This is a genomic window from TM7 phylum sp. oral taxon 349 (assembly GCA_018127705.1).
In the GTDB taxonomy this organism is placed as follows: Bacteria; Patescibacteriota; Saccharimonadia; order Saccharimonadales; family Saccharimonadaceae; genus Saccharimonas.
This window is the reverse complement of record CP072328.1, coordinates 806,811-864,481: the sequence shown is the minus strand read 5'-3', so window position 1 is coordinate 864,481 and position 57,671 is coordinate 806,811. Positions and strand designations below refer to the sequence as shown.

Below are 57,671 nucleotides of genomic sequence, written 5' to 3'. Positions count from 1 at the left end.
GCGGCAGGAACAGGAATTGTCATTAGCCGCGATGGCTATATTTTAACGAATCGTCATGTTGTCGCTAACGCAAGTACTGTGCAGGTTGTGCTGGACGACGGTACGGCGTATGATGATGTGAAGATTGTCGGGGTGGATCCATTGAACGACGTAGCCTATTTGAAAATTAATGGTGTTACTAATCTACGCGCTGCCGAAATTGGCGATTCATCTACGGTGCGCACAGGCCAACAAGTTGTCGCGATCGGCAATGCGCTTGGCCAGTATCGCAATACAGTGTCAAGCGGTATTATCTCGGGCAAAGGGCGATCGCTTTCGGCAAGCGATGAAGCGGGCGGATCAAACGAATCGCTCAGTGACATGTTCCAGACCGACGCAGCGATCAATTCGGGTAACTCGGGTGGGCCGCTGTTGAATTATGCCGGGCAGGTTATCGGCATTAATACGGCGGTTGCTTCGGGTGCGACAGGGATTGGTTTTGCAATTCCGATTAATGCCGTGAAAGGAACGATGAAGAGCGTGTTAGCGGGCAATCGTGTCAAGCGTGCCTATATCGGTATTCGGTATGTTGACATTACGCCGGCATTGGCAAAACGCTATCACTTGCCAGTGACAAAAGGCGCGTACGTAGCAAGCGATAATAGCTCAAGCGTACAACCTGGTAGTCCGGCGAGCAAAGCAGGTATTCAAGACGAGGACATTATTACGAAGGTAAATGGCACGGCAGTAGGCGAGAGTAATGGGTTTTCTAGCCTGATTGGCCAGTACACGCCAAATGACGTCGTGGAATTAACAATTTTGCGTGGCGGTAAAGAGCAGACTGTTAAGGTTACGCTAGGTGCCTACGCTGAATAATTTTAATTATATTTTTGAAACACGAGGCAAAATCCATCAGTGGCACGATGAACGAGCTGTAGCCTTGATGCTCTAGCTATAATTGCTGTATGCTGTCGCGGATCGGCTTCAAGGTAAAGCCATCCGCTATTATTCAGCGCGGTACCCGTTTGAGCAAGCAGCTTATTAATCAGCGCTAGCCCATTGTTGCTCGCAAAGAGTGCCTCAGCGGGTTCGCAATTTGTTTCCGGCGAGCGCTCCCATGACGCGTCAACGTACGGAAGATTCGCAATGATACCGTCAAATGTACCGAATGTGGCGCTTAATAGATCGCTCTGTATAATGTCGACGTGCGCGTGTAGCCTTGTTGCATTTTCGCGCGCTACCGCAAGTGCGTGGCGGCTATTATCGGTAAGCGTGACGTCAAGTGCTGGTATTTCCAACTTTGCCGTAATTCCCAGGCAGCCGCTTCCCGTACCAACGTCGACGAGGCGCCCAATGTGTGGTTCGTATTGACGTAGGCAGGTGATAATTGCCTCTGATTCCGGGCGTGGAATCAGCACGCTTGGCGTCACTTTAAATAATCGGCCATAGAAATCCTTGTGCCCGATGATATAGGCGAGCGGTGTTCGGTCAAGCCGCAGTTGCAGCCTCGCATGAGCGATTTCGAGTTGGCGTTCAGTCAGCTGTTCATCGTTATGTGCGTGTAGCCATGTGCGATTTTTGCGCACGGTATGCGCCAATATCAGTTCAGCGTCAAGTAGCGCGCTTGTAATGCCGGCATCTGCAAGCATTTCTGCGCTATCGCGCAGCCAGGCTTGAATTGATGTCGGGATGTTCGCGACTGCCATCTTATGTGGGATTGTACATGATGTGCGTAGCTAGGGCAAATCTTTTATTTATTGTGTATGCTGTGCTTTTAGTTCGCGCTCATACGCTTGTAATCGCTCAATGATATCGTCAATATCACCGTTCATCGCTGCCGGAATATTGCTGCGGCTATAGTGAATGCGGTGGTCGGTGATGCGATCCTGCGGAAAATTATACGTGCGAATTTTTTCACTGCGATCCCCCGTACCGACGAGCGCGCGCCGTTCAGCGGACAGTTTTGCATTATCTTCGTCGATTTTCATTTGGAGTAGGCGGCTGCGCAATACGCTCATCGCTTTTTCGCGGTTCTTGATTTGCGATTTCTCGTCTTGATTTTGTACGACTAAGCCGGTTGGCAAGTGGGTAATACGTACGGCGGAATCGGTGGTATTGACCGATTGTCCACCATTGCCGCTTGAACGGTAGATATCAACGCGTAAATCTTTCGGGTTTATCTCAATGTCAGTTTCTTCTGCTTCTGGTAATACCGCGACAGTGGCCGTACTGGTGTGAACGCGTCCTTGGCTTTCGGTAACGGGTACGCGTTGTACGCGGTGGACGCCGCCCTCAAACTTAAGTCGTGCATACGGTGAGTCGCCGGAGATTTTGAAGATAACTTCTTTGTAGCCACCAGAATCATTGGCAGAATCGCTTAGCAGCTCGGTTTTGTAGCTATGGGCTTCACACCAGCGCAGGTACATGCGGTACAATTCAGCGGCAAACAAGCTCGCCTCATCGCCGCCTGCGCCCGCGCGGATCTCCATGATGATATTCTTTTCATCGTTCGGATCTTTTGGTGTAAGTAATATAAATAGATCCTCTTCAAGTTGTGCTAACTTTGCTTCGTCTTCAGGAATTTCTGCTTTGGCAATTTCGGCAAGCTCATCATTGCCAGTAGCAAGCTCTCTCGCTTCGGCAAGTTGCTGCTCAACCTGCTTGCGCTCTGTTGCTTTAGCAATGATTGCCTCAAGCTCGCTGAACCGCTTGTTCTTAGCGGTAAACTGCGGGTCGTTATATGCGTCGGGTTGCGCTAAAAACTTACTCAGTGCTGAGTATTCGACCTCTAGGGCGGTCAAATCAAGAGTAATATGAGTCATGTACTTCTATTGTACCATAAAGTAGGCGCGGCAACGACGAACGGCGGTTGCTAAAATTATAAAAAGTGATAAAACTACTTGACGAAATCAGAGGGAGAGAGTACCTTATACGTTGGACTAGTAATTATTCTATAAGAAAGCGTAGGTTTAGTTGGATGGATGTTAAAGGACAAATGTTTAAAGATTCTTGCCCTAGTGCGGCATACGATCGGCACTTGCGGCATGAAGCCGAAAGTCAGCGAGCATTAGATTTACAGGAGGCGCTTGAAACATTTGAGGTGCAGAAGACAGAAGTAATTCCGGCGCGTACAATCGGTCTTCTGCATAGCGTAGATGATAAATTGTCTTATCAGAGTGGGCGTTTTATCTCTACAGGAGCATACAAAGGAGTTAATGTTATTCGTCAATTTAAACCATACGACAGGCAGACCTCCGATGCTTATCCTGGTGTAGAATTTGAAACGACCGCAGTAGCGTTTGACATATATGATAAGCAAGATAGTTTGCTGGACAAAAATAGGGAATCTCACCGGTCGGGCTATATGGTATTGTTCCGACTGGGTTTTGCTGGTGAAAAATTTGATGGAGATACTATTGGTATTGGTGAGAATGCTCGTTATGGAGCGCTCGTTGAAGACGGTTGTCTGAGACCATTGCGACTAGATACTACTAAGATTAAGAGGCATACTGAATATTCGCCAAGCTGCCTAGTGTCAGTTGTCATGCTAGACGATAACGATCCTGGCTACAGTGAAGTCCTTGACGAAGTAGATCGTTTTCTTGATCAATGCGGTCCGAAAGAATCAGAATAGCAAGCGTTGTTGTCCCGCAAAAGGTCATGCTACACTGGAGGTATGACCTTTTCTTCTTGGCGCCAATTTGTTGAGCATGAAGCTGAGCAGCCGTATTTTCGCCGGCTGATGAATCGGGTAGACGCCGAACGCAAAGTTAAGGACGTATATCCGCTCAGACCGGATATGTTTTCATGCTTTGCTCAGTGTCCGCTTGAAACAACAAAAGTGGTAATCATCGGGCAGGATCCGTATCATGGACCAGGACAGGCGCATGGTATGTGTTTTTCGGTGCGACCAGGCGTGCCGGTGCCGCCGAGTTTGCAAAATATTTTTAAAGAACTGCATGATGATCTGGGGTGCGATATTCCTAAGAGCGGTTTTTTAGAAGAGTGGGCGAAGCGCGGCGTGTTGCTTATGAACACGTCATGGAGCGTTGAACGCGGCAAGCCGGCGAGCCACGCTGGTCTTGGCTGGATGGAGTTTTCCGAGCATTTGCTAGAGTTTTTGAATGATTTTGAACAGCCTCTTGCATTTATGCTGTGGGGCGCGCATGCCCAAAAAGTGGGGCAGAAAATCACTAATCCGCACCATCTAAAAATTGCGAGTTCGCACCCGTCGCCATTTTCCGCCGATCGCGGCTTCTTTGGTAGCCGACCATTTTCGCGGGCTAATGAGTTTCTAGAAAAAACTGGGCGCGGTTCGATTGATTGGCGGCTGTAGAAACCGCAATAGAGTATCGGCGGTTCCAGCCACCTGACCCCAAAACCTCTAGTAAAATTACTACCTTTCGTTAAGAACTTATCTAATGTAGCTATGCCAACCCTTGAACTATATAGAGTTACCCTCTATATTCTATACTCTGCGGCGTAGACAATATTCTCATCCTCAGAGTCCTATATCTTATGTTTTTCTACGCTTAGACCTTGAATTCCCATTCAAATCGCAACACCCATATAAGGCTGAAGGAGCTCTGCTGGACTTTTGTATCCATGCCGTTTTCTAGGTCTAGTATTAAGCAGGTTGGCTGCTAGGTCAACCTGCTTTTTGGTAATACTCTCGAAGTTCATTTGTTTCGGGAAGAATTGGCGCAGCAGCCCATTGAAGTTTTCGTTGCAACCCCGCTCCCAGGAATGGTACGGGTGAGCAAAGTAAACCGCGGCGCCTGAACGCTTTTCTAGAACTTCGTAATTGTTCATCTCAGTGCCGTTGTCTAGGGTAATGCTGCGCCTCAGGTGCTTTGGTAATGGCGCTAGCAGGCGCAGCGCCTCTTGGCAAAAGGCTTCTTTGGTGGCTTTTGGGATAAAGCCAACTAGGGCATAGCCGCTCTTGCCGTTCAACTAGGGTAACCAGGTAGCCGCTGCCGCCTTTGCCTCGTACCGTATCACCCTCCCAGTGTCCGTACATAAGGCGTTTGTTGGCGGTTTCAGGTCTAGAATCTATCCAGCGCTTTTTGGCTAATTCTCGCTGTCTCTCGGCGGCGCTTAGTGCCGTACTTGCGGCGTAATTTAGGATGGCGTAGATACTGCCAAAGCCCTCTCAAGGTTTGCTTTGGCAGGGACCAAAGCCAGCGATACACTGTAGAATGCGATAGACCTAAGGCTTGTCCAGCCTGATCTGGGCTATAGTATTGGCGGATGAGATTGAGCAATATCGTAGCCTCGGCTTCGCCGAGCTTGCGGTGTTGCTGGTTGGCTTTGTATCTTGCCTCTTTTTTGTGTTTTTCTGCCTTAGTTATACTGTATCCAGTGCCAGTTTTGCCCAGCTTAGGCACTTGACCTCGCTGCAGTTCGCGGTATACGCTGCTGGGATGAAAGCCTAGGATGCGAGCTATTGAACGCACGCTTAGACCTTCTCTAATTAACTTTGCTAGAAAAATCCGATCATCTCGGGTAAAGTGGGTATGAGCCATAGCGAACTCCTCTGTGTTTAGTTGATGTTTCAAACTACAGAATACGGAAAGTCCTATGGCTCTTCAAGTTGGCTATGGGGAGTTGCTTTTTGAGTGGGAATTCAAGATATAAGTATTGACATTACCAACATAATATGCTACTATTATTACTCATGACACAGACGCTTGTAAGGAACCCTGAAAAAAACAGATCAACCCTCGAAACCCTCATCTGCGACGAGACAAAAATTGGGTAGATTTAGTTTTAGTACCGTAGCAGCTCAAGTCGGGCATGATATCGGAAACTCAAAAGGCTATATCAAAGACGTTAATGATCTTAGAGCGCGTGCACCGCAGAAAACGCAGGAAACCATTACAAAAGATTCTATGTGCATATTAGGAAAAGCCGCGCTTGAAATTGCCCAGATCTATGAACAGCGTGCTGAAACCAGTGGATCCAGCTTGGACGATAGGCGCGCTCGCATTGCGGAATTCATCAGTACCTATGAGTATAAGATGGTAGAGGATATTAAAGAAAGAGATCGTAAAAAGAGGGGAGTAAAAGGCAGAAAGTCTCTCGCGACACGTGAGAGGTATGCCAGGTACAACCATGCACTTCGAGAGTTCATTAACGACTGGGGAAGCAAGCTTACTCAAGATGAACTAATACAGTACATGTTCAGTTACCATCCTCGGCGCGCCTTGCTGCAGAAAAATCCAACTGCAAGACGTGAATGGCTAGAAACTACGAAGGCGGATATTGAAGGCGTAAAAATTGAGATGGGTTTTGAGCTTGCCATCGACAGGACTGACATAAGTTGGTACTCCGCGACACCTATACAGGATGCCAAAGGTGTTGATTACATTGTTAATGGGGTGCCGATAGATCTGAAGCGATCCTACTCCAGCGCCCAAGAAGCCCAGTACTATAATAATCTCTATGGTCGCAGCAAAGTAGCCGTCTGTCCAGACATTAGGCCAGAGGACTTCGTTGATCCAAAAACAGGTAAGACAATGCTCATACTGCAGGATCCAGAAGCAGTTGCGCTTCGGGTTGAACAATCTCTAAGAAATAGCGGCGTAATCTAGACGAGCTAATCCTTGGTGTGGTAGGATAGCTGGATTATGCCAAACGAGAAATACCTTAACCCTAGTACCATATCAATACCCAACTCTGAAAGCTTTAGTATCCTCATGGGGGTTGTTGATAGTATTGGTACGGGAAAGTATACAAAGGTATTCGATTCTATAGAGTTATCAGGTAGAAAGGCTATACTATCAGATTCTATTGATTCTATAGGCTCTATAGAGTCTATAGAGCTAGTAGCTAAAGAAGATACACCGTCAGATCTTATAGAGCCTATAGAACTATTGGATAAAGAAGCTATGCTATCAAAGATTGCAGGTGCCTTAGGGAGCCTCGCAGTATCATGGACAGAGTACCGTAGGCTCCCTGATGATACAGGCAGCGAAGCAGTTGGCGTTAGTAGAAATGGCGATGTTGTTATTGCAGTATTTGAGGATAAAGGCAATACGGCAGTTTCAGTGGTTGATTCATCATTCCTTGGCGGGGATGATAACAGTAGTGATAACAGCAGCAATAACGATACCGATACCAGCGGCATTGACAGTGACGGCACTGACAGCAGCAACAGTGACTATAGCTATGACGACAGGGATACTGGCAATGATCGCAGCGGCTATGGCTGCGATAATGATGGCTATGGCAACCGCGATTACCGCTATGACGATGAGTTCTGATGGGGTTGGTTTGTGTTTGCTGAGAAGATATCTGAACCACAATGTAATCTGTGCTAAACTGCAGCTCTTGTACTTATTGTGGCATACTCTTACGCAGTATAGACACTGAAGCAGGTAGTTCAGGAGCGCAGTATAGCGTATGCAGTATATGGTCTAATGATTGGTAGTCGATATTTTTTATTACTACTAAAACTTTGGTATAGCAAATATACAGAGATATTTTTATAGTTAAGAAGTTAGTATGATTACATATCTAATTTACTGGGTGTTTGGATTAAAGTATCATTGTTACGATGGTATTGAACTTGAGTTTCCGCAAGCTGCAATAAAAGTGTGAATGCTATTCATTATAAGAATCAATTCAATGATTTTTATGTTGATATTGCAATTCAACATAAAAAAAAGAAAAGGATTCCTTATATATTTTGGCGTTTTTAAGGATTTATTTGTTTAGATATAGGCGATATTAGGGACGCATGAAAATTTGCGGAAACTCAAGTATTGAATCATTGATCTATAAGTGATATAGTAAAACGCTGTTAAATTTAAATGCCAAAGGAGCATGAGAGATGTATATAGAACGTGAAGTTAAGATGACAAGTCCTGAAGAAGATGCGGAGGTTGCATGTAAACACCGCAAACTGCATCGTGCAGAAGAAGAGAACTATCCCATTACTCTTTCGGAGAATCAAAATGTTGGGAGAAGAATAAAAGATGATGAAGTCAAGCAGCATCTAGCGGGGGTTGCTGTGAGGCTAATTGAGGCAACATCTGAAGAGTCAAGAAGAATTATCGCAGGCAAGCAAGTAGAGGACGATCGACGCAAGCCTGATGTTGTGCCGATGACGTATGATGAAGCTCGTTCGTTCGTGATGGTTCATCCGGAAGAGGCTGCTGAGTATGGTATTGACATGAGGTATATTGAGGAAACGGTGTTGAACGACGATATTAAAAGATACCTGGCTAGCTGGGAAGGCGCTGGCTTGAGCCGAGAAGCTAAGACAGCCTACATTCGTAAGCAGTGGGCTGCTTTGAACCGTCGGTTAGCTGCTATGGCACTTGCTCAGACAAACCCTGAAACCTTTGAAACGCAAGGACACGTTTCGGGTAGGCCTACTTCGCAAGGAGCGACGAATATGGATTGCTATGGATGTGCATGGAGCGATTCAGAAACGAGTGGATCATGGTATCGTAATTCGTATAATAGTAGCTCATGCTGAAGTAAGGTAGTTGCTGTGGTTTAGTGGAGCAGGCAGAAGAAAGCAGTGCTTGGCTCCACTATACTGGGGTTAGCCGTAAAAGCTGATCTTTTATGATATGAAGTATGTAAGAATGTCCGACAAAGTCTTGATTAACTAAATAAAATACCCCAGAGAAATGTCTGGGGTAAACTATTATTTAAGGTCTATTATTGTTCGTCGCTGGCAGCTTTGGCAGCTTTTCTTGCGTTAGCCTTTTTTGCTTTGTTTGCCAGCTGAGAGCGACGAGCTTCAGCAGCAGCCTGGCGAGCCTTGAATCGATCGACGCGACCCTCAGTGTCGATGATCTTCTCTTCACCCGTAAAGAATGGGTGTGAAGCTGATGAAATATGAACTTTAATAAGCGGATAGGTCTTGCCATCTTTCCACTTGATTGTCTCTGTTGTTTGCGCTGTTGAACGAGTCAAAAACGCGAAGCCTGCTTGTTCGTCGCTAAATACGACCAGGCGATAGTCTTGTGGGTGAATACTGCTTTTCATAACCCTAGTATTCTAACAAAAAATCAAGAAAATAGCAAATTACATGAGCGGCCTACTTATGCTAAAATATGGTTCAGAATAATGAAAACCAATAACGAAATAGAAAGCTCTAGTACCTCCTCAAACCTCTTAACGGGCGACGTTGAGTTAGCTCAAGAGCGGTTAGATGAACTGAAGCAAACAGTCCAGGCTGAGCGTGGAGCAAATCAGAAGTTATACAATAGCGTAGCTGGAGAGCTAGACGCTACGCCAGAAGAAACAAACGAAATAGTGGATAGTATCGTGGCGAGTGCGGCTGAGCAGCTAGATGCTATTGCGACTGGCGACCCAGAGGGTTTTAAAGCTATTGTTGATGCCGCAAACCAAGTTGGCGTAGATACTGATGAGGTGGCGCGCGAACTTCGCGAGAGGGAAGGCAGGCTTAATGCTGCAGGCATTACAAAAGAGTTACTAGAGATGGCTGAACGAGCAGAAGCGCAGGAACCTGGGTATGTTTTCTATAATATACAGGAGCTGACGGAGCGAAGGGATCGTATACTAGAGGCTGTTAAAAAACTTGATAGCGATGATTGGGCGGATGTGAAAAATGTAGCGAAGGTGCTTAATACTTGCTCTGATGCCGCCACGTCGCTTCGCGCAGGTAATATGACTATAGTTGCGGATATGTTTGACGATACTCTTCGCGACTTCTTACCAAATATCCCGGCAGGAGTGTTGCACGAGATGTATTCATCTGAAGATATGGAAGAATCAAGGGTAATGCAACAGTTCGTACACAATGTTTTAGAGGGAACTCAAGATCTTAAGGTTGAGAATGCCCAGGTAATCGCAAGGGTTGCTGGATACGAAAACGTTTTAGATTTCTTTAACAAATCAACAGGAGGCGTTGAAGACACGTCTGATATAGGTCGTTTCTTGATGGCGCATCCTGAACTCCGTGTATTGGCAGGATATCCGACGGGCAGTCCGGAAAATATAGCGGATAAGATGAATCTCATGCGTGAACAGGATGAATTTACAATAGACTTATTAGTGCGTCAGATGGGGCTGCCGGCAGAGCTTGTGCGAGATATTGACAGAGGTATGAAAGGCCGTTGTCTGAAGAAAACTGAGCATGAAACTGATGTAGAAGAATATTCTGAAAATCATATGAAAGAATTGACGACAATTACAAAAATGGTAGCGCACTTTGGCGTAGATAGGATACTGAAAATTCATAACGAAATAGGAATCGTCAATTTTGGTAAACGAAGCATAGATAGTCTTGAGAAGCTTGAAAAAATCATTGACAATGATGAAGACGCCTTGCGTGAAATAAGAGACAAAGAAATAATAGTATCACTAGAGGATGCACTGAATGATGATATAGGATCGTTTGCTCTTACGGAAAGTCTTTTCCGGGGTGGGGATAATGGTTACCATATGCCATTTGAAGTTTCTTCTCTTAAGGAAGACGGTGAGGAAATTGGGCGATATATTGATTTTCTTGAGAAGAGAGATCTTCATCCGTCCGTTGTTGTAATAGCTGGACATGGACAGCCGGGCGGAATTCATATTGGGGACGGCATGCTATTTATGAGAGATGTGACTGAGGATCTTAAGAAATACCACATTGATGATCCGTATGTTGACTTGAGTAACCCAAGCGACGAGGCCGTTGTCAACAGGCTATTTAGAACGATGAAGCCCGATACTGACGGATCGTGTCATCTTATACTCAAGTCGTGCTCTCAGGGGTCAAAGGAAACAAAGACGGGGCGTTCCACTGCGCAGGTTCTTGCGGATCGTATGTACGCCAATGCGCCAGAGGGATCTACGTCTCGCGTTTACAGTTCTGAGCTGCCGTCAAACATATGGAGGAATTATAAGGATGGACAGCTATTTTATGTTGGCGAAAAAGCAACGGTGATTACTGTCGCCAGTGATGGAAGAATAGTAGAAAGTAAGGAAGAAATCATAGACCCGCGAGCACTTCGCCGAGGAGATAGAGCGGAAGTGAAGGCGGATGTTTAGTATGAAAAAAGTAGTAGTGTACAACGTGTTTGACTCAGAGGCTCCGGATATCCGTACCGTTATTCATGATAAAAAAAGATTGATACTTATCAACTGCAGCCAGTTGCTTCTATTGGCGAAAAATGGTGCACACATAATTTCTGCGTGTTTACAAATTGATGTACATGAGGAAGTTGTACAAATATGTATGCATCCTGGCGGCACGCGGTTTCTTTGCGATGCGGCGAATAGAAAATTCTTCGTAAAGACAGATGCTAACTGGCGAGAAATTGGCGATGAGGCGGACGCTTTGTCCGAGGTGGAGCAGTTTTACCGTCAATCGCACGCGATATTGTTTGATGCAAGGTCGCAATCCGCCCTAAACTCCCAACCGTAACATCCTGCTTCCTGAGAATATCCCAGTGGGGCGCCAAGTTGCCGGAGGGGCTGGGCTGCTAAGCGAGGAACCTGTCTTTGCTGCTCTGACCACTAATGTTTCTCAATGTTAACTTTGATATGGTAGACATACGGGACATCCTTTCATTAATTAGCTGTTTACATACACACTCTAATTTTAATGGGGTGTTTCGTTTTAGTTTAATGTACCGACGCATACAATGTATTGACTTATCCATAAACGTGCTATTATAATATAAACCAGTCTTAAGTGATGGCGCAACCATCTCTTAAGCACATCTCTCGGTTGAGCCAGATGCTCCCGAGAGCCTGAGGTACCAAAAGTTGGTATCTCAAAAAGAAAGGGGATGTCCGATGGATATCCTTGTAATTATCATCGTAGTCGCTTTCGTCGTCTATCTGGCGGAGAAACTCTTTGCTTGTACGGTAGAAGAGTATACGTATATGTTGTATACGTATGACGATGAAGATGAAAAGGACGTAACCCCCGAGGAGTGGTAGTCTTTACCACTCTTCGGGGAACGGGGTTACCCGCTCGTTCTTGAGCGGGTAGCCCCCCGCGACAAATAATCTTCTCTGAGATTTTTGTCGCACCACCCCGCACAGCCAGTGCGGGGTATTTCCTTTGTAGGCTTTTATGGATTAGAATTCGCTGTCGCTATAGTTATATATACGCTCGGTAAGCGGTATGCTGTTTAAGCATGCTGCTATTTCGGTTTCAAAACCTTTATACTTTTTCGGTTCTAACATCATATCTTCAAGCGTACGCCATGCGTTATGTCCGCCATCAAATTCAACTTGCAATTTACCGCTAAACCGATCGCAGAACATTAGCTGGAATAATTTATCTTCAATGATTTCGCCTGTCTCTTGATGGCGTACGCGTTCATGGTATATACCGCGATATTCAAATGTACCAGTTAGTCCAGTTTCTTCTTTTAGCTCGCGCGTAGCAGCGTCTAGCAGTGTTTCGCCCCAACGTACCTTGCCGGTTGGCGCGCCCCAAAAGCCGAAGTAGGGGTGTTTCAGTCGTTTCTGTAATAGATATTCTACCATATGCGTTTTGGGATTATACTGTTCAACTACAAGCAGTACGGCAACTTTCGGCTGCCGTTCAATCACGCCGGCATCGGTATCAAGTTTGTTAGCGTATTCTTTGCCTATTACGCTGAGTTGGTATGCATTACCAATTTTGTTGATATAGCCTAGTTTGACTAGTTGTTTGATGTGAAATTTTACATGATCACTTTCTAGTCCACTGGCTTTTTGCAGCTCCGCGAAGCGTGCTGCTGGCATAAATAGCAGCTCCCGCAGAATCTTGATCTGCGCTGAGTGAAGTCCTTCTCCGCACCTCATCACTCTCCTCCATCTTCATCATATTTCATTACTCACACTGTAACGTATATCTTACTGTGATACTAGGGAAGTTAGTTTCCGGGAGGTTAACCTTATTTAATTTAATTAGGTTCAACCCTACTTTACCCTACCCATCTGCTTCCTCTCAGTAGCAATTTAAGTAGCTCACACATTTAGTAATTATATTGACAATTGAACAATAATCTGCTAACATACAGTCATAACAATTTAGCAAAACAAACATAAGAAAAGGTCTTTTATAACTACTATGAGAAAGTTTAATCAACCTCTGCCTACTGCTGGAGAGTCGGGCGCAACGGCGGACGCGGAGCGGATATTGGCGGCTTATTCAGGAGTTCGCTTTGACGGCATTCCAAATGCTTTTGGAACTGGTAGAGCTGGGCAGCCCGAACAAGGCGGATCGTTTCCGTCATTTAGTCAAGAGCCGGCTGCGTCATGGGGAAGCGGGTTTAACAACACTCCGCAATCATCGGCGATAGATCGGACAGCTTCTTTTGGATTTGGGTCACCGCAAGGTAGGACTGAATCGTCTGCTTCATGGGGATCATCCCAGGAGGGGTTTGCTACGACCCCCGAGCGTGGTGAATCAATAAGAAACAAGCTTCAGCGAGCGCTTGGTAGTGCTGCTAATCGGTTAGCTAATATGTTTGGCAGCCGTGATAGAACAGAGCAAAATTATGTAAGCGCACAATCTTTTACTCGTCAGCCTGAGGCTACTCCGTCTACTGCGTGGGAGAATGCATTGCCTAGTAGTTCTATGTGGCAGCAAGATTCAGCCGAGTCAAATGGTGGGTTTGCGGCAAGGGCTGCGAGTGCTCTAGACGGAGTCGCAAATACTGCTCATGGAGCTGCCGGTAGAATGGGATCTATTCGTGAAAGTGGAGCATTTCGATTTGTAGAAAGACACAGTGGTACTGCGGCTGCTGTAGGTAACATGATTGATGCTGTTGGAGGGATTTCGCAAGCAGCAAGAGGATATAGTGCACAAAGCATTTATGAGAGTCGGGGGCAGCTGGCAAATCGCGGTACTGCAGCGGCTGGTGACGCACTTCGTACTGGTGGTAGTGCCTTTGTAAGGGAGCTTGCAAGTCGTTACGGCATAGATACTGAGCAGCGTACAATAGCAAGCAAGCGTAGGCTAGTGAAAGGGATTGCGCGGTTAGCGATGGGCGGTTTGCCTGTTGATTTGATGAGAGCTGCAAAAGCTGGGGCAAAGGCTAGCATTGACTCAGCTAAAGGTCATGCCACGGCATCTTCTTCTGAGGTAGGGTGGTAGCAATAGTAACTTTTGGTTCTAGTCTCCCGTCTCGTTAGCCCCAGCATGTCTCGTTTAGCAAGGTATACCGACGAGCGAAGCTCGGCATAAACAGCTAATACCTTATGTACTGTTAACAAAACATAAGGCCAGCCTTAGATTATCTTCGCTGACGTTAGAGTAATAGTAATAGTAATAGTAATAGTAATAGTAATAGTAATAGTAATAGTACTATCACTATCAGAATAACAATGAAAGCTTCGGAGTGGGTGATAGGTAGTGAGTGACGAGTGGTGGGTATTACTATTCCTTACTCTTACCTACAAGTATCTAATAGTCTTTTGGCTATTCTTTTAGCTATTCTCTCAACCTAAAAATACCGGATATCGATATCCGGTATTTCTTGTTTATTTTACCTCTGTTATCTTTTATTCTTTTTTCTCTTCTTTTATATATAAATATATAGAGGAGAATTATGGTAAGAATTATGAGGAAGAATTATATGGGATTATGGAACTATGAAACTATGGGAGTTATAGAGTTATAGAGTTATAGAACTATAGAACTATAGAACTATAGAACTATAGAACTATAGAGAATATCATTAAAGAGCTATAGAGAGTTAGGAGTTAGGAGTTAGGAGTTAGGAGTATAGGAGTATAGGAGTTGTTAAAGAACTACTTATAGAGAGGTAGAGAGAATTAAGAGAATTAAGAGAATTAATTAAATTAAATTAAGTTAAGTTAAGCTAGTTAGTGAATGAATGAATGGATGGGTGGATGGATGAGTAAGCAAATAGATAAGCAGACGAACAATAAACGTTTAGCACTTAAGAAAGGGCAGGTAGATATACTTGAGGTGTTGTATGGGTGCAGGTTTGGAGGGTGTTGGTTGTTTTGGGTTGGGTTAAAGTACCCTCGAATATACCTACTTGACAAAACCCCCTTTCCGTGGTACAATGAAAACCATGAGTAGTTTAGAGAGGAAATATTCAAATAACAACCGTAATGATACGTACAAGGCACCATTATGGTATCGTCTACGTACTAAGATTGCTGTAGGAATGGTAGCAGCAGGAGCAGTATTCGGCTTTAACAGTTTGTCTCACGAAGACAATACCGATAATGCTCCACAGCAAGAACTTGCTTGTGTTTCAGAGCAGACTACGCTTAAAGAAAGTAACGATGCGATTAATAAGCTTTCAAATGGCATCAACGAAGAAGATGGCAAAGAACGCACAACTGCTGTTCAGTATGACGCTCAAGCGCAGCAAGCAAGGCTCAATGAAGCGCACGGTGGGTCTGTCAATGAGGATGCTCCTGTTAACGTAACGGTATGCCGAACAGATAACGGTAACCTAGAAGCTAGAGTTGACACCATTGGCAGCCATCCTGAAGAAAGCGATCGATAACTTAATCAAGTTAAGTAAGATACTAGCTATTAATCAGCTAAGCAAGCAATCAGGCAAAATAACTAATTAACTAAGCTAAGCAACTAATTTAACTAACTAAACCGCCAACTACAGATATGTTGTTGGCGGTTCTTTGTGGGGGTTAAGGGAAGCGCGTCGCTAGATAGTACTACGACTTATAGTATTTATGGTTTACAGTTTGCCTTAGCGGTACTGAGGTGTTGAATGTCTATTGATAAAACGCATGCACATGGTATAATAAAAAAGTAACTAATTTTTAACGACACAACCCGCCAAAAAACTCCATATCATGGCGGGTGAGGCAAAGGAGTAATAGGTATGACCGTGCAGGTAGATATCAAGGCTTTGTTTGAAGCTGGTGTCCATTTTGGACATAAAACAAGCCGGTGGCATCCAAAGATGGCGCCATACATTCACAGTAAGCGGCAAGGGTCGCACATTATTGACTTAACAAAAACGGTTGAGGCGCTTGACAAATCGTTACCATTCTTGACAAAAGTCGCAGCGACAGGTAAGCCGATCTTGTTTGTCGGTACGAAGAAGCAGGCAAAAGCGATCGCAAAGGCTGCTGCCGAGCAGACTGGCATGCCGTATGTTACTGAACGTTGGATTGGCGGTATGCTGACGAACGTCGCGACAACAAACGCCCAGGTGAAAAAACTTAAGGATTTAGAGCGCCGCATGGCGTCGGGCGATTTAGAAAAACGCTACAACAAGTTGGAAGTCCAACGTTTCCAGGAAGAGATTGATAGCTTGAATTTGAAGTATAGCGGCATCAAGGATATGAACGGGCGTCCGGCAGCGCTTGTTGTGTTTGATGTTCTTGCTGATACAAATGCAATTAATGAAGCGCGCAACCTTAATATTCCGGTGGTTGGTATCGTTGATACAAATGCAGATCCGTCGCGTGTTGAGTATCCGATTCCAGGCAATGATGATGCAATCAAGGGGCTGCAATTGCTTGCAGACTACTTTGTGCAGGCAATTACCGAAGGTAAGAATAAAGAGAATTAGGAGGGCATCGTGGCTGTAACGATTGAAGATATTAAGAAGCTGAAGGAACTAACCGGCATCGGTTTGACAGATGCGAAAAAAGCGTTGGTTGAAGCAGATGGCGATTTTGACAAAGCGCTTGAAGCGCTGCGCAAAAAAGGCTTGACTAAAGCAGAGAAAAAAGGCGACCGCGAAACACGCGAAGGGTTGGTCGAAAGCTATGTGCATTCGGGGCGAATCGGTGTGATCGTTGAGGTGAACTGTGAGACCGATTTTGTGGCGCGCTTGCCGGAATTTAAGGAGTTTGCCCATCAAATCGCTATGCAGATTGCGGCGATGGCGCCGAAATATGCTACGATGAACGATATTCCGAACAATGTTTACGAAGCAAAAAAAGCTGAATTGCTTGAAAGCGAAAGCCTAAAAAATAAGCCGGAAGCTATGCGCGAGCAGATTGTCGACGGACAACTCAAAAAATATTTTGCTGAACAGGTATTGGCTGAACAGGCGTTTGTGCTTGATGACAGCAAAACTGTCGGCGAGCTTATCAAAGAACAAATTGTGTTGCGCGGTGAGAATGTGCGCGTCAGCCAATTTAAACGGATTGAACTTGGTGTGACTGAGTAGACCAGTAAAGTAAAGTAAAGTAAAGTAAAGTAAAGTAAAGTAAAGTAAAGTAAAGTAAAGTAAAGTAAAGTAAAGTAAAGTACTCTCTGTATAGTGAGTACTTTTATTGTATAATAGTATTTTTGTAAAACTTTATTGACATTATTAAAATTTTATGATAGTATTGAAAGTGTAACAGGTTAGCGATAGCAAACCAAAAAATATAAAGTAAAAAGGATAATAGAAAAATATGGGTAGACATGAAAAAAGTACATATCAGGCACGAGCTGAGCGTGGTCAAGAAGCTGTTGAGAAAGTTGGCGAACGTTTAAGAGGGCTTAGAGATAGGGTAACAAAAGGCTTTAGCGGTTTTTTGCGCGAGCGTAATGTTGGCAGCAAGGCTAAAAACATGCTTGATACGGCAGCTAAAGCTGGCTTTGCCGGAGTTGGCTTGGGTATTGATGCTGTTGCAGGGGCAGGTAGGATGGCTGCTAGCGGCATGGAGACTGTACAAAGCGCAGCCAGCTCTGCAAAGACTATGGCGCGTGAGACTATGGACAGTGCTAGAACTGCAGCAGCTAATGCGAGAGAGAAAGCTTCAAGAACGGCTGCTGAAGGAAGAGCTAAAGCTAGAAATTTTTCAGAATCAATTAGCGGTCTATTTGAAAGAGGTAAAAACGGTATTGAGGCTGCGTATATTGATGCTGTTCAGCGCAAAAAAGCTCGTATGGCGGCGCGAGGACGTAGAGTGAACTCCATTAATAGCGAGAAGGTAGTTCATCAAGAGGCAATTGACGAGTCAAAAAATCTGAGGAGGCTGCGTAAAGCTAGTAGAGGTCTGGAGAGTTTAGGCGATGAAGGCAATGCTGCGAGAAAAGGTATTGCGGAAGATGCGACAAAAGCGCGAGCTCGTCAGGCTGCAAGACGTAGGCGGCTGCGGTATGGACAAGAGCTGGGAAGAGAGGGTCTCAGGAGAAATCGCACAGAAAAGCTTACAACACTTTTTGTCAATCAGCTTGATAGAATTACGCCAGCTCTGCTAACTCGTAAGGTGGAGTCAGATAGTGAAAAAATCGAAAAAGCTCTAAATAGCTCTAGTGGTGAGACGGGAGATTAGGCTTGTTAAATTAAGGATAAGCACGTATAATTTACCCCAGTGGAAAGTGCAGTAGCTAAAATAAATATAATAAAAAGGAGAAATATATGGACAATTCTCAAGTTACAGTTTCACACGCTATCACGAAGACGCAGCTTAATTCAATAGGCATAGATTTACCCGACGATCAGATGGATGCATTAATACAACATGCAGAAGAGACGATTGGTTTACGGATAGGCGAGGAAGTAGCTGATTCACTTGATGAAGCACAGCTAGAACAGTTGATTGCGATGCAGGAGAATAACGTGTCGCCAGAAGAGATTGATGAGTGGCTTAGCGAGCGGGTCGCAGATTATGCTCAAATAGTTGAAGATAATGTGGCAATTATCCTCGGAGAGTTAGTTGAAAACACAGCTGAGATTGTTGACTCATCAAATTAGTTTCAACTGGCGGTCGTTAACGCCAAATACCCCGTGATTTTACGCGGGGTATTTTGATATGATAGAGATATGCCGCGAAACTTTGAGAGCAGCTTTAATTTCACTCCGAATCCGGAATGGATACCTGACGAACACGAGTCGGACAAAGACGACGTTGATTTGCGTCATGAAAGTGAAGTATTTCTTGATCATGAGCGAGTTGATAATCATAAAGATGTTGATGATGAGTTGGCGCAATTACGCGATCAACTGAGCGAAGATACAGATGGAATTATGCATCTCAATATCCCGGCGTATCAATATGATTTTGCCGATAATCCGTTTGTCGGCATGTCGCCAGATCGTATTAAGACATACGAGATTTCGCGTTATATTGATATTGTATTTTTGCACAGATACATGTATCAAGATATAATTGTATGCGGTTTACAGTCGCGGAAATTCGTGTCGGAACGCGGGAGGGCTGCATTTGTTAAGAAGATAAAAGAGGTAGGCGGATTGCCGTACACTATTGACCGCAAAAAACCTTATGATATTGTCGGTATCCCCTTTATACCGTTTATGACATTTCATAGTACTGATGCGTTGTTTCGCTTATATCACACAATTGGGCAGCGTGTGGCGGAGCGCCCGCATGTTCCGCTTGACGTGTGGCTGATCTACGATGCACGGGCGTACCGCGAAGTTCCATACCGCGAAGACTTCCGTTCGGCGTATGTGCTGCGCGACGGATATAGCCGGCGCGCGTCGCTGCTGGGAATTGCGCAAATAAATTAGTATACTAGAAGGAAATGGAGGTAATATGTTTAGTACAGATGAATATGAATTAAAAATGACAAGCGCGTTAGAACACTTTGAGGCGGAACTTGCGAAGATTCGCACTGGTCGGGCGCACCCAAATATGCTTGATGGCATCCGAGTAGAGGCGTACGGTACGCTGATGCCGCTCAATCAGGTGGCAAACGTGACGGCGCCGGAAGCGCAATTGTTGCAGATTACGCCGTTTGACCCGAGTAATATTCAGGCGATTGCGGCGGCGATTCGTACTGACCAAAGCTTAGGGTTTAATCCGAGCGATGACGGCCGCGTTGTACGCGTGCCTGTGCCGGCGCTCACTGAAGAGCGGCGCAAGCAGCTCGTGAAGCAGGCGGGCGAAAAGGTTGAAGAGGCGCGGATTGCTCTGCGCAATGTTCGTCAAGAAGGCTTGAAAGAAGCAAAACGCATGAAAGAAGCAAAAGAACTGTCCGAAGACGATCTGAAAACGATTGAAAAAGAATTTGACCGTTTAATGGGCGAATTTCAAGACAAACTGGAAGCAATGTTCAAGACGAAAGAAAAGGATATCTTAACGATCTAAATGAGCGAGCGAGGTAGTATTCCGACACACGTCGGCTATATTGTTGACGGCAACCGGCGTTGGGCGAAAGCGCGCGGGCTTGATTCGCAGGCAGGGCATGAGGCTGGGTACGAGAAAGTTAAAGACATCGTGCTTGATACGATTGACCGCGGCGTGCCGTACGTGAGCGCGTATATATTTAGCACCGAAAATTGGCACCGAAGCGGTCCGGAGGTGAAGTATCTGATGGATTTGGTCGTGAAATTATTATCGGAAGATTTGCCGGTTTTTGTCGAGCGTGGTATACGGCTGCGTGTAGCAGGAACGCGCATACGCTTAAGCCGGCGTGTCAAGAAGGCAATTGATAAGGCGGAAACAGCGACGAAAGACTTAACAAATGGTACGGTCATTTTATCGTTCAACTATGGCGGGCACCAAGAGATTATTGATGCAGTGAATCGGCTGCGTAAAACATTGTCGGCGCAGAAAAAAGTTACAGCGCAGATCTTTGAGCAATTCTTATATACACCCGATGTACCGCCATGTGATTTGATTGTCCGGACGAGCGGCGAACAGCGCTTAAGCAATTTCATGCTGTGGCGCAGTGCTTACAGCGAGCTGATCTTTATCAAAAAAGCTTGGCCTGACATGACAAAGCGCGACGTAACCGCTATACTAAAAGAATACGCAAAACGATCACGGCGATTTGGAGGGTAAATGAATTTAGTATGGGGTATTGTGATAGGGGTCATTGCACTCACGGTTTTGGTGGTATTGCACGAACTAGGGCATGCGCTGGTGGCACGCCGGAACGGCGTACGTGTTGAGGAATTCGGTATCGGATTTCCGCCAGCGGCGTATAAAAAGAACGTAAAGAAAAGTTTTCTTGGCAAAAATGTCGTATATAGTGTGAACTGGTTGCCGCTTGGTGGGTTTGTAAAATTACAAGGCGAACATGACGATGATAAAAAACCTGGCGACTACGGTGCGGCGACATTTTGGCAAAAAACAAAAATTTTACTCGCTGGTGTAGCGATGAACTGGCTAGCTGCGGTAATACTCCTGACGATCTTAGCATGGTTTGGTTTGCCGCAGCTTGTTCCGCACCAGTTTACAGTGGCGAGCGATACGCACGTTATCTATAATCCCGTTGTGCTTGCAAGTATTGAGAAAGACTTGCCGGCGGAAAATGCAGGGCTGAAATCGGGCGATGCAGTTATCTCTGTGAACGGCGAAAAAATTAAGACGAGTGCGCAGCTCTCAGAGGTGTCTGCAGCGCATAAGGGCGAAATGGTACGCGTGACGTATAAACGAGACGGTACGGAACGGGTAGCGCACGTAGCGCTTCGCAGCGCGAATGACGACAAGCACGGTTATTTGGGCGCAGGTTTGTCGCAGGAGCGATTAACGCGATCGACATGGTCCGCGCCAATTGTTGGCGTTGGCGTGACAATGCAGCTGACGGGGATTACGCTGCAAGGGCTAGGGCAAGTGATTGGCGATGGTGTGTCCGGCTTGGTAATGAAATTGGTTCCAAACGACTCGGCGCAAAAACAAGCAGATCAAAAGTTGAGTTCGGCGAGTCAAAGCGTCGGCGGCCCCTTGAGTATATTTGGTATCCTGTTTCCTGCAGCAGAGCGGGCGGGTATGCGCTATGTCGTGATGATGACGGCGCTTATTTCGCTCACGCTTGCGGTGATGAATATACTACCGATTCCGGCGCTTGATGGCGGGCGGTGGTTCGTGACGGCGGTGTTCCGGCTATTGAAGAAACCGCTCACTAAGGAGCGCGAAGAAAAAATTCACGGCACAGGGTTCTTAGTGCTTCTGGTTCTGGTTGTGCTGGTAACAATATCAGATGTGGTGAAATTATTATGAAGGTAGTGCTCAAGAAGCCGCATCTTGCGTTTGACAAAGCGCAGTGGATCGGCGTGGCGACGTGGATTGGCGGCATGGCTGCTGCGTATGTTGTAGCGGCATACTTGTCGAGCGGGCTATTCTTGGTATTGCAAAAAATTGGTGCTTTGCCGTTTGCAAACCAGACAGTGTTGGTGTTAGCGCAACATGTCGTGGCGTACATAATTGTCATTACACTTTTGCTTGCAGGCGCTTGGCGCTTGCGGCAGACGCTTTCGCGCCGCGATATGGGGCTGTGGCGACTGCTTGATTGGCGCGATATTGGGCTGAGTATCGTCGGGATGCTTGCGTATCTCGTGCTAACTGTGCTGTTGCTCGCGGTTGCGCGATTGATTCCGGGGTTTGATGTCAACCAGGTGCAGAACACGGGGCTTGGTAAACTATATTCGTACGATTTATTGATGGCGTTTTTGGTGCTTGTTATTGCGACACCATTCTTTGAAGAGCTGCTATTTCGCGGCGTACTATACGGGCGGCTGCGCTCATTGCGGTTGTCGTGGTGGCTGGCGGCGGTGATTGTAAGCGCGCTGTTTGGGGTGGCGCATATGCAGTGGAACGTTGCAGTTGATGTATTTGCTTTAAGTCTAGTGATGTGCGCATTACGCGAGAAAACTGGGAATATTTGGGCGGGCTTTTTAGTGCATGTTATTAAAAATTTCATTGCGTTTTACGTTGTATTTGTAGCAACGTAATCATATATGAGAGGCTAGGCAGATATTCAAGAGCAGGGTACAATACAGAGTATGCGGTTATCGAAAAATTTCACTAGAACAACAAAACAAGCGCCTGCTGACGAGGTGGCGCGCAATGCGCAGCTGCTGATTCGTGCCGGATTTGTTTTTAAGACAATGGCCGGCGTATACTCGTATACGCCGCTTGGTTTACGCGTACTTGAGAACATCAAACGAATCGTGCGCGAAGAGATGAACGCGATTGGCAGCCAAGAGTTAATCATGAGTACGCTGCAGCGTAAAGAGTTGTGGCAGGAGACTGGACGGTGGAGCGATGAGCTTGTTGATGTGTGGTTTAAGTCTACATTGCAAGACGGCACAGATGTTGGGTTCGGCTGGACGCATGAAGAGCCGATCGTTGAGTTGCTGCGGAGCTATCTAAAAAGCTACAAGGATTTGCCGATCAGCGTGTATCAATTCCAGAATAAACTGCGCAACGAGCTGCGCGCCAAAAGCGGTATCATGCGCGGGCGTGAGTTTATCATGAAAGATATGTATTCAGTGCATGCGACGAAGGAAGATTTAGATATATACTACAATCAAGTGATTGAGGCATACAAGCGGTGCTATGATCGATTTGGCATTGGTGATGATACGTATGTGACGTTTGCGAGCGGCGGTGCATTTACGAAATTTAGCCACGAGTTTCAGACGATTTGCACAGCGGGCGAGGACTATATCTATTTGCATCGCGGTAAGAATATTGCGGTGAACGAGGAAGTGCTGGACGACGCTGTGAAAGAGCTTGGCATTGATCGTAGCGAGTTAGAAAAAGTTAAAACAGCGGAAGTCGGTAATATCTTTAATTTCGGTACACAAAAGTCTGAAGAGATGAATCTCGTCTTCACAGGCAGTGATGGCGTGCAGCGGTATGCGTACATGGGCAGCTACGGTATTGGTATTACGCGTGTCATGGGTGTGATCGTCGAAAAGTTTGCTGACGAAAAAGGATTAATTTGGCCAGAAAATATCGCGCCGGCGCGAGTCTACCTGGTGCAAATTGGCGAGAAATCGCGTGCCGCAGCTGACGAGCTGTATGAGCTGCTTAAGACACAAGGTGTTGAGGTATTGTATGACGATCGTAATGAGCGTCCAGGTGTTAAATTTGCCGACGCCGAATTGATGGGCATCCCGCTGCGCGTGACGGTAAGCGATCGTTTGCTTGATGGTAAAAAATGGGAAGTTGTTACGCGTGCAAGCGGTAAGCAGCAACTCTTGACGACAGACGAGCTGCTTGCTACACTGAAGTAATCTCATCAAGGTGACTCGAAATTGCGGGATAATAGTACTAATCAGATGGATTAGGCCATCCCTTGATGGGGTCTGTAAGCAGGAGGTAATAAGCATGAAAAAAACGTATCAGATTACACAAGCAGGACGCAAAGAGCTGGAGGCGGAATTAGCAGAACTGAAAGGCCGTCGCGGCGAAATTGCCGATAAAATTGCCGAAGCACGCGAATACGGCGATTTAAGCGAAAACGCCGAGTATGATAGCGCTCGCGAGGAGCAAGGGCTTGTAGAAACACGCATTGCTGAAATTGAAGATATTTTACAAAACGCTGAGGAAATCAAGGGCGGCGCAAACCATACAGTGTGTCTTGGCAGCCGCGTCGCGATTGAGGCGAATGGGAAGACAACGGAATATTCGGTGGTTGGTCCGGTTGAGGCTGACCCGATTGGCGGTAAAATTAGCGACGAATCGCCGCTTGGTGCTGCGTTGATGGGTAAATCGGTCGGTGAAACCGCGACAATCACGACGCCAAAAGGCGAGACGGTGTACACGATTAAATCAATTGCATAAGATTCCCCTAGTAGCGGGTAAAACATAAGCGGTCGCTCATAAGCACTATGCGACCGTTTTTTTATGCGGGCTAATGGCCAATCTGTTATACTAAAGATAATTATGGCGACATTACAAGATTATCGGAACGAACGATTGCGAAAATTAGCTGCGCTACGCGAACTGGGCATTGATCCGTATCCGGCGCGCGTAGAGCGGACGCATACCTGCGCCGAAGTGGTTGAAAAATTTGATGAGCTAATAGGGCAGATGGTCAGTGTGGCGGGGCGGATTGTGTCGATTCGCAGTTTCGGCAAATTGGCATTTATCAAGTTGCGTGATGCGAGCGGCGACGTGCAATTATATTTGCAAAAAGATGATGTAGCAGAGCTGGATGTAGGCCGCGGCATATTGGGTATGAAGCAGCTGAAGTTGCTTGATACTGGCGATTTTGTCCAGGCGGCCGGTCGCATGGTGACAACGAAAACCGGCGAAAAGTCGGTAGGCGTGCATGAATTACGATTGTTAACAAAATCTTTGCGCCCGATGCCGGAGAAACTTGACAATAAAGAAGAGCGATTTCGCCGCCGCTATGTTGATATGAATGTTAATCCCGAAGTGCGCCAGCGCTTCATTCGCCGCAGCAAATTTTGGCAAGCGACGCGTGATTATCTCAATCGGCACGGTTTTACAGAGGTGAATGTGCCGGTATTAGAACACACCACCGGCGGTGCTGATGCTAATCCGTTTGTTACCCACATGGACGCGTTGGACGACCAGCAATTTTACCTGCGTATTAGCCATGAGCTGCCTCTCAAGCGCTTGATCGGCGCTGGTTTTGAGAAGGTCTACGATCTCGGTCCGCGCTTTCGTAACGAGAACTACAGCGACGAGCACTTGCCCGAGCATATTGCCATGGAGTGGTATGCTGCTTATTGGGATTGGCGACAGGGTATGCGCTTCATGGAGGATATGTATAAGGATGTGCTGCAAAAAACTTTCGGCACATTACACTTTCGGCTTGGTCAGTTTGACGTTGATATGAGCGGCAAATGGGATGTCTGGGATTATGCCGAGGTGATTGATCAGCATTACGGAATCGATGTGTACCATACGACAATTAACGAAGTGGCAGCGAAGTTGAAGGAGCATAGCCTGGAAGTTGAAAAGACTGATTCTATTCCGCGCGGTATTGATAAGCTTTGGAAAAATATTCGTAAGAGTGTGGCGGGACCAGTCTGGCTGGTTAATACGCCGAAGTTTATCTCGCCGCTCGCCAAAGCGAATCCAGATAGTCCGCAGACAGTGGAGCGCTTTCAGCCGATTATCGCAGGCAGCGAGCTGGGTAATGGCTTCTCGGAATTAAACGACCCGATTGACCAGTTGAATCGCTTCATTGAACAACAGCGAATGCGCGATGCTGGCGACGATGAGGCAATGATGTTAGACATTGATTACGTGGAGATGCTGGAATACGGTATGCCACCGGCGTGCGGCTGGGGTTGGAGCGAGCGGGTATTTTGGATTTTCGAGGGTGTGAGTGCTCGCGAGGGTGTACCGTTCCCACAGCTGCGGCATGAGATTGACGAGGTGACCAAGGCGATTTATTCAGAAGCAGAATTACAGTGAGTGTATGTAAGTTACAATTCGCGGCAGTCTCCTTTTGATGTTACTGCCCTCGGCTCAAAAGGCTATTGAATCGCGGCTTTATGATGAATGCCCTAATATTGATTATCCTTGGGGAATGTTCATCGCTAGAAAAATCATGAGCAGGAGAAAAATATGTTGATTCTAGCAACAAAATCAAGCACGAAACGTAGTTTGATGGATAGAAGCGGATTAGAGTATATAGCTATGCCGGCTGATGTTGATGAGCGTTCTATCGAAAATGCTCACCCTAGTCTAAACGCTAAAGAAACGGTAATATTGTTGGCGCGAGCAAAAGCCAAAAAGTTATCTTTAGTGTATCCTAATGAGTTTATTATTGCCGCTGATACATTTGGGGTTTTACCAGACGGATCGCGGTTGCATAAGGCTAAAACTACAGAAGAAACAATGAGGATGTGTTTAAGTCAATCTGGCCAAACAGTCACAATCTATACGGGCATATGTGTTGTCTATCGGAGTAAATTTTATACGGACACTACTGAAACGAAAATAACTTATACGAATTTTGATAGAACAACGCTAGAAAAAATTTGGGCACGTGTGACAGACCCAGCTCGGCGTAATGCGGCGCTCGGTTTCCATGTTGATGCACCTGGGTTCACACTAGTTGAGAGGATAGAAGGGTCGTATTTGGGTGCACTTGGCTTGCCGCTTGATAAGGTGCGAGTATTGTTGCACCAAGTCGGTTATAAAAATATTGATTATACTTGAGAGTGGAAGCTGAAGTGAGATTCTGATAAGGATTTGTTAGACATAGAGCTAATTGATAATTATCGATTTAATTAAAAGGAGCAATCATGACCAAATCTATAATTTGTAAAGACGTCTTTGGTAGTCAATATACCGTGCCGGTCAACGAGCTAAATATTCGCGTTGGCGTGTATGCTGTTATTATCGAGAATGGCAAAATTTTGTTGACGCGTCAGTGGGACGGCTACAGCTTAATTGGCGGCGGCGTTGAAAAAGGCGAAACAATTGAAGAGGCTATTATTCGCGAAGTCAAAGAAGAGACTGGGCTTGCCATGATGCCAGATAAAATTATCCATCAGGCGACGACCTTTTTTAAGCGTAACGCCGAGTCAAAAGCTAATCAATCGATTCAGCTTTATTTTACACACAGCCAGTTACGCGGCGAAATCAGTAACGACAAAATTACCGCGAGCGAAAAAACTTACACGCACGGTGCGCCGGAATGGGTAGATTTGAGCGAAATTGATAAAATTAATTTCCGTCACAGCGTGAGCTTAGTGACGATTCTACGGGCATACAATGAAAAGTAAGGAGTTGGGTGTTGCTCGATAACGGTATGAACCGATTGACGAAGCGGGTGCGGTAGTTAATAATTAGCTTAATGAATAATATAATTTATTTCGCCACCTCAAATTCGCAAAAATTCACCAGCCTGAAAAGCCTGCTCGTACCACTAGGGATTGATCTGCGGCAGCTAGAGTACGACTTTGACGAGGGGCGCGATTTGGATATTCGCAAAATTACCGAAGCGAAGCTCATACAAGCTAAGCGTGCTTTTCCGGGCAAGCGATTGGTAGTCGACGACCGTGGCTTTTTCATTCCGGCGCTGGGCGGTTTTCCAGGCCCATTCGTCAAACTGCTATTAGATAGCTTTAGTTACAAAGGCTTAATCAAACTAATGGCAGGCGAAACAGATCGCCGAGCAGTGTTCTCGTTTGGACTCGGTTATTTTGATGGAAAAAGCGACGTAATCCTGACGGCAGACGAAGTCGGGTTTATCATCGACGAGCCCCGCGGCGATAACTTACACGGTTGGACAGAGCTATTGTATGTATATGGTTATGATACTTTTCCCGGCAAGAGTTTGGCGGAGCTGAATGATGATGAATGGCGGGAATATCTAGCATCAATTGAAGAAGTTGACGTGTTTGCAAAACTGCGGGATCATTTAATTGAAGCTTTGAACAGAAAAGAATGACGCTAGATGGGTTTTTGCAAGGTTAAGTACTCACAAAGTTTGCTGAAAAATTTTCAAAGAAAAACAAGGCTATAAGGACTAAGTTTTCAAGGTATTTGAAGAGGTGGCTCATAGCAAGGAGAATGGTCTGGTCTTATGGTGTGAAGAAATTCCATCCTAAAAACTTTGATGATATTTGATTTAGATTACGAGTAGGCAATTATAGGGCAATTTTTCGTATTATAGATAATGAATGGTCTATATTTTGATATAGAACAAGGGGTGTAGTATTCTCTGAATACGGCAAATTTGAATTTGTGGCGCAGAGGATATAGGGAAGTGGCCAAGACTATTTGATTAATTTGAGCGGGATTGATTTCACTGAAAATAGGTTCAGTCGCTTAGCCTAAAACAACTTCTAATCTATTGAGCTACTATCTAATGAACAATTGAAAATTCATTACATATGTGCTACTATTAATTTATGTATACAGTTACCATTACATCACAAGGACAAATAACTATCCCGGCGGCGGTTCGGCGAGCAATGGGATTGAGAGCGGGTGACGAACTATCACTGTCGGTTAGCGCGGATCACAACAGTGCAAATTTGCGAAAAGTGATGACACTGGATGAGCTGACCGACTTCGCTATGTCGAAGATTAATGCTACGGCAAAACCAGTAGCAGACGCGAACGCATACTATCAACAACACCGTCAAGAGAAAATCCGATGATTGCCGGTTCAATTGATGCTAATGTCGTGCTGCGAATTATCCTCAATGATCTGCCTACGCAGCGCCAGGCGGCTATTAACCTGCTTAGTCAACACGCGCCGTCTCGGTTCCGTCTCGACACGATTGCGGCAGCTGAGGCGGTATTCGTGCTAGGTCGGAACTATGGCATGACCCACAGTGATATCGCAGTAGTGATGGGTAATTTTCTGAAACATCCACAAATTCTGAGTAAGTTAGCGATCCTTGAGCCGGCTTTATTGCACTTTGCGGCACATCCGGCGCTGAGCTTTGAGGACTGTGTTTTGGCGGTGCAAGCCAGGCAGGCAAAGGCACTGCCTCTATATACGTTTGATAAGAAACTAGCACGGCAAACAGAGGGAGCAGCTCTTGTTGAGTCTGTGCATGAGGAGGCATCTGAATCAGCTAGCGGTAGCTTCCCAGGCCAATCGCGAAAAACAAGCCGGTCAGGAAAATAATAGTTGTAAAATGTGTCGCAGCAGTTGGCGGTAATATTAGTGGGCGGCATGAATGCGACTAATTAAGTTGGTGATACTTCACTGATTTTCAAAAGCGACTTTATAGTTTGACGCTGATCCATTTTTTGGTAGGCTTCGTTGATATTGTCTAGTGTAGTGGTGCAAGTGAAAACTCTCCCAGGATTGATATCGCCCTTCAGTACGGCGTTAAGGAGGAGCGGTGCATAAGCGCGGGTTGGGGCTGGACCGCCGTGAATGCCGACGCTGCGGAAGAAAATGTCAGCGAAGGGAATAGTCACGCCGTGTGGTACGCCGACGCTACCGACGGTGGCGCCGGGACGAGCGATGGCGATGGCGGTTTGTACTGAGGTGTCACTGCCGACACATTCAAGTACTGCATCGACGCCGACATTCTCCTCTGTTAAAGCCTTAACTTTAGCTTCTCCTTCCTCGCCGCGCTCAGCCACGATGTCGGTGGCGCCGAACTCTCTGCCCAGAGCTTGGCGGTCGTCGTGTCGACTCATCAGGATGATCCTCTTAGCTCCCAACATTTTGGATGCAATCACGCCGCATAGTCCCACCGCACCATCACCAACGACTGCTACGGTGTCGCCTGGCTTAACGCGCGCCATGATCGCGGCATGATAGCCAGTTCCCATGACGTCGCTAACAGTGAGAATAGAAGCGAGCTGTTCGTCGGAATAGTTACCGTCGGGGATTTTATACAGCGATCCGTCAGCGAGCGGTACGTATGAATATTCGCTTTGCCCGGTGTGATACCAAGTGCCATGTAGGCAGTTGGTCTGATGTCCGGCGCGGCAATTTGCGCAAGTACCGTCGCTTAGTCCAAACGGGATAATAACGAAATCGCCTGGCTTGAAATTTTTGACGTCTTCACCGACTTGATCGACAACGCCAATGCCTTCGTGTCCGACTTGGCTGCCACTCGGCATTTCGCTAATACCGCGATAAAACCATAGGTCGCTGCCGCACACGCACGTTCGCACCACCCGAATGATCGCATCGGTCGGCTGTTGTATTGTTGGCTTGTCAATATTTTCGCAAACGACTAAGCCTGGTTGTTTGAAAATTGCTGCTTTCATGGATTTCCTCCTCTTAGCTACTAATATCTATTATAACTCTTATGGTAAGGGATTGACGCGCGCAAATATTTTTAGAGGCGCGGCGCGCTTGTTCTGTTATTTGGTTGGCTGATCATTCGATAGTATACTTAAGCATATGAAGCGGGCGATCTTCGGTAGTATTGTCGCAGTGATGATTGCGCTGTTAGGCGCGAGCAGCGCGATGGCGGCGCGCAGTAATACGAGCGATACAAACAACTTTACGATTACAAATTACAACGTGCGATTAGAGCTGGGGCGCGACCGCAATAATCGTTCAACACTTAAAACGATCGAAACGATTACCGCAGATTTCCCGCCAGACCAAAATCACGGTATTACGCGTCAATTTGTGAAGAAATACGATGGGCACGCGATGAATTTCGCATTAGAGTCAGTGAAAGACGAACATGGTGTTGACCTTGAGTATTATCAGAGTGGCAACATGCTCCGTGTCGGCAATAAAAACGCGTATGTCAGCGGAGTGAAGACATACGTCATCACTTACACACAGCGCGACGTTACAAGATACTATAGCGATACACAAAAAGACGAATTCTATTGGAACGCAATTGGAACAGATTCTCCTGTACCAGTAGCAACGGCAACAGTAACGCTTAAATTGGATATAGCACTTGCCGGCAAGGTAAAAACAAACCTACAGTGCTATTATGGTGCGCTGCAAGCAAAAAATACATGCGAGTCGACAGTTTCGGGCACGGAGTATTCGCTGCACGTAAACAATCTTGAGCGGTATCAAGGTGTGACAATTGCACTTGGGTTTGAACCGGGAACGTTTGCTGCGTACCAGCCATCATTACGCGAACAGTTGCCAAATATCATTGCGATCGGAGCAGCAGCTATGTTTAGCGTGGGTATTGTTGTGCTATTATTCTGTTCGCATGAGCAGAAAAAGAAATTTATGAAAGAACTAGCACAGGCAAACGCGATCCGGCGGCAGCCGGTTGCGCCAGAATACGTTCCGCCTGCCGGACGCTCTGTTGTTGAGTCAATAGCGATCTTGAAGTGGCCAAATCTCGGTAAGGCGCTGTCGGCGCAAGTGGTTGATTGGGCGGTGCGTCACATTATCGAAATTCGTCAAACAGGCACAGGTAAGCATGATTATATGCTTGTGACAAAAAAATCGTTTATAGACACGAGTAAATATGAACAAACTCTCGCTGCAGTAATATTCGGCAATGATCCAGCCGTGGGGACGGAGCGGACATTTACGCAAATTAAGCAGAAGAGCTACTCTGTATCGTCGCGGTTTTTGTCGTCATGCCGTCAAATAAAGCGGGGCGAGTTATTCTTATATAACCGCAAAGAAATATCACTATATACGACGTGGCTGGTTACATCATTGACATCTATTACTGCGATATTTTTCATAATACTATGGCTATTGGGCGATGATGCTGAAGGCGGAACTGTTTCGTTTCTAGCAGCCGCAGCGTGTGCTGGTGCTGCTATTTTGAATATTACTATTGCAGCTATTATGTCGCGCCGCGCACAGAACCGGCTGAGCGCGCAGGGTGAAGAATTAAAACGCTATTTGCGGGGATTAAAGCTGTATATCAATGCCGCCGAAGCCGACCAGCTGCGTATGCTGCAAAGTCCGGAAGGGGCGGACAAAGTAGGCGATGTGGCGAGCGATAATGGTGCGCTAGTGCGGCTATACGAACGCTGCTTGCCGTACGCGATCGTCTTTGGCTGCGAACGAGAGTGGAATAAACGGCTTGGGCGGTTGTATGAAGAGATGAGCGAGTCGCCAGATTGGATAACTGCAGATGGCATATCGCTCGGCGCAAATATCGCAGTACTTTCTCAATTGACATCGGATTTTTCGGAAATTGGCGTAAGCAGCATGATAAGCAACGCTAGTTCGTCATCAACCTCTGGCGGTTCATCGGGCGGCGGATTTTCTGGCGGCGGCGGCGGGGGAGGCGGCGTCGGCGGCTGGTAATCTTGCTTAGGTGAGCGTAAATTAAGATTGAGTTAAAAAGGTAATAACGCTAGCAGGCTAGAACAGCAAGGAGGCGATGTTGCTTGACTTTTTATAATACTTTGTATAACATAGAACTAACGAAGATAATCTTCGAATGATAACGAAAGGAGTATGCATGGATCAAAATGCAGATTCTAGCGGCGCAGTCAACCAGCCGCCGCAGCCAACTAAAAGCGCAGAAAGCTACGCCGATCAGCTTGCGACGCAATTGCGCAAAGGATTTTTGGCGTATTGCGTGCTTGTGATTTGCGCGCAGCAGCCACATTATACCGGCGATCTCGTCAAGCGACTACATCAGGCAGAGCTCGTCGTGGTAGAGGGAACGATTTATCCGCTCCTCGGGCGGCTGCAGCGTGATGGATTATTGCGCTACGATTGGCAGGAAAGCGAGCAGGGACCGCCGCGCAAGTACTATGCTCTCACGGAATATGGGCAGCACGTTATGATTGAACTAAAACAGCGTATTAGAACGCTAAGCTCGACGCTAAAAACGCTAGAGAAAGGAGCGAAGTCGTGAAAGAAGTTACTAGAATGCACTTGGCGAAAACGCCGTACAGCATAGAAGTTGATGCGAAAAAAGCACTTGAAGGGTATCTGGCTGCGATCGAAAAAACGATGCAAGCCGAGCCAGAGGCGATGCGGGAAATTGAGGCGCGCATGGTTGAGCTGCTAGCGGAGCGCGGCGTCGCAAAAGACGGTGTTATTTCGCTTGATGACGTCAATGCATTGAAAACGCAAATGGGCGATCCAAAAGAGTTCTCAGAAAATGGCGAAACGCGCGAGTCATCGGACGAAGCCACAGAATCTCCAAATGATACGCGCCGTAAATCGCAGAAACGCCTTATGCGCGATACGCAGCAGGGTGTACTCGGCGGCGTATGCAGCGGTTTGGCGGCATATTTTGGTATTGATGTTGTGCTAGTGCGGCTGATCGCGGTCGGATTATTATTTGTGTCGTTTGGCACGGCAGTGCTTGCCTATATTGTATTATGGCTCGTGGTTCCCGAAGCGAAAACAGCGGCCGATAAATTACAGATGCGCGGTGAACCAGTGACGCTGGACAGCCTGAAGAATTTTTCAATGGGCGAGATAACAGGTCGGGATATTGTTAGTAATGGTAGCGAGATCGCGAGAAAGTGTATTGGCATCACGACAGGTGTGATTGCGTTAATAATGATGGCAGGCTTCCTGATTGCCCTTGTCGTTGGCGGTTGGTCTGGTTTCTCAATTATCGGGCTGCTCGACAGCTTCGCGGCACAGCCGTATGTGCTGGGTATGCTGATTTCGCTGATTATCGGCGGTGTAGCGCTCGTACTGTTATGCGGTCTGTTTGCAGCGATGGCACTAACATGGCGGGCACGCCGATCGGTGGTACTGAGCATGCTGGCGGCGCTGATTGTTGGCTCGCTCGCGGTTTCAAGCACGGCAATATTTGGACTACAAGTGAGCGCGGAATTGCCGCGCGATGTAAAACGCTTAACAAGAGTGGTTAAATTAGATTTGCCAGATATGACAGGCGTGAAATCTATCAGAATGAAAGATGACGCTATGCACCTTGGTCTGCAGTATAAAAAATCAAGTGAACCGACGCGCGCCGAGTTGCACTACATGGATCTGAAAGGCGTAGAAAAGCCGGAGGTCAAATTTGATCGGCAGGGCGACGTATTATATGTTAACGTCAGCCATAAATCCAATAGTCGGTGCGTAAATGGCTCTGCTGGCGCAGTATTTCTGCTTGGCTCGCGCACTGGCATGTTGTGCGGCGGCGACTTTAATTGGGCGCGCGTTGTATTCTACGGTCCAGTCGATATTGTTACGGGTGATACGAATCAATTTGAACTTGCCGAGTAATTTGGTTATAATACGTGAAATGAAGAGGCAGTTTTAGTTGTGGCGTGGTGGCAAGCGATTATCCTAGGTATCGTTGAGGGCATTACGGAGTTTTTGCCAGTTTCCTCAACAGGCCATTTAACGATTGTTGAAAAACTGATGGGCATGAACCTGAACGACGCGAGCCTAACGGCGTTCACTGCGGTGATACAAATCGGTGCGATTGCCGCTGCGGTTGTATACTTTTGGAACGATATTTGGCGCGTGCTAAGCGCATGGTGGCGTGGTTTATGGTGGGGGCGTGCTCGGCGCAAATTTGATTATGCGTATGGCTGGGCGATTATCATTGGCTCAGTACCAATTGCAGTTGTCGGTCTAGCTTTTAAGGATGAAATTGAGACGGTACTGCGCAGTCTGTGGTTTGTTGCGTTTGCACTGATTGGCTGGAGTGTTGTGATGTGGCTAGCAGATATGTATGGTCGAACAAAGCGCACTGAAACTGATACAACGTGGCGCGACACATTGATCATTGGCATAGCGCAATGTCTAGCGTTGATTCCTGGTGTGAGCCGTTCTGGTGCGACAATTTCTGCTGGTCTATTACGCGGTTTTGATCGTGTAGCGGTAACAAAACTAAGTTTCTTTCTTGGTATTCCAGCGCTTGTAGCGGCGGGTGCGCTGCAAGCGGTTACTGAGCACAAGCATATCGCGGCTGGCGTGGGGTGGGGAAATACACTGCTTGCGACGGCTGTATCGGCTGTTGTTGGTTATGCTGTCATCGCATGGCTGTTGAAATATGTTGCTCATAATAATTTCTCGGCGTTTATTTGGTATCGCGTGATACTTGGCGGATTAGTGATTGCATTGCTCGCGAGCGGTGTAATCACTGCGGTGTAATTAGCGTAAGATTAGTTATATCCGTTAAAATTAAAAAGGCAGAGAGTTAGAATTTTAGTCACTGATCTCTGCCTTTATAGTTGAGGGTTGTTTGACCTGAGTCTAGTTACTGGTGATATTTTCACTATTCTCAGCAATTTCGCCGAGCAGGATGTCGACTTCGTCGGAGACAATATCTGCAAAGTCCGGTACGTTTGTTTGCAGCCATTGCACGATTTCATTATCGTTTGCATCTCTCATTGAGGCAAGTTCACGCGCTTGTTCAGGCGACAGCTCGTAGGCGATCTCGTCAAACACTCGCGTATCAAGCGTTTCTTCAAAGTGCTCGGAGAGGGAGGTAAAAGCTTCGTCGCTTAAGTTAATTCCTAGATTTGTGAGAATTGTTTTGCTTAGTACTGGCATAAAAATCCTTTTTGAAAGTGCTGTGATTGTGGAACGACTCCTTGGCGCTGCGTGTTATTTTCTAGACGCCAAGTATCGCTTCTGCCAAGCATAGACGGTGCTGCGGCTAACCGAGAAAGCATCCATAGTGGACTTGATACCGTACTTTGCCTTATGCTCCAGCACCTTGACGCGAAATTCGGTTACAGCTTTAATAGATACGGGTATATTGGTGTAGTATTTCATAGCAACAATATACCCTTTTTGGAGAGACTTAGCCGGTCTCATTTTTTTATACCCTCCACTCGCCCCTTACGAGATTAATGCTTTAGCGGGAGGAGTCTAGGAGGTTTTTGAGCTTGTACATTACCTGCTGCTGGTATGTACTATGGTAAAATGAAAAGTATGTTAGATATTCGGTTTATCAGAGAGAATGCGGAGCGCGTACAGACAGCGGCGACGCAAAAGGGGTATCAAGTTTCAATTGCGCAGTTGCTAGAGTTGGATGATTCGCGGCGAACGTTACAGCGGCAAGTTGACGAGTTACGTCAGAAGCGGAACGAAATCGCTGCAAAAATGAAGAACGGGCAACCAGAGCAAACATTGATTGATCAGGGTAAGCAGATAAAAACCGAACTTGTTGAGCTTGAGGAGCACCTAAAAAAGGTCGATACTGAATGCATAGCATCGATCAAGACTGTGCCGAACGTAACCGCTGATGATGTTCCGCTCGGCGGCGAAGCCGATAGCGTGGAATTTAAACGCTGGGGCGAGCAGCCAACAGGTGCGGTTGACCACCTAGATTATGCGACGAAACGCGGTTGGGTTGACTTTGAACGCGGCGCGAAGGTTGCCGGTGCGAAATTTTATTATCTAAAAGGCGATTTGGCTCTACTTGAAAACGCGGTGACACAATTCGCGCTTAATTTTCTAATCGCGAAAGGCTTTACCTATATGACGGTGCCGCACATGGTAAATTCGCGCACCGCTGAAGGCGCAGGGTTCGCGCCGAAGGGGAATGTGAGCGACGACCAATATTTTGTTGAAGGCGAGGACCTGACGCTGATTGGTACAGCAGAAATGCCGCTTACCGGGTATCATGCCGATGATATAATTGACGAGAAAAAAATGCCGCTTTATTACGTCGGCTATAGTCCGTGTTATCGCAAAGAAGCAGGCGCGTACGGCAAACATGCGCGCGGATTGTTCCGTGTTCACCAGTTTAATAAGCTAGAGATGTATATCTTTTGTACGCCCGAGCAATCGCTTGATATGCACGAAAAGATTTTATCGCTTGAAGAAGAAATTTGGCAAGCTATCGGCATTCCGTACCATGTCGTGAATATTGCGGCAGGAGACTTAGGCGCGCCGGCATTTAAAAAGTATGACATTGAATACTGGTCGCCGGTTGACGGTATGTACCGTGAGTTAACGAGCTGTTCAAATTGTACGGATTTTCAGACGCATAGCCTGAACATTCGTGTGCGGCGCGCTGACGGTTCGCTTGATACGGCGCATTCGCTGAATGGTACGGCAGTAAGCTTAGCGCGGAGCTTGGTGGCAATTCTAGAGAATTGCCAAACAGCGGATGGCAAACTGTGCATTCCTGAAGTACTTCGACCATATATGGGCAACCGCGAGGAAATTTAGGTAGTGAAACGGGCGATTCGCAAACTGAGTCGGCAGGGCTACAGGCATGTCGCGAAGCCGTTATTATTCCGCGAGCATCCGGATAAAGCCCATGCGCATATGATTATGGCGGCGCGTGGACTGCAAAAAGCACGGCTCACTGGCGTGCTGAATGTATGGCGCTACCAAAACCTGCGGTTAGAGCAGGAACTTCTCGGGATTCGCTTCAAAAATCCGATCGGCATGTCGGCAGGGCTTGATAAGAATTTTGATTTACCGCCAATTGCAAAACGAATTGGGCTGGGATTTGAGATTGGCGGTTCGACGACGGCTCGTGTGTGCGCCGGTAATCCGCGTCCGTGGTTTAAACGGCTGCCGAGCGAGAAGTCTATTGTCGTTAATGTTGGACTGGCAAACAATGGGATCGAGCGTAATATTGAGCGTATTCATTCGTACCCTCAGAAATTATGGCGTGATTTTCCATTGAGCGTATCAGTTGCAAAAACAAATTCGCCGCAGACGGCGACGGATGACGAGGCGATTAACGATTATTGCGAAAGTTTGCGGTTACTTGAGAGGGAAAACGTTGCACCGCTGTACGAGGTAAACGTCAGCTGTCCGAATACGTACGGTGGTGAACCATTCACAACGCCGGTACGGTTAGAAAAACTGCTTTCAGCGATTGACGAATTGCACCTGACAAAACCAGTGTTTATCAAATTGCCGACCGATAAATCGTGGACGCAGTTTAAAGCGCTGCTGCGTGTTATAGATAGTCATCGCGTTGCCGGGCTAACGATTGGAAATTTGGTAAAAAATCGAGCGAAGTTAAAACATCCGGACGGACTCAGCAGCGACGTAAAAGGCAACTTGAGCGGATTGCCGGCGCAGAAAATTACGACAGAGCTGATTTATAAAACATACGAAGCGTACCGTGATCGGTTCGTGATTATCGGTGTTGGCGGCGTGTTTACAGCGGTTGATGCCTATGAAAAAATCTGTGCCGGCGCAAGCTTGGTCGCGATGGTAACGGCGCTCATGTTTGAGGGGCCGCAGGTTGTGGGTGAGATTAACGAAGGGCTTGTAAAGCTGCTTGACCGCGATGGCTTTGCGACAATAACTGAGGCGATTGGATCGGCGCATCGCTCATAAATATTTACTGCGTATTCTCGCCATAAAATCATGCTATACTAAAGGCATACTAACGGTTAAACGAAAGGATCTTGGAAATGATCGCAGATGTCGAAGTAGCCGGTATCAGGGGCTATACTCCTGATGAGCCAACCAAAAAATATATTCGCAAAAAAATTGGCGCACTTGATAGACTTGTTACGCGTCATGCTCGCAAAACAATTAGCGCTGTCGTAAAAGTTGAGGAAGTTAATCGCGACCACGGCAATAAGTATGAGGTTGAAGCGGTTTTGACTGTGCCGGATAAAACAATAAAGGCAAAAGACTCGACGGTTAATGTGCTTGCTGCGACCGATATTGTTGAGCAGAAATTAGCAGCGCAGCTGCGCAAATATAAAGAAGACCGCGTGCCGCATGTTGGGCGGCGCGGACTTTTGGCGCGGTTTAAGCGCAGTTACGACCGCGAAGCGTAAAGGCTTGCTCTTGCGGCGATTACAAAACAGCTCGTGTGCTGGCTAGCGTTTCGAGCTGTTTTTTCTTTTGGTAACCCTTTATTTATACTGCGTTCAATAGTATAATAAAGCGTAGATTTTCTGAACTAGCTAGCAAATGGAGAGGGTTTGAATGGTTACGAGAGACAAAGCGTTGACAAAGGTGTTCGGCGATCCGCAGAAGCGGATTTTGAAGCGTCTACAAAAAAAGGTTGACGAGATTAATAAGCTTGGTTCAAAGTATAAAAAAATGTCAACTGACGAGTTGGCGACGCAGACCGATGTGCTGCGCAAAGAACTTAAGAAAAAGCACGTAACACTTGATGCGATCTTGCCGGATGCGTTTGCGGTGGTGCGCGAAATGTCCGACCGTGTGATCGGCGAGCGGCATTACGATGTACAGTTGATCGGTAGCATGGTGTTGCACGAGGGTAACGTCGCTGAGCTAAAGACTGGCGAAGGAAAAACGCTCATGTCAACGCTGGCGGCGTACTTGAACGCGCTTGAAGGCAAGGGTGTTCATATCGTGACGGTGAACGATTACCTGGCGCAGCGCGACGCCGGCTGGATGGGGCAGATCTATGACGCGCTTGGCATGACGACGGGTGTTATTATCAACGACGCGTCGTTTTTGTATGATCGTGAATACGATAACGAGCATCACACTGACCTGCGCATGAAAAAGCTGCGCCCCTGTACGCGCAAAGAGGCTTACGAGGCGGATATCACATACGGGACGAATAATGAATTTGGGTTTGATTATTTGCGCGATAACATGGTGAACGAAATCGGGCTTGTGCGCCAACGTGAACTTAATTTTGCGATCGTCGACGAGGTTGACTCAATTTTGATCGACGAAGCGCGTACGCCGCTTATCATTAGCGCGCCAGCCGCTGAGAACCCGGATAGCTATTATCAGTTCGCAAAAATTGCGGCGCAATTGACGCCTGACGACTATACGCTTGAGGAAAAGCATAAGCAAGTGGCACTGAGCGACCAGGGCGTTGAGAAAGTTCAGAAGATGCTTGGCATAAAAAACTTGTACACGCCGGAGTATGTGCGTAGTGTGTATCATATGGATCAGGCCTTGCGTGCGCAAACATTATTCCATCGCGACAAAGACTATGTAGTGACAAATGATGGCGAAGTGATTATCGTTGACGAGCATACCGGTCGTTTGAAACAGGGTAACCGCTACAACGAAGGATTGCATCAGGCGATTGAGGCGAAAGAAGGCGTACCGGTACTGCAAGAAAGCATGACGCTCGCGACAATTTCGTTTCAAAATTACTTCCGATTATATAAGAAATTGAGCGGCATGACAGGTACGGCCTTTACTGAAGCTGAAGAGTTTCAACAAATTTATTCACTTGACGTCGTGGTCGTACCGCCGAATAAACCAATTGCTCGCAAAGATCACGAGGATCTGATCTACAAAACTGAAAAAGGTAAGTTAAAAGCGGTGGCGCAAGCGATTAAGGAATACCATGCTGAGGGTCGTCCTGTGCTCGTTGGCTCGGGGAGTATTGCTAAAAATGAGATGATCGCCGATTATCTAGATAAAGAAGGAATTAAATACGAGATTCTCAATGCAAAAAATAATGAGCATGAAGCAGAGATTATTGCGCGGGCAGGCGAGAAAGGCGCGATTACACTTGCGACAAATATTGCTGGGCGCGGTACTGATATTAAGCTTGGCGAAGGCGTAAAAGAGCTTGGTGGACTCGTAGTGATTGGCAGTGAGCGTCACGAATCACGCCGCATCGACAACCAGCTGCGTGGACGCGGCGGCCGCCAAGGCGATCCGGGTGATACGCAGTTTTACGTATCAACCGAGGACGACTTGATGCGAATCTTCCAGGGCGAACGTATTGCGGCACTTATGGAGCGCTTGGGTGTTGACGAAGAGACGGCGATTCAAAACAAAGCCGTGTCGAAGACGCTTGAGGCGGCGCAAAAACGTGTCGAAGGCTATAACTTTGATACGCGCAAAAACGTTGTTCAGTACGACAATGTGATTAATCGTCACCGCAAGGTTGTCTATACGATGCGGCGCAAGATTCTTGAGGGCGATAATATCAAACCGGAAATCCAGCGGTTGCTTGGCGTTAAGGTGGCTGAGCTAACAGATGTACCCGCTAAGAATAACCCGAAGTTTGCCGAGGAATTTGAAGAGATTATTCCACTTGATCCAGAAGAGATTAAGAAGATTGGCGCGACCAAAAAGGATCGCGTACGGCGCGATATGGCGCTTGAGGCGGCGCAAAAACTGTATGCCGAGAAAGAATCGGAAATGGGCGAAGATCTGATTCGCCGGATTGAGCGCGAAGTGTATCTTCAGGTGCTTGACACCTTGTGGATGCAGCACCTAGAAAATATGCAGCACTTGCGCGAGGGTATTCACTGGCGTAGTGTTGGGCAGCGTGATCCGTTGGTTGAGTACCGTAGCGAGTCGCAGAAGTTGTTTGACAGTTTGCAGGCGACGTTACGCGACGAAGTACTGCGGGCGATTTATCATGTGCGCCCGACCGACGCGATCAGCCGCGAATCAGTTGACGATGATCATGAGACTGAGTTGACTAAACTTGCAGAGACATCAGTTGAGCATGGTGTGAACGAGATTACCGGTGGTGAAGAGAATCGCGACCGTGATTTCACTAAAACAAAAACTGCGAAAACTAACGCTGATGTTAACCGTAAACGTAACGCTGCGCGCAAGAAGAAAAAGGCGCAGCGCCAAAATCGTAAGAAGAGGCGATAAGATGAAACATACTGTATCAGAGGTGCGCTTAGCAAATGGCGCGCGCGGATTGTTGATTGATGTACCAGGTGCGACGGTGATGAGTTTCCGCTTTCATTTTCGTGCTGGTAACCGCTATGTTGGCGATAAAACTGTATATGAAACAGCGCACATTATGGAGCATATGGCATTTGGCGCGAACGCGCAGTTTGCGAATGAACATGCCTATGAAGCAGAATTTACCAAGAATGGCGCTTATCATAACGCGATGACAAGTGATTTGTCGATGGTGTATGTGGCGGAATGCGCGGATTTTGAATGGGAACGGATCCTGCGCTTGCAGCAAGTCGCAATTTGCCAGCCGCGATTCAAGCAAGAGGAACTTGATGCTGAAAAGGGTAATGTGCGCAGCGAGCTTACAGGCTATTTGAACAATAATGGGTATGTATTGTGGCCAAAAATCCAGCAGCTGATGGGCGATGATATTTATACGTTTCGACAGCGTTTGCGGCTGATAGATAATGTCACGCTTCGGCATATCCGCCATCATCATGCATTGACGCATACAAGTGATAACATGCGTTTTGTCATTGCCGGAAACCTGCATGGGCGTAAGGCGCATATCCAGCGCATGCTTGAAGCGTGGGAACTTCCGCGGGGCAAACGCTTTGACGTGCCGCGCGATGAGTTAAGGAAGGCTGGCCCGACCTTGATTCATCGCAAAGAAGCGAGTAATCTGACCTTCGGCTGGAGTATGGCGCTGCCGCGTGAGTTAGATGACGATGAAGATGAAGCGATGGCATGTCTGAACCACATCTTAACTGGTACGATGCACTCGCGTATTTTTGGTGCCGCGCGCAAGAAAGGCTTAGCATATGGCATGTTTAGCGAGACATCAACAGGATTTTACGATAGCGGCTGGGACTTTGGCGGGCAGGTTAATTTAGAAACGGCCGACGAGTTATTTGACATTATTGTGCGTGAAGTTAGGGCAGTACTAAACGGCGAGATTACCGAAAATGAAATTAATGCCGCAAAATCATACGCATTAGGGCGCTATCAGATGGGTGCGCAAACGGTTGCGCAGATTAGTAATTTTTACCGCGGGCGCTATTTCGGCGATGGTTTCGTGAGGAATTACGATCACGTGCCGGACGAAATCCGTAACGTTTCGCGCGAGCGTATGCTGCGTACGGCGCGTGAGTTTATTGATGCAAATACCTGGGTATTTGCAGGCGTTAGTAGCGGCGTGAAGGACGATATTGTGCGAATTAACAATAAGCTTGAGACGTTATTTAAGTAAATATACAGAATTTCGACATGATGAATGCTCCATTTTTAGCGAAGCGCTTATGGTTTCTGATAAAATAGCAATATGAAGATTGCGATTGCAGGGTATGGCGTCGAAGGGCGATCAAGTTTAAAGTATTTCCGGCGCAAGTATCCGCGCGCTGAGTTTTTGATTGTTGATCAGAATGATATAAAAAATCCGGCTGATGATATAATTGTACATACTGGTACGAATGTTTTTTCGGAACGGCTAAATGACGTTAATTTGGTGATCCGTACACCAAGCATTGCGCCATATCGTATTCATACGCTAGGTAAAATTTGGTCGGCGACGAATGAGTTTTTTGCTGAATGTCCGGCGCCAATTATTGGCGTGACGGGAACAAAAGGCAAAGGAACAGTGTGCAGCATGATCGCGGCAATTGCGCGCCAGGCAGGTAAAACGGTATATACGGTTGGTAATATCGGTACTCCGGGACTTGATGTGTTGCCGCAGATCGCGCCGCACGATGTAGTGATTTATGAGCTGAGCAGTTTTCAGTTGTGGGATTTGGAGCGATCGCCGCACATTGCGGTTGTCCTGATGATTGAGCCGGATCATCTGGATGTTCATCGTACATTTGATGAGTATATCGATGCAAAGTCAAATATCTGCCGCTATCAGCAAGCAAATGATATTACAATATACCATCCGACAAATATTTATTCGCAGCAAATTGCACTCACGTCGGGTGGCGATGGGCGGGCGTACCGTTACGGTATCCCTGATGATTATCAGGTGTATGCCGACGGCGTGTATTTTATGTCGCAGAATCGCCAGGTATGCCCAACCGATGCGGTGCAGTTACCGGGCGGTTACAATCTTGATAATGCATGCGCGGCAATGAGTGCTGCTGCGATGGCATTTCCAGGTATTTCGCCAGAAGTATATTACTACGGGTTACGTTCATTTACGGGATTGCCACATCGTTTGAAGCGTGTTGCTGAAAAGAGCGGTGTGACGTATTATGACGACAGTATCGCAACAACGCCAGGAAGCGCTATCGCGGCGATCGGTGCATTTATGCAGCCGAAAGTTTTGATTCTGGGCGGACACGATAAAGGCGGCGACTATACGGCGCTCGCTAAAGAAATTGCACGCAGCAATATGCGCGTTGTCATATTGATGGGCTCAAATGCTGAAAAAATTGCTCAGACGATATACAGCGTTGCGCCACAAACCAACCTGATTGTCAAAGGAAAGGTTCCAATGGCAGAGGTCGTGCGCACTGCAGCGACAGCTGCGCAGGCGGGCGATGTAGTTATTTTGTGTCCGGCAGCGGCGAGTTTTGATCAGTTTACTTCATATAATGATCGCGGCGATCAGTTTGTTGCGGCTGTACAAGCGCTGTAGCAATGGGCATAAGAGCAATTGTCACGGGGCGGCGATATTGCTATACTAAAAGAAGTAAGCGCGAGCTTTGAGGTTATCAACTATTGATGCGCGGGGTGTCCGCGGACAGAGGAGCTATTGGTTAATGCAGCAACAGCCGTATCAGTACACAAAAGGGAAGATTGCCGTTGAGCGTGCACGCATGACAAGCGACAACGTCGTGTTGGGTGTGGTATTTAGCATTTTCTTTTTGTTGACATTTGGGTACTTTATTTACAGTTATTTCGACGAAGTTGTTAAGCGACTTGGTAGTGTTACATTCCTGGGAGGTGCTATTGGTTTTGTTGTTGCGCTTATACTCGGCTGTATATTTTTAGCAGCCTCGTTGGGTATCGGTATGTTTTCGACCCGTATGATGCGTCAGCAGATGCTTGGTAACTCGCTTGAGGTGCAGTACAGTGCATATGCCTGGCTGCGTGATTGGTCAAATGAAGTTGCGGCAGACTTAGAAATGCCGCAGGTTGAGATTTTTATTACACAGAATCCGGTGATTAATGCGTATGCGTTTGGATTTGCGCGTCCGTACGCAATTGTACTGCACTCGGGCTCAATTCGTTACTTAACAGAAGACGAGTTGAAAGTTATCGTTGTCCATGAAATGGCACACATTAAATACAAGCATACTGATGCGTCAGTATATTTGATGCCGTTTTTGATCACGCCAATCATCAATATGGCTGGTAATTGGATCGCGGGATTTTGGTGTCGCCGGACTGAGTTTACTGCTGACCGTTTAGCGTTGGCGTACATCGGTGATGCGGCACTTGTAAAGAACGCGCTTATTAAAGTGCATGTCGGTCCTGATGTGGCAAAAGACATGAATGATGTTGCACGCCAATGGCTGCAATATAAGGCTGAACGCCCGATGAATCATTTTGCGCAGACGTTTAGCGATCATCCGTATTTAGTGCGACGCTTAAGCCAAGTAGATTATTGGGATGCAGCGTTTCATGCGGCACAGGCGCAACCTGTTCAAACAACATCTGCCGTTCCTGCTCAATCTGCGCCAGATGGAGAGGCGACGTCGCAGTCGTCGACGGTTTCAACTCAAATACCGAAGCCGCCTGTACCGCCGCGTAAACGTAACAATCAGCAGGAATCGTCAAAAGACGATGATGCGTCAGAAGCCTAATGCAACCGTTAAAAAAGCGCGCGAGCGACTTGTCAGAGCAGATTCACAGTGCGTACGAAACGCTATATATTGACGCAAAAGCAAAAGAGCTAGCCGCAATTGACCGCCAACTTGCCGATAGCAACGTGTGGGCGAACGTTGAGCGCGCACAGCAGTTGTCGCGCGAATCGGCGGCGTTACGTGCCCAGATCGAACCGTGGCAGGTATTGCGTTCGCAAACAAACGATATTGTTGAATTGATGGACTTAGGCGATGATTCAATGATAGCTGAGTTTGACGAGCAGATTAGCGCGCTTGAAGCGGAGTATGCGAATCGCCGTCGCGATTTGTTGTTCCAGGGCGAGTATGATGACTATGCGGCGATTGTAAAACTAAGCAGCGGCGCAGGTGGCACTGATGCGCAAGATTGGACGGAAATGCTTGAGCGTATGTATTTGCGCTGGGCAGAAAAGCATGATATGCACGTTGAGCTCGTAGAGCGTTCGGCAGGGGATGAAGCAGGGATTAAGAATGCAACGTACATTATGCGTGGACCATACGCTTACGGTTGGCTGAAAAGCGAGCATGGCGTACACCGTTTAGTGCGTCTTAGCCCGTTTAATGCTGATAATCTGCGGCAAACCAGTTTTGCGTTGGTTGAGATTATGCCGGAAATTGCCGCTCCAGATGAAGTGCAGATTGCTGATAAAGATTTGCGTATCGATATCTACCGCAGCGGCGGGAATGGCGGACAGGGCGTGAATACGACTGATAGCGCTGTGCGCATTACGCATATCCCGACAGGGATCGTGGTGGCGATTCAGAATGAACGCAGCCAAATCCAGAATAAGGAAACAGCGCTTAAGATCCTGAAAAGCCGCTTAGCACAGATGCAACTTGAGCAGCACGCGGAGACGCTTGCTGATTTGCGTGCGGGCGAATCAGCAAGCTGGGGTGCGCAAATACGTAATTATGTATTGCATCCATATACCCTTGTGAAAGATACGCGCACGAAATACGAGGATCGCGATGCTACGGCAGTATTGGATGGTAAGTTGGACGGATTTATGAGTGCGTATTTGACTTGGACTGTAGATTCCGCGCACACTAACAGCAGTAACATCTAACAAAAGTGTAGCATGAAGGAGATTAACATGCCCAAAGCAAAAAAAAGAAACAATTGAAGCAAAAGGTTTTACCATTCAAATATATACCGAAGACTTTAAGAACGACTACATCAGTCTTACAGATATTGCAAGATATAAAAATGCACATGAACCTAAAGATGTTGTAAAAAATTGGTTAAGGGTAAGAGATATAATTGAGTTCCTTGGGCTGTGGGAGACTATTCATAATCCAGATTTTAAAGGGGTCGAATTCGACTCCTTTAGGAAAGAAGCGGGAACAAATGCATTTACTTTATCTCCACAAAGATGGATTGAAAAGACAAATGCAATAGGTATAGTCTCTAAATCAGGACGAGGAGGAGGAACATTTGCTCATCCTGATATAGCAATGGAATTTGCCTCATGGATTTCACCAGAATTTAAGCTATACATCATCCAAGATTATAAAAGACTTAAGTTAGATGAAAACTCAAGACTATCATTAAGTTGGAATCTAAATAGAGAGCTCTCTAAGATTAACTATAAAATCCACACAGACGCAATCAAAGAATACCTATTAAAGGATCTTACCAACGAACAGTTATCTTATAAATACGCAAGCGAAGCAGATATACTCAATGTCGCCTTATTCAATAAAAGAGCAAAACAGTGGCGTGAAGAAAATCCTGATCTAAAAGGAAACATGAGAGACTATGCAAGCCTTAATGAACTATTAATACTAGCGAATATGGAAAGCTATAATGCAATCCTTATTGGTAAAGGGGTGGATCAAAAAGAAAGAATGACTGAACTTAGAAATCTTGCTAGGATACAACTACTATCACTTGAAAAACTTAATGACAATGGAATTAAGAGCTTGGAGGATAAGCCAAAGAGGGACAATGAGGCTAATGTACCTTCAAGTACGCATGATTGACGTATTATAAAATATATAGTACAATAAGAAACGGTCTTAATGAATTAAATAGACGTAAGTAGTATAACTAGAGGATTAGTGAACAGGAGTTATGGGAGATAAGCCAACATATCGGCTACGGTCGCGGTGAGAAGATGAAAAACGTTCTTGATACATTTAACGTTCGCCTTTTTAAAGGTATGCTTTTTAGGAATGGCGTGAATAGAACGTCGCAAGATCATAAGGATAGCCCTAGCCCACAGGGGGATGCGAATAGACAAGTTTATTCAAGACTTAAGGTAGAAGAGAGCGGTGCGTCTATCACTCTTATTTGTGATCATAGTTGTTCTAGAAAAGAGATCTTTAATCCGTGCGCAGGCGACTACCGCAACAAGCATATTGTTGTTCTTGATGCAAACGAGGAAGGGATAGTTTACTTTGTTGATAATGATACAGATCAAGTTGTGTGCCGTACATGTACAGGGCTTAGGCCAAATGCGCGCGACAATAATACGAGCGAAATTATGTTCAGTGGTCAGGAGCGTGTTGTTGTCGATCCGAAAGAAATTGATGAACTGGCGGAGTTTGTTGAACTCTATCAAAAAGGTGAAGTTTGCTCTAGAGAAGCATTGTGGGCAAGTGACAGGTTCCGAAAATTATTTAATGAGGTGTGTAGCGATAAAACGTTGCGATCCAGAAGGAATATAGAGGAACTAGATGACGGGTGGCTGCAGGCTAGCGTAACCCTGCCTCCAAGAGAGGGCGATGATAGATATGTTGGTTTTGCCCTTGAGACCTCTGGCGAACCGGGTGAAAATGAGAGACGGGTTGTTGTTCGCCAGAATGACGGTAGTTTTGTTGAGTATTCACTTAAGGATAGTGAGGATAAGCTTGATGAAGGGCATGCAGTTGAGCGCTTTTCGTTTGAAATAAAAATCGGGGAAGATGGTCGTAAAAGGAGGGCTAATAGAAGTAATCGGAGAGTTGTTGGTGCCGATGAAATCAATAGGCTAACGAAGTATATTCATAATCGCTTGGATGTAAAAAATTCGCCATCATCTTGATGGGAGTACGTTTCGATTAAAAAGCACGATACAAAACGCAATGTAGATTGTGCTACTAAAGTGTCTCTAGGATGAGGTTTGCACTTCGTGTTATGGGATGTTAAGTAAGTAAGTAATGTTGCTTTTGCTGAGCGGAATAGACGGGATGCGTTAGGGAAGAGCAATTCTAGGAACTATGCTGTATAGTTGTGTATATTACAAAATTGTTCTATAAACACTTGACAAATTAAGAGAGAGAGAGTATTATAAGAGCCATAGTAATATAAAGACAGAAAGGTAAAAATTTACAATGCGAGCTAGACGGCATGAGTTAAACAGTAGCAATCATAATCGGCGTAAGGGTAGCGGTAGGCTTCGCCGCCTTGCTGCTATCGGTACAATTGCAGCTTCTGCTTTCGGAGCAGGCATGTTTATGGGAGAATCATCGCCTACGGAGAGCGGTTCTCAAGACAGCTATAGCGTCAGCGCTCAAGCAACGGAAACTGAAAAAACAGCGGAGGCTGATTCAGGGACGCTTGAGCTGTCACCGGAAGAGCTTGAAGCGGTAAACCAGACGGCAAAAGAAACAGTAAGAGAGACGATCAAGGATGTCGAGGAATCGGGTGCATCTAGATACCGCAATGGATATGAACAGATAACCTATTACGACAGGAAATATGAGGGCGGTTCAAGGCTGGTATGGCTTCGCTATAATGAGAGCGAAGACGGGAAAAGCGCCTTTGTCAATCTTGAGGTAATGGAGAGCTCGTTGAGTGATATGAAGAAATATGATAATATCAAACGCGACAACCTTAGTGAAACACAAAAAAAAGAGATGCAGGCTCAAATAGAATCATACACAAACCTCGACTTTACTGTAGTAGAAGGATTTCAAAAGGGTAGAGAGGGGATATATTCAACGCGAGATATACTATCATTGCTAGATAAGGAGTCTACAACGCTTACGCATGCTTCCCAAGGTGAAAGCCGTGGGTATGAGCACGTTGATTACGGTGTAGATATAACGGGTAACTCAGTGGAAGCTTTCACTAACATGTACACAATTAAACCAGATGGTGCAACAAATGACAAGAGTCTACTAGATAAGAAGTACCCAATCCAAAGCCGGGAGCAGACGAGAAAAGTCCTTGATGTGGTCGTTGAGTCAAGCTACCTAAAAGACTACAATAATAAGGACAAGCATAGCGGAAAGACTAAGTAACGCCGATATGGGCTGTAGGAAATAGGAAGCGGCTTAGAGCAAAACGTCTCGACCTGATAGTCGGGACGTTTTTTGCTTGCTGAATGCGTACCTGCTATACTGATTATGTATGATTCTGTTGGATAGGGTGACGAAGTCGTACGGCAAGAACGCGAAGCCGGCGTTGAATCGGGTGAGCTTGCATGTTGAGCCGAAGGAATTTGTGATTATCGTCGGGACGAGCGGTGCCGGTAAAAGCACGCTATTAAAGTTATTGACACGCGAAGAGAAACCGACGAGCGGCAAGATTGTCGTTGGCGGTATTGATTATGACACGCTGAAGGACAAGCATGTGCCGCTGCTGCGCCGCAAAATTGGCGTCGTATTTCAGGATTTCAAGCTGTTGCCGCAGCGGACAGTGTTTGAAAATGTGGCATTTGCACTGGAGATTGCCGGTATGACGAATCGTGAAATCCGAAACACGGTGCCAAAGGTAATTGACCTTGTAGGATTAAAAGGTAAAGAAAAACAGTTCCCGCATCAGTTGTCGGGCGGCGAGCGCCAGCGGGTGGCAATTGCGCGGGCGGTAGTGCGCCAGCCGAAGATTCTGATTGCCGACGAGCCGACAGGGAATCTTGACCCGAGGCATAGCTGGGACATCGTTCGCTTGCTAGAAAAAATCAATCGTTATGGTACGACGGTACTCTTAACGACGCATAATGTTGAGATCGTAAACCGGTTGAAACGGCGCGTGATCACGATTGATCACGGCAAGATCACGAGCGACCAGGCGCAGGGGAGCTATAAACAGTAATGGCAAAATCGGTAAAAGCAAAGAAAAATACGCGCGCACTCGCACAGCAAAAGCGTCACCGCCGGCAGTGGCTGACGTTTGTACGTATGTGCCGTTATGGTATCAATAACTTTACGCGCAACGCTTGGCTGACGGTGGCGGCAACAGCAGTAATGACAATTACATTGCTTATTATCTTTGCGACGGTAATTGCGAGCAATGTGCTCGCCGATTCGGTGGCGGAGCTAAGTAAAAAAGTTGATATGTCAATTTATCTTAGGACGGGTACAACCGAACAGCAGGCGAAGCCGGTAATACATGCGCTGAGGCAGCTGTCGAACGTTGAAGATGTCACGTTTATCTCGTCGGAACAGGCGCGCGCGCAGAACGCGCAAAATAATAAAACTGACCAAGATGTGCTTGAAGCGATTAGCCAAGCGACAAACAAGTTGCCAGCAGTTATTCGTATCAATCTAAAAAACATTAACGATACGACTCAGCTTGATGGATTCGTGAAGGAGAACAAAGAGCTGAAGCCTATTATTAGTCCGAACCGTGCACCGTCGTTTGCTGGCTCGCGGCGCAACGCGATTGAAAACATTGGCCGGTGGGCAAATTTTGCACAGCGTGCGGGGCTGGCGGCAAGTATTTTGTTTGTCGTGATTTCGTCGCTGATTGTGTTTAATACGATTCGTATGGCGATTTTTAACCGCAAGGATGAAATCGAAATGATGAAGTTAATCGGTGCCGAAAAAAGTTTCATTCGCGGACCGTTTCTCGTCGAGGCAGTGGTATACGGCTGTATCGCAGCGGTACTGGCGGCGACGATCGGCGTGTCGCTGTTTGTGGCAGCGAGCGGAAAATTACAGTCGTATGGGATCGCAACGGCGAATACTACAAATGCGTTGACAATGTATTTAGGGGTGGTACTGCTTGTGATGATTGGGCTTGGCGCGCTGATTGGTGTTATTTCATCGGCGCTTGCAACGCGTCGGTATCTGAAGATTTAGGTTATTGCTTCTAGTACGATACGGCAGATTCCGCGCTTGACATGGTGGTTATGCTTTGATACATTAGAGGTAATGAAACAACGGTCCACCACACCAGTTTCGTCAAAAGGCATCGTCACGCGCTCGGCGCTTGTGGCGGCAGCCGTTTTGATGGGCACGGCAACTCCTTTTATGCTTGTAGGGCGAGTGTTCGCTGATCAATACGATGAGCAAATTAAGCAGTTACAATCGGAGTCTGACAACTATAAGCAGCAGGCATCTGCTTTAGGTGTGTTGGCGGGCAACTTGCAGGCGGAGCTCGACAAGTTAACGGCACAAAGAACTGAACTGCAGCGGCAAATTTCGCAGAGCCAAGCTAAGCGCGATAAGCTTGACCAAGATATCGTGTCGACCAAGAAAAAGATTGCTGATACGAAAGATGCACTTGGCGACATCATTGCTGATATGTATGTGGACGATTCGATTTCGCCGCTTGAGATGCTTGCGAGCAGCAATAGCATTGGTGATTATGTTGATAAGCAAGAGTACCGCTCGTCTATGCAAGAGAGCTTAAGCAATACGATTAAGCAGATTAACAAGCTCAAGACACAGCTCGAAAAGCAGAAAAAAGATGTCGAAAACGTTATTAAAGACCAAGAGGCACAAAAGCAGTCGCTTGCCGCAAAAGAGGCGGAGCAGGCAAAGCTTGTTGAAGAGACAAAAGGGCAGGAATCTGCATATCAGGCGCTTGTAAGCCAGCGTTCAAGCGAAATTGAGAGTTTGCGCGCGCAGCAAGCGGCGGCAATGGCAGCGGCGGCACGGCGCTATAACATTAACATTGGCTCGGGCTCAGCGAGCGGAGGCGGCTATCCGTCGGTATGGGCGGATGCCGAGCAAGACACAATTGTCGATAGCTGGGGCTTATACAACCGCGAGTGCGTGAGTTATACGGCGTGGAAAGTCGCAAGCACGGGGCGTTTCGTGCCGCACTTTGGCGGTGCTGGCAATGCTAACCAGTGGCCGTCAACGACAGCGCGCTACGGTATTACAAATGGTTCAACACCAAAAGCCGGCTCGGTTGCGATTCAATATGTCGGCGTGTATGGACATGCGATGTATGTTGAGGCGGTGAATAGCGACGGTACAATTACGGTCAGCGACTACAATAACAACTCCGATGGGCTTGGTTGGGGTCGGTATCATCACTATTCGCGCTCAGCAGCTGGTTTGACGTATATCTACTTTTAAGCCTACAGGATCTATTCAGAATATATAGCGCACGCGCTAGGAGTGCGCTATAATAATGCTTATGACTGCAGAGGGGGATGAGCAGACAGGCTCAAAAAAGAATGTACGGCGTGGTGTGTCGCGCTCAGTGTTTGCGGCGTCGCTGACGCTTGCGGTGGTTGTCGCATTTGTAGCGGGAACACGAAGCGATGAACTGTATCGGATTGTTGCGCCGGTATTTGGCGTGAAAGTTGCTCAGCGCGATCTTGACGTGTCGATACTTAAAGAAACGTATCGCGAATTGGTGAGTAATTACGATGGTGAGCTTGATGCGTCGAAGCTATCTGATGGTGCGGCGCGTGGCATGGTTGAAGCAGCCGGCGACAAGCATACGGTGTTTATGGATGGAAAGGAAGCGGCGGAGTTTCAGGAAAGTCTGAACGGCGATTTAACAGGGATTGGCGCAGAGATTGGCGTGCGGAATAATCAGCCAACGGTTTTGCGTGTTATCAACGACTCTCCGGCGGCAAAAGCGGGGTTACAAAAAGGCGATGTGTTCGTATCTGTGAATGGCGAGTCGATGAACGGCAAAACGGCGGCAGATGTTGCTGGTAAAGTTCGCGGCGATGCCGGTACGACAGTGAAGCTCGGCGTGCGGCGCGGCGAGACGAAGCAAGAATACGCTATCACGCGCGCGCAGGTAAATGATCCGAGCGTGCGCTGGGATGTTGTTAATAGCGTTGGTGTGATGACGATTTCTCGGTTTGATGAACAGACGGGTACATTAGCTCGGCGTGCGGCGCAGGAATTTATTGATAAGCATGTTAAAGGTGCTATTCTTGATCTGCGCGATAATGGCGGCGGATATTTAACAGCGGCGCAGGCGCTTGCTGGTGTATGGCTGAATAATCAAGTCGTTGTGACGGAGAAAACGGGCGGTAAAATGGTTGATACAGTAAAAACAGAGCAGCGTGCGCTGCTTGGCAATATGAAAACGGTTGTTCTAACGAATGGCAATACGGCTAGCGCGAGTGAAATTGTCGCAGGCGCGCTGCAGGAATATGGTAAGGCGACATTGATTGGCGAAAAAACATACGGCAAAGGTACGGTTCAGAAAATCGTTAATCTGTCGGGTGGGCGTATTCTCAAGGTAACGACGGCGCGTTGGTACACTCCAAAGGGTAAAAATATTACGAAAGAAGGCATTACACCGGATAAGACGATTCATATTACGAAAGACGACGCAAATGCCGAAAAAGATACCCAAATGGAGGCAGCCCAGGCGGCATTAGCGCCGGTACAGTCAACTAACCTGGAACAAGCGTAAGCCGTAGGTATGTTAATGGGTCTTTACATAAGTCTTGTAGTTGATAGAGTTAGTATACGTTATAGAGCTTTCTCATATGACGTTTAGCTAGAATATCTATCTCCACTCCACAGGAGCTAAGCTTTGTTCAGTATTAGACAACTGAATAACACACCTCATAGCAACTACGCTGAGTCCACAGAGAATAGAAAGTCGCCACTCGTTGGGTAAAATGTAAGGGCGCGCAACGTATAGTCCTCTTCCTGATAAATCGTGCCTAGAACCTTGAGCTTTTATAAAAATACTCAACGGGACGATAGTTTCAATGCGCATAAGACCCTGATCAACATGGAATCCCGTTTTCATCAACAAACCATGGGACGATAGGAGGATCGTCGACGAATGTTGCATCACTTTCCTCTATAGCCTTACGCCACAGACGGTACATTGGAGGAAGTTCACTTGCTTTAGCAAGCCCCTTACGGACGAGGGCAATATCTTTTGATAGCTGATTGCGATCAACGTCTTTCAGTACAACGGGGGATGACGTCTTCGTTTCTCCGTCATCACCAACGCTGGTAGGCTCTGGCACTACTGCGTACGACATATCTGCTGCACTCTCTTGTCTCGCGTCCTGATGAGATGCTGTTGAGTTAAAGGTTTGAGACGACTCTCTTTGGCAGCATGGGCAAACTACATAGACTGCTAGAGCGCCCATTCCGTGTGCAACATAATCTAGAACATCTCCATGTTCTGGCGTTCTATCGCGATCCGATGCTGATGGTATTGTTTCACTCATAACTGTGTGAGCCATTATATAATGGTGGCGTTAGTTATGACAATCCCTGGGGTTTGGCGGTTCACTCAAACAATTCAGAAATAACCCAGCAATGGTTGGCGGAAATGTATAGGTAACTAAAAGGAACAGTCCTGTAAAATAGTAGTTATCAACTAACAACTAAATACAGAAAGGACTGTTCCTAGTGAAGAGTTTAACAGAACTGCCATCAGAATATAAGTGCCATCAGAACTTTTACCGTATGGTGCGGGGAGATTTAACTTGTAGAGAATGCGGAAATAAAAGGCTGCTGTTCAGAGCGGCATACGAATACTGCTCTCATTGCAAGCGTAAGTTTTCTGCTAAAGCAGACTCTAAACTATTTAAGTTTAGTAATCTTAGCTTTCGGCAAATCTATGCTTTAATCTGGTGCTGGCAGCATAAGCGCAGTATCGGCGAAATAAAGAATATCCTGAGCCTATCATATCCAACTGTTAGTAATTGGCTAAGGAAACTTAAGAGGCAAGCTCTTCCGGCTTCGCAACCAGCTCTAGAAGGCGACATTGAAGTAGATGGCAGCTATTTCGGCAGGCGTAGGTTTGGCAGGCAAAGATTAGTCATTGGCGCTATTAGTCCAAAAACCAAACAGATTAGACTTAAGATTATAAAATACAGGAATAGAACAGAGGCAGAAAGCTTTATACAAGGATACTGTTAAGATTGGCAGCATTGCGCCAACAGACGGATTCAAAGGCTGCAATGAGCTGCCGCTACTTGGCTATATATGGCAAAACTGCAACCATTCTATTGGCTGCTTCGACCCCACTAACCGCATAGAGAATCTCTTGGAGCGTTATAAAAAGAGCTTTACGCTATATGTACCCGAGATCTAACCTTTAGCGTAAGAGACCTAGAACTCATACTAAGAGAATGGGAGAACAGACACAATAACCCAGAATTGTTCTATAATGAAGACGACTACTTAAAGATGGCTTGTTCCGGATTGTTTAGGTGAACCCTGTTTGGATCGCCTCTTGCTAAAAGCTTTCATCTACTTACACCGCACCCTCCAGCATGGTGGCGAGCTTGCTGCTGCCAGGCAGTTGCTTGCGGAATCGGGCAAACCAGCGCCGAACAGTAGTATAGCTTACGCTAGCTAATAGGTATGACGTTTCCGTTGAGCGTTTTGTTTGCTAGCAGTAGAGCAGGATGAACAGAGCTGCCGGGGACTTAGCTTCATGCCGTATAACCAACTAGCCTGGTAGCTGGTAGCTGGTAGCTGGTAGGCCGGTATTTCTTGCGGCACAGTTTACACCACAGATATTTGTTGCAATAGTTTTCATGAAGACCCTTATAGCAGCGAGGACAAGACGCCTCCATCGCCAAAGACTAGTTTGTTAAGGATCTGCCAGTATTTCTTGTTACTGGCAAACTTTTGGTATGGTAGGCATTAGGAACATCTCCTTTCACTTAGTTGCTATTCACTCCTAAGTTTATGGGATGTTCTGGTTTAGGTTAATGGACCCTAGCGTCATAATACTTGTGCTTACGCTAAACCTGGTATATTATAAAAAGCAGATATGGAAGCAGCGAAAAAAAAGATTTTATTGGTTGAAGACGATGCGTCGCTTGCTGCGGTATATCGCGCCCGGCTTGAACTTGAGGGATTTGATATCAAAGAAGTGCATAATGGCGAGGATGCGCTGTCGGCGGCAGTATCGTACCGTCCGGATCTGATATTGCTTGACGTGATGATGCCGAAGATTAGCGGGTTTGACGTACTTGATATCCTTCGCAATACGCCAGATACGACAAATGTCCGTGTTATCATGCTGACAGCGTTAAGCCAGCCAAAAGACAAAGAGCGGGCAGAGAAGCTTGGTGCGGATGACTATCTTGTAAAATCGCAGGTTGTAATTAGCGATGTCGTGGAGCGGATACGGCATCATCTAAATCTTGAATAGGTCACTAGTAAGCGCACGGCGCGTTGCTGGCTGAGTCCGGGGGAGCTCGGTTGATGTTGACATTATCCTTATGATTTGTTATAATATATAAAGACACATGAACAGACAAACATCTGAACGACCCCGTACTGAAGAAAACTCGCTACAGGGTATTTCATTTACTTCATATGAACAAGACGATACTCTACGGAGAGTTGTTGTTACACGTTCGAAGCGCGACGAGAATTATGGAGTCTGGTTGGTATGACACAGGATATGGGTATCGCGACACAAACGGCAAGAAAGAGAAAGTCATTCGCTGCCAGAAATTTGTACGCAATGAGAATGGTGAAGTATACACCCTAACGAAGCTCTTTACAGAGGAAAGCCTAAACGAAATACAAGAAGAGTATAGCAAAAGGAAGCGAGAAGAGCAGGAGAAGCAACAGAGACCAGGACTGCCGCAGGAGGTAGGAAGGATAGCGTGTAGCGAGAGCGGAGTCGCTGCTGAACCGGAGCCGCCCGTGGAAGATCATAGCAATGAAGCCGTCGTCTCCGACAATAATGAAAAGGGGGACGTACATAGCGGCACTGGTACTGCGAGAGAAGACGATGCTGCTGCTATAGAGTCGTTTCGAGAGAATATCGGCAAAGAAATAGAAGCGATAGACAATAGTTTAGATATGATTACGGAATCGACGAACAGCAGCATGGCTATCATGCGAAGAATCCAAGAAATGATTCAATCTTTTGCGCGTTACAGCGCGATAAGAGGAGTGCCGTCGTCGCTCCAATTAGAGAAGCAACATTTAGAAGAGCTACGTTTTCGTGCCCAGCAGCTTAGTGCAGATGAAGGTGGTCGTACGGCGGGCGAGAATTAGATGCTAGTGGGGAGTCATTAGAGAATGAAGCCAGACGGACTGGCTCTCGTGATAAAGACGTAAGATCTTCGCTCCTTTTGCTAAGGGATAAGGTCGGCGATCTTAGTATGAATGCGAGAAGAAATGATGGGGCTATTCAAGATTTGTGTCATGGTCTGAATACCTTATGCTATAGCATAGACTATAATGATGTGTATCGGTATTTATCAGCCTTGAAAGCAGTGGAGGAACAGCTTAACACGGCTTATCGGACAGGCGCATCT

62 protein-coding genes (2 of these 62 cut by a window edge) are annotated in these 57,671 nt (G+C 46.6%); 50 read left to right on the top strand and 12 right to left on the bottom strand.

All coding sequences use genetic code 11. The features are described from left to right. Positions 1–855 carry the 3' portion of a trypsin-like peptidase domain-containing protein gene (locus J5A52_04420; protein ID QUB37362.1) on the top strand. It extends 372 nt beyond the left edge of the window, so 855 of the gene's 1,227 nt are visible here — the last part of the coding sequence; its start codon lies off the left edge, out of view; its stop codon occupies positions 853–855. Positions 856–857: 2 nt separating this feature from the next. Here J5A52_04420 and prmC read toward each other — a convergent pair whose 3' ends face one another. Both prmC and prfA read right to left on the bottom strand, forming a co-directional pair. Further along, positions 858–1,685, bottom strand: a complete 828-nt coding sequence (gene prmC / locus J5A52_04415; GenBank protein QUB37361.1) for a peptide chain release factor N(5)-glutamine methyltransferase — start codon at positions 1,683–1,685, stop codon at positions 858–860. Positions 1,686–1,733: 48 nt separating this feature from the next. Next, positions 1,734–2,801, bottom strand: coding sequence for a peptide chain release factor 1 (gene prfA / locus J5A52_04410; GenBank protein ID QUB37360.1), 1,068 nt, complete (start codon positions 2,799–2,801; stop codon positions 1,734–1,736). 155 nt (positions 2,802–2,956) lie between these two features. Here prfA and J5A52_04405 point away from each other — a divergent pair, with 155 nt between their 5' ends. Both J5A52_04405 and J5A52_04400 read left to right on the top strand, forming a co-directional pair. Then, positions 2,957–3,613, top strand: coding sequence for a hypothetical protein (locus J5A52_04405; GenBank protein ID QUB37359.1), 657 nt, complete (start codon positions 2,957–2,959; stop codon positions 3,611–3,613). Between the two features lie 42 nt (positions 3,614–3,655). Then, positions 3,656–4,315 (top strand): uracil-DNA glycosylase, encoded by a 660-nt coding sequence (locus J5A52_04400; GenBank protein ID QUB37358.1) that lies wholly within the window; start codon positions 3,656–3,658, stop codon positions 4,313–4,315. A 215-nt stretch (positions 4,316–4,530) separates the two neighbouring features. Here the strand turns inward: J5A52_04400 and J5A52_04395 are convergent, their stop codons facing one another. After that, complete coding sequence (locus tag J5A52_04395) at positions 4,531–4,932, bottom strand: IS30 family transposase (protein ID QUB37357.1); 402 nt, start codon at positions 4,930–4,932, stop codon at positions 4,531–4,533. A 92-nt stretch (positions 4,933–5,024) separates the two neighbouring features. Continuing rightward, complete coding sequence (locus J5A52_04390) at positions 5,025–5,504, bottom strand: helix-turn-helix domain-containing protein (protein ID QUB37356.1); 480 nt, start codon at positions 5,502–5,504, stop codon at positions 5,025–5,027. Between the two features lie 228 nt (positions 5,505–5,732). On the opposite strand from J5A52_04390, the gene J5A52_04385 reads away from it, so the two are divergent. The 3 genes from J5A52_04385 to J5A52_04375 all read left to right on the top strand — a co-directional run bounded on the left by J5A52_04385 (position 5,733) and on the right by J5A52_04375 (position 8,464). After that, positions 5,733–6,572, top strand: coding sequence for a hypothetical protein (locus J5A52_04385; protein QUB37355.1), 840 nt, complete (start codon positions 5,733–5,735; stop codon positions 6,570–6,572). Positions 6,573–6,608: 36 nt separating this feature from the next. Further along, positions 6,609–7,244 (top strand): hypothetical protein, encoded by a 636-nt coding sequence (locus J5A52_04380; GenBank protein ID QUB37354.1) that lies wholly within the window; start codon positions 6,609–6,611, stop codon positions 7,242–7,244. Positions 7,245–7,813: 569 nt separating this feature from the next. Then, the gene (locus tag J5A52_04375) at positions 7,814–8,464 is read left to right on the top strand and encodes a hypothetical protein (GenBank protein QUB37353.1); all 651 of its coding nucleotides are present in this window, start codon (positions 7,814–7,816) and stop codon (positions 8,462–8,464) included. 188 nt (positions 8,465–8,652) lie between these two features. Here the strand turns inward: J5A52_04375 and J5A52_04370 are convergent, their stop codons facing one another. After that, complete coding sequence (locus J5A52_04370; protein QUB37352.1) at positions 8,653–8,982, bottom strand: type B 50S ribosomal protein L31; 330 nt, start codon at positions 8,980–8,982, stop codon at positions 8,653–8,655. A gap of 81 nt (positions 8,983–9,063) precedes the next feature. Here J5A52_04370 and J5A52_04365 point away from each other — a divergent pair, with 81 nt between their 5' ends. From J5A52_04365 to J5A52_04355, 3 genes are all read left to right on the top strand, one after another. Then, entirely contained in the window at positions 9,064–10,995 is a 1,932-nt protein-coding gene (locus J5A52_04365) for a hypothetical protein (GenBank protein ID QUB37351.1), read from the top strand. 1 nt (position 10,996) lies between these two features. After that, a complete protein-coding gene (locus J5A52_04360; protein ID QUB37350.1) occupies positions 10,997–11,371 on the top strand; it encodes a hypothetical protein in 375 nt (124 codons plus the stop codon). A gap of 374 nt (positions 11,372–11,745) precedes the next feature. After that, the gene (locus tag J5A52_04355; protein QUB37349.1) at positions 11,746–11,892 is read left to right on the top strand and encodes a hypothetical protein; all 147 of its coding nucleotides are present in this window, start codon (positions 11,746–11,748) and stop codon (positions 11,890–11,892) included. A gap of 141 nt (positions 11,893–12,033) precedes the next feature. Here J5A52_04355 and J5A52_04350 read toward each other — a convergent pair whose 3' ends face one another. Next, the gene (locus J5A52_04350; protein QUB38012.1) at positions 12,034–12,687 is read right to left on the bottom strand and encodes an NUDIX domain-containing protein; all 654 of its coding nucleotides are present in this window, start codon (positions 12,685–12,687) and stop codon (positions 12,034–12,036) included. A gap of 328 nt (positions 12,688–13,015) precedes the next feature. Between J5A52_04350 and J5A52_04345 the strand changes: the two genes are divergently transcribed. The 19 genes from J5A52_04345 (at position 13,016) to J5A52_04255 (ending at position 29,164) form a co-directional block, all read left to right on the top strand. Next, entirely contained in the window at positions 13,016–14,044 is a 1,029-nt protein-coding gene (locus J5A52_04345; protein ID QUB37348.1) for a hypothetical protein, read from the top strand. Positions 14,045–14,990: 946 nt separating this feature from the next. After that, the gene (locus tag J5A52_04340) at positions 14,991–15,434 is read left to right on the top strand and encodes a hypothetical protein (protein QUB37347.1); all 444 of its coding nucleotides are present in this window, start codon (positions 14,991–14,993) and stop codon (positions 15,432–15,434) included. A 339-nt stretch (positions 15,435–15,773) separates the two neighbouring features. Continuing rightward, a complete protein-coding gene (gene rpsB, locus J5A52_04335) occupies positions 15,774–16,469 on the top strand; it encodes a 30S ribosomal protein S2 (protein ID QUB37346.1) in 696 nt (231 codons plus the stop codon). A 9-nt stretch (positions 16,470–16,478) separates the two neighbouring features. Beyond that, on the top strand, positions 16,479–17,075 hold the full coding sequence (gene tsf / locus J5A52_04330) for a translation elongation factor Ts (GenBank protein QUB37345.1): 597 nt from the start codon (positions 16,479–16,481) through the stop codon (positions 17,073–17,075). A 229-nt stretch (positions 17,076–17,304) separates the two neighbouring features. Continuing rightward, positions 17,305–18,171, top strand: coding sequence for a hypothetical protein (locus J5A52_04325; protein QUB37344.1), 867 nt, complete (start codon positions 17,305–17,307; stop codon positions 18,169–18,171). An 86-nt stretch (positions 18,172–18,257) separates the two neighbouring features. Beyond that, entirely contained in the window at positions 18,258–18,593 is a 336-nt protein-coding gene (locus J5A52_04320) for a hypothetical protein (GenBank protein ID QUB37343.1), read from the top strand. A gap of 69 nt (positions 18,594–18,662) precedes the next feature. Then, a complete protein-coding gene (locus J5A52_04315) occupies positions 18,663–19,370 on the top strand; it encodes a hypothetical protein (protein ID QUB37342.1) in 708 nt (235 codons plus the stop codon). Between the two features lie 25 nt (positions 19,371–19,395). Further along, positions 19,396–19,950, top strand: coding sequence for a ribosome recycling factor (frr, locus tag J5A52_04310; protein QUB37341.1), 555 nt, complete (start codon positions 19,396–19,398; stop codon positions 19,948–19,950). Beyond that, complete coding sequence (uppS, locus tag J5A52_04305; GenBank protein ID QUB37340.1) at positions 19,951–20,646, top strand: di-trans,poly-cis-decaprenylcistransferase; 696 nt, start codon at positions 19,951–19,953, stop codon at positions 20,644–20,646. After that, positions 20,647–21,807: a site-2 protease family protein gene (locus tag J5A52_04300; GenBank protein ID QUB37339.1), complete on the top strand. Its 1,161-nt coding sequence runs from the start codon at positions 20,647–20,649 to the stop codon at positions 21,805–21,807. Next, the gene (locus J5A52_04295; protein ID QUB37338.1) at positions 21,804–22,538 is read left to right on the top strand and encodes a CPBP family intramembrane metalloprotease; all 735 of its coding nucleotides are present in this window, start codon (positions 21,804–21,806) and stop codon (positions 22,536–22,538) included. The genes J5A52_04300 and J5A52_04295 overlap by 4 nt, the downstream gene beginning before the upstream one ends. Before the next feature lie 51 nt (positions 22,539–22,589). Next, the gene (locus J5A52_04290) at positions 22,590–23,828 is read left to right on the top strand and encodes a prolyl-tRNA synthetase (GenBank protein QUB37337.1); all 1,239 of its coding nucleotides are present in this window, start codon (positions 22,590–22,592) and stop codon (positions 23,826–23,828) included. A 94-nt stretch (positions 23,829–23,922) separates the two neighbouring features. Next, complete coding sequence (gene greA / locus J5A52_04285) at positions 23,923–24,378, top strand: transcription elongation factor GreA (GenBank protein QUB37336.1); 456 nt, start codon at positions 23,923–23,925, stop codon at positions 24,376–24,378. Positions 24,379–24,480: 102 nt separating this feature from the next. Further along, the gene (locus J5A52_04280) at positions 24,481–25,986 is read left to right on the top strand and encodes a lysine--tRNA ligase (protein QUB37335.1); all 1,506 of its coding nucleotides are present in this window, start codon (positions 24,481–24,483) and stop codon (positions 25,984–25,986) included. Between the two features lie 153 nt (positions 25,987–26,139). Continuing rightward, positions 26,140–26,736, top strand: a complete 597-nt coding sequence (locus J5A52_04275; protein QUB37334.1) for a Maf family protein — start codon at positions 26,140–26,142, stop codon at positions 26,734–26,736. 86 nt (positions 26,737–26,822) lie between these two features. Beyond that, positions 26,823–27,305, top strand: a complete 483-nt coding sequence (locus J5A52_04270; protein ID QUB37333.1) for an NUDIX domain-containing protein — start codon at positions 26,823–26,825, stop codon at positions 27,303–27,305. A 71-nt stretch (positions 27,306–27,376) separates the two neighbouring features. Next, positions 27,377–27,973, top strand: coding sequence for a hypothetical protein (locus J5A52_04265; GenBank protein ID QUB37332.1), 597 nt, complete (start codon positions 27,377–27,379; stop codon positions 27,971–27,973). A gap of 463 nt (positions 27,974–28,436) precedes the next feature. After that, positions 28,437–28,688: an AbrB/MazE/SpoVT family DNA-binding domain-containing protein gene (locus tag J5A52_04260; protein ID QUB37331.1), complete on the top strand. Its 252-nt coding sequence runs from the start codon at positions 28,437–28,439 to the stop codon at positions 28,686–28,688. Beyond that, positions 28,685–29,164: a hypothetical protein gene (locus J5A52_04255; GenBank protein ID QUB37330.1), complete on the top strand. Its 480-nt coding sequence runs from the start codon at positions 28,685–28,687 to the stop codon at positions 29,162–29,164. The genes J5A52_04260 and J5A52_04255 overlap by 4 nt, the downstream gene beginning before the upstream one ends. A gap of 62 nt (positions 29,165–29,226) precedes the next feature. Here the strand turns inward: J5A52_04255 and J5A52_04250 are convergent, their stop codons facing one another. Beyond that, positions 29,227–30,267, bottom strand: a complete 1,041-nt coding sequence (locus tag J5A52_04250) for a zinc-dependent alcohol dehydrogenase family protein (GenBank protein QUB37329.1) — start codon at positions 30,265–30,267, stop codon at positions 29,227–29,229. A gap of 136 nt (positions 30,268–30,403) precedes the next feature. On the opposite strand from J5A52_04250, the gene J5A52_04245 reads away from it, so the two are divergent. From J5A52_04245 to J5A52_04230, 4 genes are all read left to right on the top strand, one after another. Further along, positions 30,404–32,251 (top strand): DUF2207 domain-containing protein, encoded by a 1,848-nt coding sequence (locus J5A52_04245; protein QUB37328.1) that lies wholly within the window; start codon positions 30,404–30,406, stop codon positions 32,249–32,251. A gap of 157 nt (positions 32,252–32,408) precedes the next feature. Next, entirely contained in the window at positions 32,409–32,810 is a 402-nt protein-coding gene (locus tag J5A52_04240; protein ID QUB37327.1) for a PadR family transcriptional regulator, read from the top strand. Then, entirely contained in the window at positions 32,807–34,144 is a 1,338-nt protein-coding gene (locus tag J5A52_04235) for a PspC domain-containing protein (protein QUB37326.1), read from the top strand. The genes J5A52_04240 and J5A52_04235 overlap by 4 nt, the downstream gene beginning before the upstream one ends. Positions 34,145–34,183: 39 nt before the next feature. Next, complete coding sequence (locus J5A52_04230) at positions 34,184–35,020, top strand: undecaprenyl-diphosphate phosphatase (GenBank protein ID QUB37325.1); 837 nt, start codon at positions 34,184–34,186, stop codon at positions 35,018–35,020. A gap of 102 nt (positions 35,021–35,122) precedes the next feature. Here J5A52_04230 and J5A52_04225 read toward each other — a convergent pair whose 3' ends face one another. After that, on the bottom strand, positions 35,123–35,422 hold the full coding sequence (locus J5A52_04225; GenBank protein QUB37324.1) for a hypothetical protein: 300 nt from the start codon (positions 35,420–35,422) through the stop codon (positions 35,123–35,125). A 54-nt stretch (positions 35,423–35,476) separates the two neighbouring features. Then, on the bottom strand, positions 35,477–35,647 hold the full coding sequence (locus J5A52_04220) for a helix-turn-helix domain-containing protein (GenBank protein QUB37323.1): 171 nt from the start codon (positions 35,645–35,647) through the stop codon (positions 35,477–35,479). 150 nt (positions 35,648–35,797) lie between these two features. Between J5A52_04220 and serS the strand changes: the two genes are divergently transcribed. The 13 genes from serS to J5A52_04155 all read left to right on the top strand — a co-directional run bounded on the left by serS (position 35,798) and on the right by J5A52_04155 (position 51,294). Beyond that, positions 35,798–37,051, top strand: coding sequence for a serine--tRNA ligase (serS, locus tag J5A52_04215; protein ID QUB37322.1), 1,254 nt, complete (start codon positions 35,798–35,800; stop codon positions 37,049–37,051). Between the two features lie 3 nt (positions 37,052–37,054). Continuing rightward, positions 37,055–38,182, top strand: a complete 1,128-nt coding sequence (pyrD, locus tag J5A52_04210) for a dihydroorotate dehydrogenase (quinone) (GenBank protein ID QUB37321.1) — start codon at positions 37,055–37,057, stop codon at positions 38,180–38,182. Between the two features lie 77 nt (positions 38,183–38,259). Then, positions 38,260–38,634 carry a ribosome-associated translation inhibitor RaiA gene (raiA, locus tag J5A52_04205; protein ID QUB37320.1) on the top strand — a complete coding sequence of 125 codons (375 nt, stop codon included), beginning with the start codon at positions 38,260–38,262 and terminating at the stop codon, positions 38,632–38,634. Between the two features lie 151 nt (positions 38,635–38,785). Beyond that, the gene (secA, locus tag J5A52_04200) at positions 38,786–41,413 is read left to right on the top strand and encodes a preprotein translocase subunit SecA (protein QUB37319.1); all 2,628 of its coding nucleotides are present in this window, start codon (positions 38,786–38,788) and stop codon (positions 41,411–41,413) included. A 1-nt stretch (position 41,414) separates the two neighbouring features. Continuing rightward, positions 41,415–42,695, top strand: coding sequence for an insulinase family protein (locus tag J5A52_04195; protein QUB37318.1), 1,281 nt, complete (start codon positions 41,415–41,417; stop codon positions 42,693–42,695). Between the two features lie 72 nt (positions 42,696–42,767). Further along, complete coding sequence (murD, locus tag J5A52_04190; protein QUB37317.1) at positions 42,768–44,075, top strand: UDP-N-acetylmuramoyl-L-alanine--D-glutamate ligase; 1,308 nt, start codon at positions 42,768–42,770, stop codon at positions 44,073–44,075. Between the two features lie 124 nt (positions 44,076–44,199). Next, positions 44,200–45,246 (top strand): M48 family metallopeptidase, encoded by a 1,047-nt coding sequence (locus J5A52_04185; protein QUB37316.1) that lies wholly within the window; start codon positions 44,200–44,202, stop codon positions 45,244–45,246. After that, on the top strand, positions 45,246–46,352 hold the full coding sequence (gene prfB / locus J5A52_04180) for a peptide chain release factor 2 (protein ID QUB37315.1): 1,107 nt from the start codon (positions 45,246–45,248) through the stop codon (positions 46,350–46,352). Before J5A52_04185 ends, prfB begins: the two co-directional genes overlap by 1 nt. A 52-nt stretch (positions 46,353–46,404) precedes the next feature. After that, complete coding sequence (locus tag J5A52_04175; protein ID QUB38011.1) at positions 46,405–47,268, top strand: KilA-N domain-containing protein; 864 nt, start codon at positions 46,405–46,407, stop codon at positions 47,266–47,268. A gap of 197 nt (positions 47,269–47,465) precedes the next feature. Continuing rightward, entirely contained in the window at positions 47,466–48,311 is an 846-nt protein-coding gene (locus J5A52_04170; protein QUB37314.1) for a hypothetical protein, read from the top strand. Positions 48,312–48,723: 412 nt separating this feature from the next. Further along, positions 48,724–49,512 (top strand): hypothetical protein, encoded by a 789-nt coding sequence (locus J5A52_04165; protein QUB37313.1) that lies wholly within the window; start codon positions 48,724–48,726, stop codon positions 49,510–49,512. 109 nt (positions 49,513–49,621) lie between these two features. Then, the gene (gene ftsE, locus J5A52_04160; protein QUB37312.1) at positions 49,622–50,305 is read left to right on the top strand and encodes a cell division ATP-binding protein FtsE; all 684 of its coding nucleotides are present in this window, start codon (positions 49,622–49,624) and stop codon (positions 50,303–50,305) included. Next, positions 50,305–51,294 carry a permease-like cell division protein FtsX gene (locus J5A52_04155; protein QUB37311.1) on the top strand — a complete coding sequence of 330 codons (990 nt, stop codon included), beginning with the start codon at positions 50,305–50,307 and terminating at the stop codon, positions 51,292–51,294. The genes ftsE and J5A52_04155 overlap by 1 nt, the downstream gene beginning before the upstream one ends. Here J5A52_04155 and J5A52_04150 read toward each other — a convergent pair. Together J5A52_04150 and J5A52_04145 are read right to left on the bottom strand one after the other, a co-directional pair. Next, complete coding sequence (locus J5A52_04150) at positions 51,291–51,452, bottom strand: hypothetical protein (GenBank protein QUB37310.1); 162 nt, start codon at positions 51,450–51,452, stop codon at positions 51,291–51,293. The genes J5A52_04155 and J5A52_04150 overlap by 4 nt on opposite strands. A gap of 148 nt (positions 51,453–51,600) precedes the next feature. Continuing rightward, a complete protein-coding gene (locus tag J5A52_04145; GenBank protein ID QUB37309.1) occupies positions 51,601–51,816 on the bottom strand; it encodes a GHKL domain-containing protein in 216 nt (71 codons plus the stop codon). 15 nt (positions 51,817–51,831) lie between these two features. Here J5A52_04145 and J5A52_04140 point away from each other — a divergent pair, with 15 nt between their 5' ends. Both J5A52_04140 and J5A52_04135 read left to right on the top strand, forming a co-directional pair. After that, positions 51,832–52,521, top strand: a complete 690-nt coding sequence (locus tag J5A52_04140) for a CHAP domain-containing protein (GenBank protein ID QUB37308.1) — start codon at positions 51,832–51,834, stop codon at positions 52,519–52,521. 61 nt (positions 52,522–52,582) lie between these two features. Next, positions 52,583–53,827, top strand: a complete 1,245-nt coding sequence (locus J5A52_04135) for a S41 family peptidase (protein QUB37307.1) — start codon at positions 52,583–52,585, stop codon at positions 53,825–53,827. Positions 53,828–54,149: 322 nt separating this feature from the next. On the opposite strand, the gene J5A52_04130 is transcribed toward J5A52_04135, so the two are convergent. Beyond that, entirely contained in the window at positions 54,150–54,605 is a 456-nt protein-coding gene (locus J5A52_04130) for a hypothetical protein (GenBank protein ID QUB37306.1), read from the bottom strand. Between the two features lie 1,559 nt (positions 54,606–56,164). Between J5A52_04130 and J5A52_04125 the strand changes: the two genes are divergently transcribed. The 3 genes from J5A52_04125 to J5A52_04115 form a co-directional block, all read left to right on the top strand. Continuing rightward, entirely contained in the window at positions 56,165–56,548 is a 384-nt protein-coding gene (locus tag J5A52_04125) for a response regulator (GenBank protein ID QUB37305.1), read from the top strand. A gap of 197 nt (positions 56,549–56,745) precedes the next feature. Continuing rightward, positions 56,746–57,408 carry a hypothetical protein gene (locus J5A52_04120; protein QUB37304.1) on the top strand — a complete coding sequence of 221 codons (663 nt, stop codon included), beginning with the start codon at positions 56,746–56,748 and terminating at the stop codon, positions 57,406–57,408. 107 nt (positions 57,409–57,515) lie between these two features. Further along, on the top strand, positions 57,516–57,671 hold the 5' portion of the coding sequence (locus J5A52_04115; protein QUB37303.1) for a hypothetical protein. 81 nt of this gene lie beyond the right edge of the window; 156 of the gene's 237 nt are visible here — the first part of the coding sequence; its start codon is at positions 57,516–57,518; its stop codon lies off the right edge, out of view.

What these genes read in the sequence shown, in the direction of transcription:
- prmC (QUB37361.1), bottom strand. Translation starts at nt 1,685, where the DNA reads ATGGCAGTCGCGAACATCCCGACATCAATTCAAGCCTGGCTGCGCGAT.
- prfA (QUB37360.1), bottom strand. Translation starts at nt 2,801, where the DNA reads ATGACTCATATTACTCTTGATTTGACCGCCCTAGAGGTCGAATACTCA.
- J5A52_04405 (QUB37359.1), top strand. Translation starts at nt 2,957, where the DNA reads ATGGATGTTAAAGGACAAATGTTTAAAGATTCTTGCCCTAGTGCGGCA.
- J5A52_04400 (QUB37358.1), top strand. Translation starts at nt 3,656, where the DNA reads ATGACCTTTTCTTCTTGGCGCCAATTTGTTGAGCATGAAGCTGAGCAG.
- J5A52_04390 (QUB37356.1), bottom strand. Translation starts at nt 5,504, where the DNA reads ATGGCTCATACCCACTTTACCCGAGATGATCGGATTTTTCTAGCAAAG.
- J5A52_04380 (QUB37354.1), top strand. Translation starts at nt 6,609, where the DNA reads ATGCCAAACGAGAAATACCTTAACCCTAGTACCATATCAATACCCAAC.
- J5A52_04375 (QUB37353.1), top strand. Translation starts at nt 7,814, where the DNA reads ATGTATATAGAACGTGAAGTTAAGATGACAAGTCCTGAAGAAGATGCG.
- J5A52_04370 (QUB37352.1), bottom strand. Translation starts at nt 8,982, where the DNA reads ATGAAAAGCAGTATTCACCCACAAGACTATCGCCTGGTCGTATTTAGC.
- J5A52_04365 (QUB37351.1), top strand. Translation starts at nt 9,064, where the DNA reads ATGAAAACCAATAACGAAATAGAAAGCTCTAGTACCTCCTCAAACCTC.
- J5A52_04360 (QUB37350.1), top strand. Translation starts at nt 10,997, where the DNA reads ATGAAAAAAGTAGTAGTGTACAACGTGTTTGACTCAGAGGCTCCGGAT.
- J5A52_04355 (QUB37349.1), top strand. Translation starts at nt 11,746, where the DNA reads ATGGATATCCTTGTAATTATCATCGTAGTCGCTTTCGTCGTCTATCTG.
- J5A52_04350 (QUB38012.1), bottom strand. Translation starts at nt 12,687, where the DNA reads ATGCCAGCAGCACGCTTCGCGGAGCTGCAAAAAGCCAGTGGACTAGAA.
- J5A52_04345 (QUB37348.1), top strand. Translation starts at nt 13,016, where the DNA reads ATGAGAAAGTTTAATCAACCTCTGCCTACTGCTGGAGAGTCGGGCGCA.
- J5A52_04340 (QUB37347.1), top strand. Translation starts at nt 14,991, where the DNA reads ATGAGTAGTTTAGAGAGGAAATATTCAAATAACAACCGTAATGATACG.
- rpsB (QUB37346.1), top strand. Translation starts at nt 15,774, where the DNA reads ATGACCGTGCAGGTAGATATCAAGGCTTTGTTTGAAGCTGGTGTCCAT.
- J5A52_04325 (QUB37344.1), top strand. Translation starts at nt 17,305, where the DNA reads ATGGGTAGACATGAAAAAAGTACATATCAGGCACGAGCTGAGCGTGGT.
- J5A52_04320 (QUB37343.1), top strand. Translation starts at nt 18,258, where the DNA reads ATGGACAATTCTCAAGTTACAGTTTCACACGCTATCACGAAGACGCAG.
- J5A52_04315 (QUB37342.1), top strand. Translation starts at nt 18,663, where the DNA reads ATGCCGCGAAACTTTGAGAGCAGCTTTAATTTCACTCCGAATCCGGAA.
- frr (QUB37341.1), top strand. Translation starts at nt 19,396, where the DNA reads ATGTTTAGTACAGATGAATATGAATTAAAAATGACAAGCGCGTTAGAA.
- uppS (QUB37340.1), top strand. Translation starts at nt 19,951, where the DNA reads ATGAGCGAGCGAGGTAGTATTCCGACACACGTCGGCTATATTGTTGAC.
- J5A52_04300 (QUB37339.1), top strand. Translation starts at nt 20,647, where the DNA reads ATGAATTTAGTATGGGGTATTGTGATAGGGGTCATTGCACTCACGGTT.
- J5A52_04295 (QUB37338.1), top strand. Translation starts at nt 21,804, where the DNA reads ATGAAGGTAGTGCTCAAGAAGCCGCATCTTGCGTTTGACAAAGCGCAG.
- J5A52_04290 (QUB37337.1), top strand. Translation starts at nt 22,590, where the DNA reads ATGCGGTTATCGAAAAATTTCACTAGAACAACAAAACAAGCGCCTGCT.
- greA (QUB37336.1), top strand. Translation starts at nt 23,923, where the DNA reads ATGAAAAAAACGTATCAGATTACACAAGCAGGACGCAAAGAGCTGGAG.
- J5A52_04280 (QUB37335.1), top strand. Translation starts at nt 24,481, where the DNA reads ATGGCGACATTACAAGATTATCGGAACGAACGATTGCGAAAATTAGCT.
- J5A52_04275 (QUB37334.1), top strand. Translation starts at nt 26,140, where the DNA reads ATGTTGATTCTAGCAACAAAATCAAGCACGAAACGTAGTTTGATGGAT.
- J5A52_04270 (QUB37333.1), top strand. Translation starts at nt 26,823, where the DNA reads ATGACCAAATCTATAATTTGTAAAGACGTCTTTGGTAGTCAATATACC.
- J5A52_04265 (QUB37332.1), top strand. Translation starts at nt 27,377, where the DNA reads ATGAATAATATAATTTATTTCGCCACCTCAAATTCGCAAAAATTCACC.
- J5A52_04260 (QUB37331.1), top strand. Translation starts at nt 28,437, where the DNA reads ATGTATACAGTTACCATTACATCACAAGGACAAATAACTATCCCGGCG.
- J5A52_04255 (QUB37330.1), top strand. Translation starts at nt 28,685, where the DNA reads ATGATTGCCGGTTCAATTGATGCTAATGTCGTGCTGCGAATTATCCTC.
- J5A52_04250 (QUB37329.1), bottom strand. Translation starts at nt 30,267, where the DNA reads ATGAAAGCAGCAATTTTCAAACAACCAGGCTTAGTCGTTTGCGAAAAT.
- J5A52_04245 (QUB37328.1), top strand. Translation starts at nt 30,404, where the DNA reads ATGAAGCGGGCGATCTTCGGTAGTATTGTCGCAGTGATGATTGCGCTG.
- J5A52_04240 (QUB37327.1), top strand. Translation starts at nt 32,409, where the DNA reads ATGGATCAAAATGCAGATTCTAGCGGCGCAGTCAACCAGCCGCCGCAG.
- J5A52_04225 (QUB37324.1), bottom strand. Translation starts at nt 35,422, where the DNA reads ATGCCAGTACTAAGCAAAACAATTCTCACAAATCTAGGAATTAACTTA.
- J5A52_04220 (QUB37323.1), bottom strand. Translation starts at nt 35,647, where the DNA reads ATGAAATACTACACCAATATACCCGTATCTATTAAAGCTGTAACCGAA.
- serS (QUB37322.1), top strand. Translation starts at nt 35,798, where the DNA reads ATGAAAAGTATGTTAGATATTCGGTTTATCAGAGAGAATGCGGAGCGC.
- raiA (QUB37320.1), top strand. Translation starts at nt 38,260, where the DNA reads ATGATCGCAGATGTCGAAGTAGCCGGTATCAGGGGCTATACTCCTGAT.
- secA (QUB37319.1), top strand. Translation starts at nt 38,786, where the DNA reads ATGGTTACGAGAGACAAAGCGTTGACAAAGGTGTTCGGCGATCCGCAG.
- J5A52_04195 (QUB37318.1), top strand. Translation starts at nt 41,415, where the DNA reads ATGAAACATACTGTATCAGAGGTGCGCTTAGCAAATGGCGCGCGCGGA.
- murD (QUB37317.1), top strand. Translation starts at nt 42,768, where the DNA reads ATGAAGATTGCGATTGCAGGGTATGGCGTCGAAGGGCGATCAAGTTTA.
- J5A52_04185 (QUB37316.1), top strand. Translation starts at nt 44,200, where the DNA reads ATGCAGCAACAGCCGTATCAGTACACAAAAGGGAAGATTGCCGTTGAG.
- prfB (QUB37315.1), top strand. Translation starts at nt 45,246, where the DNA reads ATGCAACCGTTAAAAAAGCGCGCGAGCGACTTGTCAGAGCAGATTCAC.
- J5A52_04165 (QUB37313.1), top strand. Translation starts at nt 48,724, where the DNA reads ATGGGAGAATCATCGCCTACGGAGAGCGGTTCTCAAGACAGCTATAGC.
- ftsE (QUB37312.1), top strand. Translation starts at nt 49,622, where the DNA reads ATGATTCTGTTGGATAGGGTGACGAAGTCGTACGGCAAGAACGCGAAG.
- J5A52_04155 (QUB37311.1), top strand. Translation starts at nt 50,305, where the DNA reads ATGGCAAAATCGGTAAAAGCAAAGAAAAATACGCGCGCACTCGCACAG.
- J5A52_04140 (QUB37308.1), top strand. Translation starts at nt 51,832, where the DNA reads ATGCAAGAGAGCTTAAGCAATACGATTAAGCAGATTAACAAGCTCAAG.
- J5A52_04135 (QUB37307.1), top strand. Translation starts at nt 52,583, where the DNA reads ATGACTGCAGAGGGGGATGAGCAGACAGGCTCAAAAAAGAATGTACGG.
- J5A52_04130 (QUB37306.1), bottom strand. Translation starts at nt 54,605, where the DNA reads ATGAGTGAAACAATACCATCAGCATCGGATCGCGATAGAACGCCAGAA.
- J5A52_04125 (QUB37305.1), top strand. Translation starts at nt 56,165, where the DNA reads ATGGAAGCAGCGAAAAAAAAGATTTTATTGGTTGAAGACGATGCGTCG.